Origin of the sequence: Martinezella miluonensis (genome assembly GCF_900094545.1) — a bacterium.
Taxonomy (GTDB): Bacteria; Pseudomonadota; Alphaproteobacteria; order Rhizobiales; family Rhizobiaceae; genus Rhizobium; species Rhizobium miluonense.
Genome location: NZ_FMAH01000025.1, coordinates 55,420 through 99,709, shown reverse-complemented (window position 1 = coordinate 99,709; position 44,290 = coordinate 55,420). Strand labels below are relative to the sequence as shown.

The window sequence follows — 44,290 nt, the reverse complement described above, 5'->3', positions numbered from 1 at the left end:
TGAATGTTCCGGAACTGGTCGTCGCCCGCACGGCCATTGGCGACTTCCAATCCATGATCCGCTCGAAGACAACACGAAAGCTCGATGAATGGCTTGACGCAGCTAAAAACAGCCTGGTCGGATCGTTTGCCGGTGGCGTTGAGAAGGACCTCAACGCTGTGAGAAACGCAATCATTTCACCGTGGTCAAATGGGCAGACGGAAGGTCAGATCACACGACTAAAGCTCATCAAACGACAGATGTACGGACGTGCAAAACTCGATCTGCTGCAGGCGCGATTGATCGGCGCATCGTAGGATCTGCACGTCAGCAAAAGTGCGTCAGAGCCACTTCTCGGTGGAAACGCCGGGTCAGTTCCTAGCGGAAATCAACAGCACGCCGCTTCATCGTCACCGCTGATATTGGATCGGTTGGCTCCATCTGCGCCCTGCGCGCCGATCCCGTCAGTTTTCCGACGACATTCAGCTTTGAGGTCAAGGCTTTCTCCTCTGCAAAATCGGCCGAGCAATATATGGCGCATCTCCTCAATACAGAGGAAAAGACAGAGCGCGTCGATCTCGGCAAGCTTCCGCGGCATTGGACCAAGATACCGAAACTCAGATTCGGAAAGCGAGCCGCCAGCCTGACGATCCAATATGCGGATGCGAACTATCGGCTTGGCTCTGATCTCGTCGCCTTACCGGTATCGGCAACAGCGGGAACCTGGTTGAGCGTCGTCGTGCCCGTCTACAATGCGCCGCCGCGATATCTGGACGATCTCGTCAGATCTTTCGAAATGCAGGCAGAACAGGGCACGGAGCTCATTCTGAGCGATGATGGCTCGACATCGCCGGAAACGCGGCAATGGTATAAGTCGCAGCAGGCGAAAGACAATATCCGCTTCATGCTGAACGAACGCAATGGCGGCATCGCGGCGGCCACCAATTCCGGCCTGGCCCATGCTCGCGGCCAATGGATCGCCCTCCTCGACCATGACGATGTCGTTGCGCCCCACGCTTTCAAGCTCATCAGGCATACGCTGGAGCAAAACCCGGACGCCAATTTCCTTTATACCGACGAGCTCGTCGTCGACGACACCTTGAAGCCGACCGGCGTCATGCTGAAGCCGGCCTACGACTCGGTCCTGCTGAGCGGCGTCAACTACATCAACCACTTCTCCATCTATCGCCACAGCCGGCTTCGGGAGATCGGTTATCTACGCACCGGTTATGACGGATCGCAGGACTATGACCTGCTGCTGCGCTATCTGGAGGGACTCCCGGAACAAAGCATCCTACACCTGCCCTACCCGGCCTACTGGTGGCGCCGCAACGGCCAGACCTACTCGCGCAAATTCATGGACGCCGCGACCGCGAATGCGAGGAAGGCGCTGACCGAAAGGTTCGAACGGCAGCGGCAAACGATTCAAGTCGAAGGAGCACTCACCAAGACGCTGCATCGCGTCGTGTTCGAGCCGCCGCGCGATTGGCCTAAAGTCTCGATCGTCATTCCCAGCAAGGACAACTTCGACCTCATCTCCCGCATCCTTCATGATCTCTTCGAAAAGACGGACTATCCGGATTTCGAAGTGCTTGTTATAGACAACGGGTCTACGGACAAGGCGGTGCTCGATCTCTACGACCGCTATCGCCAGACACACCGGCGGTTTTCGGCAGTCGTCACCCCGGAAGCCTTCAATTTCTCACGCTCGGTCAATCGCGGCTTGAACGCAGCGACGGGCGAGCACTATCTGATCCTCAACAATGACGTCGAAGTGATCGAATCTGGCTGGCTGAAGGAGATGGTCTCCTGCCTCGCCTACGACAGAACCGGCATCGTCGGCGCCAAGCTGCTCTTTCCGAACGACAAGATGCAACATGCAGGCGTGGTCGTCGGCTTTGGCGGATTGGCCGGCCATTGGTATTTGAACAAGCCCAAAGAGTTCGGCGGTCCGATGAACCGGCTACATCTGCGCAATACCATGACCTGCGTAACCGGCGCGGTCATGCTGATCTCGGGCGACTGCCTGCAAAAGATCGGCCTGTTCGACGAGGAGAATTTCGCCGTCGCCTATAACGATGTCGACTATTGCCTGCGCGCTCACAAGGCCGGCTACCGCATCATCTGGACGCCCTTTGCCTGTCTCTATCACCATGAATCGCTGTCGCGCGGATCGGACAAGTCGGGAGGGCGGAAGAAGCGATTCGAGCAGGAAAAACAGAACCTGCGCCGGCTGCATGCGACGCAGAGCTTCACCGACAGGGCGCTCAATCCGGCCTATAGCCGCGATAAAGCAGACCCGCGAATCGTCGTCCCGACACGATTGTTCATTCCGTCTATGTCATAGCGGGCTGCAGGCGCCGACCAAGTCGTTCGTGGCATTCAAAGCCGGATCAGATCCAGATCCGCACCGATCTCGCGTTGGGCGATCTCGACCACGCTCATCTCATGCGTGAAGAGGATCGTCTGGAAGCGTTCGGCGGTGCTCGCAAGCACCTTCAAACCTGCGCTTGCCCGCTCGTCGTCAAAGGTCTGGAAGATATCGTCGACGATCATGGGGGCCGGCTCGTTCCGAGCGGCGTAATCCTCCAGGAATGCCAGCCGCAAGGCGAGATAGAGCTGATCGCCGGTGCCTTCGCTCAGGCCGTCGAGCGGCACACGCTCACCGCCCACTCGTTCCGCCAGCAGCTGCAACGCGTCGCTTTCGTCATGCGCCTCGACAAGACGTAGGAACCGGCTTCCCGTGAGCTGCGAAAACAATTCACCGGCGCGTTTGATGACCGGGTCCGCCTGTTTCTCACGATAAGACTCCATCGAACCCGCCAGCATGCGTGCGGCAAGCTTCAAGATCACCCATTGCCGAGCAAGGTCCTTTGCCTCCTGTTCGGCCGAGAGCTTTTCGAAAACCGCGTATTCGGCACTGACGCCAGTTTCGAGCGCCTGCTGTTGGCGCCGATTTTCCGCCAGCCGCGCCGAAAGCTCACCATGTAGCGTGAATTGCCGCTGATCCTCTTCGATCAATCGTTCGATTTCCAGATCGGCAGCAACGCGCTCGAAATCACGAAGCTGAGCCCGCAGTTCGTCCTCCGCCCGGCCATCGGCCTGGTGACGGAAGCGATTGCGGCTTTCGAGCAACCGTGCACTCAAACGAGTACGCTCCCGCAGCCGCGACAGCAGCGCCGCCAGATCGCTAGGCCCCGGCAGGTCGGCCGTCAGGTGATCGAGATCGGTCGATATTGCCGCAAGAGCCTCCTCATGGCGAGCAAGCAATCCTTCCGCGCGCTGCCGATCCTCTTCGAGGCCTTCGCGCTTCTTCAACTCACCGCGCATCGCATTGGCGCGGCTGTGCAGGGCTTCGGCTGCGGTATCGGGCGGCAGATGATCCAGCTCGTAGCCGGCGCTGGCCACAAGCGTTGCGAGCCGCCGTTCGAAGTCCGCCATATCTCGCCGCATGCCAGTAACGCGGCGCAGCCTGTTGTCGCGCTCTGCCAAAGCATCGGGCAGCTCTTCCCATGCCTTCAGGGCGACGGATGCCATTTCCAGCGTCGCATCCACCGGCAGGCCAAGAGGAACAACGGCCTTGCCGAACGCCTCGCGCCAGTCGACGTGCCGCCGTTCCAATGTCTGCTGCTGCTCGTCAAACCGTGCCAACCGGTCCCGCGCCGAGCTTATCTCCCCTTCCCGCGTTCGGCTTTCGCTCCAGCGCTCCGCGGCTAGGCGCAGGTGCTTGCGCAATCCTTCCGCCATCGCGACGGGCGGCAGGCGCCCGCTCCTGTAGCCGGTCGCCTCAACGATATCCTGCAGAGCGGGCAACACACGCTCTTCTGCAAGAGCGTTCTCGTCGCGTTCGTCAAGCAGATCGCGCAAAGTATTGCGCTGGCGCAGCAGCCCTTCGACACCTCGCCGCCACTCGAGCATGATTGACGGATCCAGCGCGACTGTACCGCAAGGATCGAACAGGCCTGCAAAGGATGCCTCGGCCTCCACCAATAGTCTCTCGTGCTGTTGCAGCTGGTTCGACACATCCTCGCGCTCCCGTTGCAGGCGAGCTTGACGCAGGCGATAATCCGCATGGCGGGCAACACGATCGGCATCGCTGAGAATGGTGTCGGCCAGGCGATCGGTATCACCGATGCTGACAGTCAGCGCTGCAATGGCTTTGGCGTTGGGAGGTCGGCCATCCGCCAGCATGTCCTGAATCGATAGCCATCGGCCATCGCGGTCTTCACGCGCCGCCGCCACCTGCTCGCGCGTGACGACCGGGCCTGTGCGTTCCGCATCCGCTAGAGCCTGCGCGATCTCTGCCAGTTGATTATCATAGCCGCGCAGCTTTTCGGTAGTCTCGCGCACCTTAGCCCGCGCAGCATCAATCGTCTCGCGATGGGTGGCGATCTCCGATAGCTCCGGCAAAGGTGCCGCAAAGAGCATGGAGATGTCACCAACCGGTGGCCGCAGGCGTGCGGCTGCTTCCTCAAGATCCGCCTCGACGCGACGGATCTGCGTCTCCAGGGCATCGAGACGCGCCAGGCCGGCGAGATCCGCAGTCAATGAATCCAGTTGATCGCCATAGGGTCTAGGATCGAACAGACGTCCGGCAAAGCTGTCCCTCTCCAATGCGGCAAGCTGGCTGCGTTCGCTCTCTTCCTGTTCGGTGAGCCCCTGGAGTTGTCGCGAGAGGGTTCTACCCTGCTCTACCAGTTCGGACAGGCGGGCCAGGTCGACGTCGCTCGGCTGATGCGCCTCGAGCTTCTCAACATTGGATATGCCCAGACGGCGTGCCAGTTGGGCGAGCGAGGCATCGTAACCGGCCAACTCTTGATCGACGCGCGGCAGATCATGACGCTGGCTGCGATAGTTGCCGGTATCGGCAAAAAGCTGAGTGATGTCGCCGGATATCTGCAACAATGCCTCATCGACCTGGATGCGGGACAGGTCCTCCTCGGTGCGGGTCACCGTGTGGCGCACACGACGCATTTCCTCTTCGGCGGCTTGCTTGTCGCGCAGCCTCTGCTCAAGCCTGTCGGCAAGGCTCTCGGGAATTGCGGAGAAATCGGCCAGCTCGTCGAGCGCCATGCCCTCGGCGTCGATCTCGGCAAGCAAGGGCTGCAAGGTCTTCAGCTTCTTAAGCCGGTCCAGAGCCTGGCGCGTCTCTCGACGCTCTGCCTGCAACCGTTCCAGCTCAGCCTCGATTTCGGCTGCCTCCGCCAGCAGCTTCTTCCAGTCCCCGGATTTGAGTTCATGATCGCGTTCGGCCTTGCGGGCGTCTTCGTAGCGATCCAGCGCTTTATAGAATCCGCGATCCTTCGAGCGCCGGGCCGCATAGATGCCGTCGGCTTCCGCTTCCAGCGACTGGCGCAGCCGTGAAAGGCCGGTCAGGCCGGAGGCTGCCGAAAACAGCAGGCTGCCAATCTCGCCACCACTGCGCAGCATGGCCGTCGCACCTTGCCGAAGTCTTTGCGAATCGAGGCCAAAGGCGCGTTCGAAGACATCCCGGCTCAGATTGCCGATGAATGGGGCAAGGGCATCCTCGGCGAGCGGCGTCTCCTTGTCATCAGGTGCAAGAAGCGTGCTCTTGCGGCCGCGGCGGCGGCGGAAGGCCAGCTTGGCGCCATCATGTGCCTTGATTTCAGCTCCGATACGCAAGGTGCCGGGCTCATGCAAAAAACTCTGTTCAGCGGCGGCGGGAAAGCCGAAGAGCAGATCGGAAATCGCACTCAGAGCCGAAGACTTGCCGGCCTCGTTGGGACCAAAGATGACATGCAGCTTGGCTCCGGCACGGAAATCGAGCGTGCGGTCGGTCAACGCGCCGTAGCGAAGAATGTCGAGACGATCGAAGCGCATGTCAGCCTGCCCCCTGCCCGCGCGCCAGCAGCAACTGCCGAGCTTCTTCGATGAGGGCTTCCGGGCTGTCGTCCAGCGGCGTCGCCGTTGCGCCAAGCCCGCCCGGAAGGCGCACCGCAATCTCGTCAACCAGCCGGCTTGCTTCCATCGCGATATCGGCATCTCCCGCATGCTCGGCCAGCAACTGGCGAAGATCGAGCGCACCGTCTGCTTCCGCGACCTGTGTTGCCGGCGGCTCCAGGCGAAGTTCCAGTTTTTCGAGCCAGATATCCTCGTGCACGCGATGGCATGCGGCTTCGACCTCATCACGCCATTGCTGACGGTTGGCAGCAATGGCGCCTTGCAATGGCGTGATGCCGGAGAGCAGCACGCGTAGCGCAGTCATCCTTCCCGCCATGTCATCGGCCATGGGCTGCACTGCCTGCTCGATGCGGCGCAGGATCGCCGCCTGATCATCATCGGGGCCAACGGCAACATCGACTTGCGCAAAGCGCGCTTCGTCGACGATCAGGCGCTCATGCTCGATGCGGCCGTCCTCGACCGTCACCAGCACCGCGCCCTTGGCGCCCCGCTCGCGGATATTGCGACCCTGCAGATTGCCGGGAAAGATCACTAGCGGGTCCTTGGCCACGACTTCATAGTCATGCACATGACCGAGCGCCCAGTAGTCGTAGCCGCGCGAGCGCAGGTCATCGACCGAGCATGGCGCATAGGGCGCATGCGGTTCGCGACCGGTGAGCGACGTGTGGAGAATGCCGATGTTGAACCAGTCGGAGACGGGCGCGGGATAGGAGAGCGCCAGGTTGTCATTGGCCGAGCGTTCAGCGAAACCCTGACCATGCAGCACCACCTGCAACTGATCGAGCTTGACGCTGCCGGGTTTGCCAGTCGGAAACTCGTGCACATTGGCGGGCAAGGTGATCGTCTTGGTGATGACGCTTGCCGCGTCGTGATTGCCGCGCAGCAGATAGACCGGGATGCCGGCCCGCTCCAGCCGCGCCATTTCGCGATTGAAGAACAGGCCAATCTTGTTGTCCTTCCAATCGCCATCATAGACATCGCCAGCGATGACGAAGAAATCGACGCGCCTTTCGATGGCCAGCCCCACCAGCATCGAGAAGGCCTTGCGGCTGGCTTCGACAAAAACCGCGGCAACGGCGGCGTCCTTCAACGCCAGCCCCTGAAAGGGACTGCCAAGATGCAGATCGGCGGCATGGATGAAGCTGAAAGAGGACATGGGCTCCGATAACAGTCAGATATCCGGTCTCTCCTTTTAAGGAAGCGGAGGCGCAATGAACACTGCACCACGCGCTTCATCCAACGGTTTCGTCAGTTGTCAGAAACTGTGATATTTCCGAGTCACGCGATTGCGATGGCACATCCGCCTTACACATGCTTGCCGCCGATCCGGGCGGCTGCTAATGCGCTGGCATTTCATTACCTAAGACGAGGAGATTTCTCATGCGACATCATGCTTTCGGGCGGACGCCCTTTATCGTGACAGATGTCGGCTTCGGCGCCTGGCAGATCGGCGGCGCATGGGGCGATGTCAGTGAGGCCGATGGCCGCGCGGCACTGAATGCCGCTCTCGATGCGGGCATGACCTTCATCGATACCGCCGACGTCTATGGCGACGGCCGCTCAGAAAAGATCATCGCCGATGTGCTGAAGGCCCGCGGCGGCGAGCGCCCGATGGTGGCGACCAAGGCCGGCCGCCGGCTGAACCCGCATGTGGCCGACGGCTACACCAAGGTCAATCTCGAAGGCTTCATCGACCGCAGCCTGAAGAACCTCGGCGTCGAGAGCCTCGACCTCGTGCAGCTTCATTGCCCTCCGACCGAAGTTCTTTACCGGCCGGAAGTCTTCGCCGGTCTCGACGCGTTGCAGAAGGCCGGCAAGATCAAGGGATACGGCGTCAGCGTCGAAAAGGTCGAAGAGGCGCTGAAGGCGATCGAGTATCCGGGCGTGCTCAGCATCCAGATCATCTACAATATCATCCGCCAGCGGCCCGACCACCTGTTCTTCACGGAAGCCAAGCGCAAGAACGTGGCTGTCATCGCCCGCGTGCCGCTGGCTTCCGGCCTGCTCTCCGGCAAGATCACCCGCGACACCCAATTTGCCAGCGACGATCATCGCAACTTCAACCGCCACGGCGAGGCCTTTGATGTCGGCGAGACCTTTGCCGGCGTTCCGTTCGAGGTGGGTCTGCAGGCCGTCGAGGAAGTGCGCAAGCTGGTTCCATCAGGCGCCAGCATGGCAGCCTTTGCACTGCGCTGGATTCTGATGAACGAAGCCGTCACCGTCGTCATCCCCGGTGCCCGCAATGCCGAGCAGGCCAAGGCCAATGCGGCTGCAGTCGATCTTGCGCCGCTTTCCGCCGACGTCATGGTGGCGACGCGCGAGATCTACGAGCGGCTTATCGCTCCGCACGTTCATCATCGCTGGTAAGCGCGGCGGCGTTGCGAACGAGAAAGGCCGGGCGCAAGCCCGGCCTTTGCTGAACCCTCAGAGAGTTGCAGTTCAACTCTGCCGAACAACGGTTCCGATCACGTTGGTGAGAATACGCGCGGCGGTAATCGCCGATAGGCCGTCAATGTCGGTAGGCGGATAGAATTCCACCAAGTCGAAGCCTGCGATCCTGGCCCGCCTGCCAAGACCCGCGATCAGGTCGATGATCTCAGTATAGGTCAGGCCACCGGGCGTCCGTGCCGCGACCCCCGGCATGATCGAGGGATCGATGCTATCGCAATCAAGGGTAACGACGACCTGCGCACCTTCCGGAACATGTCGCAGAGCTGCTCCGATACCCTGGGCGTGAATTTCGCGAGCCGTCACGAAGCAGCTGCCATAGCGCCGCGCGTCTTCGATTTCGGTAAGGCGCGCACTGCCGACGCTGCGAAGGCCGACCTGGACCATGCCTGCGACATGCGGCATCTCGCTTGCCCGGCGCATCGGGCTCGAATAACCGAAGCGTTCTCCCTGCAGTTCGTCACGCCAGTCTATATGAGCATCGATCTGCAGGACCCAGATCGGCCCCCGATCTGCAAAGCCGGTGAGGAACGGGATAGTGACGGAGCAGTCGCCGCCAAGCAAAACCGGCACGGCCGACAACGCCAGGATCTCACGCGTCTTCGCCTCGATCCGCTCCCGGTTGCCGGCATTGTCGTGCATGGCGGTGGAGACATCTCCCGCATCGACACAGGAGATTGGCTTGCCGTCAAATAGCGGTCCGCCGAGATCGAAATCCCAATGTTCGACCAACGGCGCTTCGCTCTGGCTTGCGCCGCGAATGGCACCGGCGGCCAGCGCATAGCCGCCGCTATCCTTGTCCGGATAGGTACTGCCGTGGCCGGCTCCGAAGATGACTGCGCGAGGCATGCTGCCATCGATTTGTCGATTGGGAAGGCCGAGAAAGGAAGGCGATGCGGTCATTTCTTGATGATCCTGATGGTCATTCGACTGAAACGTCAACGTTGGGCATTCGAAAATACCCTCTGACGTTTTCTTCGCAAGAGAATGCGCGGACCGTCCGAGCCGGAAGCATCCTCCATTTTATTGGTCAGGGATAGCGAACGAAATCCAGCCCTTCCCTGCCTGGAAACGAAAAAGGGCCCGCAAAGCGGACCCTCAATGTTCTCCAACCGCAAGGCTAACACCTCGCGGTGGGTGAAAACGAAATCAGCTGTTGACCGCGTCCTTCAGGCCCTTGCCGGGCGTGAACTTCGGAACATTGCGAGCAGCGATGTCGACCTCAGCACCCGTGGACGGGTTGCGGCCCTTCGTGGCTGCACGGTGAGAAACAGTGAAGCTGCCGAAACCAGCGAGGCGAATGTCGCCGCCCTTCTTCAGTTCAGCCTGGACGGTCTCGAAAACAGCGTCAACAGCGGAAGCAGCGTCAGCCTTCGTGATACCGGCCTTCTCGGCCACTGCGGACACGAGCTCATTCTTGTTCATGTTTCCACCCCTTTCTTTGGTATGAAACGACTTATCAGTAAGCGGGGTGCAAGTAGGAATGCTCTTACCCGCCGCAACCCCAAAAACCCTGCAAACCAAGGAAAAGCAAGCGTTTCCGGACGCTTTTCACAAAAAAAGACCGGCAAAAATGCCGGTCTTTTCGCCATTTCTGGCAATTCGACAGAATTGAGGCGAAGAGCCTCAATGTGCGATCGACGTACCCACGTCATCCACGCCTTCGACCGTTGCGATCACGGGCGTTTCGACGGTGCCATCCCATTCGATCGGCTCCGGCCGACGGACGAGCGCGTGCTTGATCACCTCGCCCATGCGCGAGACCGGAATGATCTCCATGCTGTTCTTCACGTTGTCCGGAATCTCCGCCAGATCCTTGGCGTTTTCTTCCGGGATCAGCACCTTCTTGATGCCGCCGCGCATCGCTGCCAGCAGCTTTTCCTTCAGGCCGCCGATCGGCAGCACGCGGCCGCGCAGCGTGATTTCACCGGTCATGGCCACATCCTTGGAAACCGGAATGCCGGTCATGATCGAGACGATCGCGGTTGCCATGGCGACACCGGCCGACGGACCATCCTTTGGCGTTGCGCCTTCCGGCAAGTGCACATGGATGTCGCTCTTGTCGAAGCGTGGCGGTTCGATGCCGAAATCGACGGCGCGCGAGCGGACGTAAGAAGCTGCCGCGGAAATCGATTCCTTCATGACTTCCTTCAGGTTGCCAGTAACAGTCATGCGGCCCTTGCCCGGCATCATCACACCTTCGATCGTCAGCAGCACGCCACCGACTTCAGTCCAGGCGAGACCGGTGACGACACCGACCTGATCTTCGCGTTCGGCTTCGCCATGACGGTAGCGCGGCACGCCCAGATAGTCGGGAACGTTCTCGGCCGTCACGGTGATCGACTTCGTCTTGCCCTTGATGATCTCGGTGACCGCCTTGCGTGCGAGCTTCATCAGTTCGCGTTCGAAGTTACGGACACCGGCTTCGCGGGTGTACTGCTCGATCACGACCATCAGAGCATCGTCGCTGATCGAGAATTCGCTCGGCTGCAGCGCATGTTCCTTGATGGCCTTCGGCAACAGGTGTCGCTTGGCGATCTCGCGCTTTTCATCCTCGGTGTAGCCGGCAATACGGATGATCTCCATGCGGTCCATCAAGGGCGCAGGGATATTCAGCGTATTCGCCGTCGTAATGAACATCACGTCCGACAGGTCATATTCGACTTCCAGGTAGTGATCCATGAAGGTCGAGTTCTGCGCCGGGTCCAGCACTTCCAGCAGGGCCGAAGACGGATCGCCGCGATAGTCCATGCCGAGCTTGTCGATTTCGTCGAGCAGGAACAGCGGGTTGGACTTCTTGGCCTTCTTCATCGACTGGATGACCTTGCCGGGCATCGAGCCGATATAGGTGCGGCGGTGACCGCGGATTTCGGCTTCGTCGCGAACGCCGCCAAGCGCCATGCGGACATACTCACGGCCGGTCGCCTTGGCGATCGACTGGGCAAGCGAGGTCTTGCCGACGCCCGGAGGGCCGACGAGGCAAAGGATCGGGCCCTTGATCTTGGTCGCACGTGCCTGGACGGCCAGATATTCGACGATGCGCTCCTTGACCTTGTCCAGACCGAAATGATCGGCTTCGAGAATCTTCTCGGCATTGTTCAGATCGGTCTTGATCTTCGACTTCTTTTGCCAGGGGATACCCAGCAGCCAATCGAGATAGTTGCGCACGACGGTCGCTTCAGCCGACATCGGGCTCATCTGCCGGAGCTTCTTCAGCTCGGCATCGGCCTTTTCCTTGGCTTCCTTCGAAAGCTTGGTCTTGGAGATGCGCTCTTCCAGTTCGGCCATCTCGTCGCGGCCTTCGTCGCCGTCGCCAAGTTCCTTCTGGATCGCCTTCATCTGCTCATTCAGATAGTATTCGCGCTGGGTCTTCTCCATCTGGCGCTTGACGCGCGAGCGGATGCGCTTCTCGACCTGCAGAACCGAAATCTCGCCTTCCATGAAGCCGAGCGCCTTTTCGAGGCGGCCCTTGACGCTGGTGGTTTCCAGCATCTCCTGCTTTTCGGTGATCTTGATCGACAGATGCGAAGCGACCGTATCGGCGAGCTTGGAATAGTCGTCGATCTGGCTGGCGGCACCAACCACTTCCGGAGAAATCTTCTTGTTGAGCTTCACGTAGCTCTCGAATTCCGAAACGACCGAGCGGCTCAGAGCCTCGAGCTCGACCTGATCTTCTTCCGGCTCGTGCAGAATATGGCCAAGCGCTTCGTAGAAATCCTCGCGGCCGGTATATTCGTCAATCTGCGCGCGCGCACGGCCTTCGACCAGCACCTTGACGGTGCCGTCAGGCAGTTTCAGCAGCTGCAGAACGTTGGCCACGGTGCCGACCTTATGGATTGCGTCCGGCGCGGGATCATCATCGCTGGCATTGATCTGGGTGACCAGCATGATCTGCTTGTCGGAACCCATGACCTCTTCCAGCGCCCGAATGGATTTCTCCCGTCCGACGAACAGCGGCACGATCATGTGGGGGAAGACCACGATGTCGCGCAACGGCAATACCGGATAGGCAATGCTCTCATTTGCCGCAGACGTTTTCTTAGTCATTTTATTTCCTTTCCGTCGTCCCGTTCCCGGGCTCTTTGCCGACTGGGAGGATTAGCCGGCTCTCTCACTTGGTAAACAAGTGGAGCTTCACATTATCTATTTCAAGTCACGCGGGACGCACCGCAGTCAAGCAGCGAACCGCGCATTCACGAAGGAGGAACGCAACAACAAAACACCGAAGCCCAGCTACTCTAACACGGCTGGCGCAGCTAAATCCGAAGATAAAACGCCGGGCTTGAGCCCTATCCGCCGGATGCTCCAGAATCATGCCATCATGGCCGCAGCGGGAGTTCTTAACAACCGGTTTCGACTGCGTTCCCATAAGCTTATCCAAGACTTTATCAGCAAAGTGCACGACTTTTCAAACGGAAAGGGGCCCGTCGATGACGAGCCCCTCGATTCGTGATCGCTGATGCAGGCATCAGGCCGTCGCGTTGGCCTTTTCTTCCTGCCGATCGGCATAGATGTAGAGCGGGCGGGCGGAACCGCGAACCACTTCCTCGGAGATGACCACTTCACGAACGCCTTCCAGCGCCGGCAGCTCGAACATGGTGTCAAGAAGGATCTTTTCCATGATCGAACGAAGGCCGCGAGCACCCGTCTTGCGGACGATCGCCCTCTTGGCAATCTCACGCAGTGCATCCTCGTGGAAGGTCAGCTCGACGTCTTCCATCTCGAATAGGCGCTGATACTGCTTCACCAGCGCGTTCTTCGGCTCGGACAAGATCTGGATCAGCGCATCCTCGTCCAAGTCTTCCAGCGTCGCCAGAACGGGCAGACGGCCGATGAATTCCGGGATGAGACCGAACTTCACTAGATCTTCCGGCTCCAGCTCACGCAGCACTTCGCCGACGCGGCGATCGTCCGGAGCCTTGACCGTGGCGCCGAAGCCGATCGACGTCTTCTCGCCGCGGGCCGAGATAATCTTGTCAAGGCCTGCGAAGGCGCCGCCGCAGATGAAGAGGATGTTGGTGGTATCCACTTGCAGGAATTCCTGCTGCGGATGCTTGCGGCCGCCCTGCGGCGGAACCGAAGCCACCGTGCCTTCCATGATCTTCAGCAGCGCCTGCTGCACGCCTTCGCCCGAGACGTCGCGCGTGATCGACGGATTGTCCGACTTGCGGGAAATCTTGTCGACTTCGTCGATATAGACGATACCGCGCTGCGCACGCTCGACGTTGTAGTCGGCAGCCTGGAGCAGCTTGAGAATGATGTTTTCGACGTCTTCACCGACATAACCGGCTTCGGTCAGCGTCGTCGCGTCCGCCATGGTGAAGGGAACGTCGATGATGCGTGCGAGCGTCTGGGCCAGATAGGTCTTGCCGCAGCCGGTCGGACCGACGAGCATGATGTTCGACTTCGCCAATTCGACGTCGCCGTTCTTCGATGCATGAGCGAGACGCTTGTAATGGTTATGAACGGCAACGGAGAGGATCTTCTTCGCCTGCCGCTGACCAATGACGTATTCGTCGAGAACCTTGATGATGTCCTGCGGGGTCGGAACTCCGTCGCGCGACTTCACCATCGAGGATTTATTTTCCTCGCGGATGATGTCCATGCATAGCTCAACGCACTCATCGCAGATGAAGACTGTTGGTCCGGCAATCAATTTGCGGACTTCATGCTGGCTCTTACCGCAGAACGAACAATAAAGCGTGTTCTTCGAGTCGCCGCCGTTGCTGCCGCTGACTTTGCTCATATCACTTTCCTTCCAGCACGCCGCCAATTTCCAAGTCGAAATCGCGGTCCACTCAATGCGCCCGCCGGACCTGCTCCTCGTTTGCTAGCAGATCGCGGCGCCCCTCGGGGTACTGAACGCAGGTCCGGCCAACCGGAACTGCGTGGCAACGATTCCCCTTCGAATGCCGAATGCTATGTCACAAAATCGCTACATAGCATCAATGCTTACTATTACCGCGTTCCGTTCCACATTAAACCCCTATTCGATCACAAATGGGATAGAACTGTGGCGTAGAAGCTACCGCCTCGTGGATAAATCACGAGGCGGTCTCTCCTTCCATTTCGGTACGCGACGTCAGCACCTTGTCGATGAGACCCCATTCCTTGGCCTCATCCGAGGACATGAAATGGTCACGATCGAGCGTCTGCTCGACTTCCTCGTAGGTACGGCCGCAGTGCTTGACGTAAACTTCGTTGAGGCGACGCTTCATCTTGATGATGTCACGCGCATGACGCTCGATGTCCGAAGCCTGACCCTGGAAACCGCCCGAAGGCTGGTGAACCATGATGCGGGAATTCGGCGTTGCGAAGCGCATATCCTTGTCGCCGGCGGCGAGCAGCAGCGAGCCCATAGATGCGGCCTGACCGATGCACAGCGTCGAAACGGCCGGCTTGATGAACTGCATAGTGTCGTAGATCGCCATGCCGGCAGTGACGACGCCGCCCGGCGAATTGATGTAGAGCGCGATTTCCTTCTTCGGGTTTTCGGCCTCGAGGAAGAGAAGCTGGGCGCACACCAACGTCGCCATATGGTCTTCAACCGGCCCGGTGAGGAAAATGATGCGTTCCTTCAGCAGACGGGAATAGATGTCGTAAGACCGTTCCCCGCGGTTGGTCTGCTCAACAACCATCGGCACCAGAGCCATAGCTGTATCGACTGGATTTCTCATGTGCGTCCTTTACCAAGCTTGCCCCGGCGACGAAAACGCCGGGAATCGAGTAAAAATCCTTAACCCCTACATAGAGTGTCCCTGCCCTGCACTTCAAGACGCACGAAAGCATAACCTCAAAAAGCTGTAATGCCCCAGGAAGCGTTGACAAAGCATTTCTAAACTCCGCTTTCGCGATGCCAACAGCACGGGTATCGTGCCTTTGTGCAACCCACTGGTTTTCCCGACGGCAAGGTGAAGGAAACGTGAAGGATTATCGCCGCATGACCCAAGCGGGACACACAGGCAAAATTTACCAACTCACTTAATGAACTTACCACCTTATTGGGCGAGGATAGGGCAAATGCAGCCACCGTTGGATTCTGCCTGACGGAAGACTGCCGGGAGTGGAGAAACACCAATCGTGCTGAACATGACCACAGGCCTGACCATTTGGTGCTCGGAAGCCATTACCCTGGCTACCGTTCTCCTTCTTGCCTGGGCGCACGACCGCAAATCTCCCGTCTATCTGGTCTGGGCTCTGGGCTTTGCCGTCAGCGCCATAGGCTTTGCCCTAGTGGCGGCTCGCGGCGTCATCCCCGACATCTGGTCCGTCCAGATCGGCAATGCTGTTGCGCTGCTCGGCGAAAGCGCCTGGATCATCGGCTTCCGGTTGATGGATAAGCGCAAGCTGAAATGGTCTGTGCTGCTGCCGCCTCTCGTCTGGCTGTTCGGCGTCAGCCTGCCCTGGGTCACCGACAATTTCCTCAATCGTGTCGTCGTCTACGACCTTGCCGGCGCCGTTGGCGCGACATTGCTCGCCTTTGCCGTTCAGCCGGCTGCCGGTCGACGCGAGCCGGCTCGCCGGCAGCTTGCCATCGTCTTCACGGTACTCGCCTGTTTCTGTTTCGGCTCCGCTCTCTGGCTGGTATTCGCAGCCCCGACATTGGAACAGGCCCTGATCTATCGCGGCTACACAGCGCTCGGCTACGCGCTGCTCGTCGTCGTCGCCATCGTCCTCAACGGCAAGCTTTTAATGGAACGCTCCGAACGCCGCTGGCGGGCAATTTCCATCACCGACACGCTGACCGGCGTTCTGAATCGGCGGGGACTTCAGGAAAGCTACGAGATCCTTGCCGGTGAAGGTCAGCAGCAGCAGAAACTTGCCGCTCTGCTGTTCGATCTCGACCACTTCAAGAAGATCAACGACCGCTATGGCCACCAGACGGGCGATACGGTGCTCGTCGAATTTGCCCGTGTCGCCCATCAGTTCGTGCCGCGCAGCGGCGCATTCGGTCGAATGGGCGGCGAGGAATTCGTGGCCTTCATCCCCGTGGACGAGCAATCCGAGGCGGAGGCGCTGGCCGAAACCATTCGCGCCGACTTCTGCCGCGGGCCGCTGCCTGCCGGCCGCTCGCTGGTGCAGGCGACGGTCAGCATCGGCGTTGCGGTCATGCCGCGTGACGCCGTCAGCTGGGACCGGCTGGTCTCCGCCGCAGACCGTGCGCTTTACGCCGCCAAACGCGCGGGCCGCAATTGCTCCATCGTCTTCAATGAACTGGAAGCCGCGAATGATACCGACGCGGCGCCCGCGGCGAATGAGGGCGAGCTAGTGCCGACGCTCGACGATCAGATCCAGCTCTTGCGTCGCATGGGCACGCTCTCCAGGATGTGACGGTCCACATATCCCCGACAGCGGGTTCGATAATCCTCTTCGCCTGAGCAGATCTACGCTCTTGTTCAGCAACGCCCACCCGCAAACGCAAAAGGCGCGCTTCCACAGCGCGCCTTCGCAAATTGTGCGGCACTCTCCGGCCGTATCAGCCGTAACGACCGGTGATGTAGTCTTCCGTGCGCTTGACCTTCGGCGCCTGGAAGATCTGCTCGGTCGCGCCGTATTCGATGAGCTCGCCAAGATACATGAAGGCGGTGCTGTCGGAGATGCGGCTCGCCTGCTGCATGTTGTGCGTGACGATGACGATCGTGAAATCGCCCTTCAGCTGCGACACCAATTCCTCGACCTTGGCGGTCGAGATCGGGTCGAGGGCCGAGGTCGGCTCGTCGAGCAGCAGGACTTCGGGGCGAATGGCAATGGCGCGGGCGATGCAGAGGCGCTGCTGCTGGCCGCCGGAAAGGCCAAGTCCGCTCTGGTGCAGCTTTTCCTTCACTTCGCTCCACAACGCCGTTTCCGTCAGCGCCGCTTCAACGCGGACGTCCATTTCCGCCTTGGAAAGCTTCTCATAGAGCCGGATGCCAAAAGCGACGTTTTCATAAATAGACATCGGGAACGGCGTGGGCTTCTGGAACACCATGCCGACCTTGGCGCGCAGATCGTTCAGATCGACGTCCTTGGTGAGAATATTGCGGCCGTCCAGCAGGATCTCGCCCGCAACCGTCTGGCCCGGATAGAGATCATACATCCGGTTGAAGGTGCGCAGCAGCGTGGATTTGCCACAACCCGAAGGGCCGATGAAGGCGGTGACCGCATTTTTGCGGATGCTCATATTCACATCCTTCAGAACGCGATGGCCGTTCTGATAGGTGAAATCGAGTTTCTTCACGTCAAGTTTCGCGAGGCCGAGATCCGACTGGGAAACGGCGCCCTTCCCCTGCTGTGCGTTGACGCTCTGGAAATTGTTGTCGCTCATGTTCATGGTTTCATTCCTATCGTTCGGCGGCTGCGTCACTGGCGGCGCCCACTCAAGACACGGGCAAGGATGTTGAGGACAAGGATGGCAACGGTGATGATCAGCGCGCCGGCCCAGGCCAGTTGTTTCAGGTCCTCGCCGGCATCGGCGGCGAGCGTGTTGATGGCAACCGGCAGCGTGGCGATCGGACCGGTCAGGCCCGCATTCATGAATTTGCTGTAGCCCGCCGTGAAGAGAAGCGGCGCGGTTTCGCCGCTGATACGCGCGACGGCCAGCAGGATGCCGGTGAGGATGCCCGTCCAGGCGGAGCGGTAGATCACCATCGTCATGGACTTCCAGCGCGGCGCGCCGAGCGCGGCGGTCGCCTCACGAAGCGCGTTTGGCACCAGCAACAGCATGTCCTGCGTCGTGCGGTTGACGACCGGAAGGGCGATCAGCGCCAGCGCGAGGATGCCGGCGATGGCAGAGTTGCCGTGCATGGGCACGACCACGGCGCCGTAGACGAACACGCCAACGATGATCGAGGGTGCGGAAAGCAAGATGTCGTTGATGAACTTGGCAAACTCGGCAAGCTTGGTACCGTTGGCATATTCCACCAGATAGGTGCCTGCCAGGATGCCGATCGGCGCGGCGATCAGGATGGCGCAGCCCGTGACCAGTACCGTGCCGTAGATTGCGTTGATCAGGCCACCGCGCGAGCCCTGGGCCGGGATCGACATGGTGAACACGTCGAGGCTGAGCGCCGTTACGCCGCGATAAAGCAGGCTCACAAGGATCACGCTGAGAAAGAATATGCCGAGGATGGCCGCGAGGAAGCACAAGGCCATCATCACCCGGTTCTTCCCATAACGCCTCGACACGAGGTTCTGACGAATTGCATTTTCCATGGGCTCTTTCCTCAATGCGAGTCGCCGCGACCGATCATCCACCTCGCCAGCGCAAGCACGCAGAAGGAAAGGACAAACAGGAGCAGGCCGAGCGCAATCAGGCTCGACAATTGCAGACCGTCGGCATCGCCGAAGTTGTTCGCGATCTGGGCGGAAATGGTGGTAGACGGCGAGATGATCGACGTTTGCAGACGGCTTACCGAGCCTACAACGAAGGTGACGGCCATGGTTTCGCCAAGTGCGCGGCCGAGGCCGAGCATGATTCCGCCAACGAGGCCGCGGCGTGTATAGGGGATCAGGATGTGGCGAGCCACTTCCCATGTGGTCATGCCCATGCCGTAAGCTGATTCACGCAGCATCGGCGGCACGGTGCTGAACACGTCGCGCGCTATGGCGGTGATGAACGGCAGGATCATGACGGCAAGCACGAGGCTTGCCGTCAACAGGCCGACACCCGGCGCCGGCGGCTGGAACAGCAGGCCGATCAACGGCACCTGGCCGATCGTCATGATAAGGAAGGGCAGGATATAGTTCTGCATCAGCGGCACGAGAATGAACAGACCGACGATACCGTAGATAATTGAGGGAACACCGGCCAGAAGCTCGATGGCCGTGCTGATCGGACGCCGCAGGCTGCCGGGGCATAGTTCCGTGAGGAAGATGGCAATGCCGATGCTGAGGGGAACGGCAATCAGCATGGCGATGAGCGCACTCACCAGCGTACCAACCACGGCGGGCACAGCGCCATAGATATCGGCGGGAGCGCTCCACTTCGTGCCCCAGAGGAACGAAAAGCCGAAGGCCTGGAAGGTTGGCAAGGCATCGATGACAAGAACCGTAAGGATTGCCAGCAACAGAAGCACGACAAGAGCAGCCGAGCCAAGCGTCATAAAATAGAAAATCCGATCCTGTGTCCGGAATTTTCTGGTGCTGACGGTGGTATCCAATGCCTGGAAGCCAGCCGTCTGAGTCGCGTCAGCCATCGATTTCCCCTTGTCCTGTCACGAAAGGCGGACAGGGCCATAACCCTGTCCGCCGCAACTTTTCACCTAGCACAAATTACTTCGTGCCGAAGTCCGTCTTCCAGGACTTCTGGACAACCTCGGCAACATTGTCCGGGATCGCAAGATAAGACAGGGCGCTCGCATCCTTCTGGCCGTGCTCATAAGACCACTTGAAGAACTTCAGCGCCTCTTCATTCTTAGCAGCATCAGCCGGCTTCTTGTAGAGCAGAACCCAGGTGGAAGCTGCAATCGGCCAGCTCTTTTCGCCCGGCTGATTGGTGATGATCAGGTTGAAGTTCTTGGCCTTGGCCCAATCGGCGTTGGAAGCAGCAGCCTTGAAGGTGTCGAGGCTCGGCTCGATAACCTTGCCAGCAGCATTCTTCATCTTCGCGAAACCGATGTGGTTGGCGACGACGTAGGAATATTCAACGTAGGAGATCGAACCAGCCGTCTGGTTGACAGTGGTGGAAACGCCTTCGGAGCCCTTGGCACCGAAGCCGACCGGCCATTCAACCGCCGTGTTCGAACCAACCTTTTCCTTCCACTCCGGCGAAACCTTCGCCAGGTAGTCGGTGAAGTTGAAGGTCGTGCCCGAGCTGTCGGCGCGATAAACGACGGAGATCTGCGTGGAAGGCAGCTTCACGTCGGCGTTGAGGGCCTTGATGGCCGCATCGTCCCACTTGGTGATCTTACCGAGGAAGATGTCGGACAGCGTCTTGCCGTCGAGAACCAGCTGGCCCGGCTTTACGCCTTCGATGTTGTAAGAAACAACGATGCCGCCGGAGATCATCGGGAACTGGGCAATGCCGTTCTTCTCGAGGTCGGCGTCGCTCATCGGCTTGTCCGAAGCGCCGAATACGATGGTCTTGTCGAGGAGCTGCTTGATACCGGCGCCCGAACCGACCGACTGGTAGTTGACGACATTATTCGTCGCAGCCTTGTAGCCTTCGGCCCACTTGGACAGAACCGGTGCGATGAAGCTCGAGCCAGCGCCGGTGATGTCGGCAGCCGAAGCTGAAGCAGCCATGACGACAACCAGGCCGGCGGTCAGGCAAAGGGAACGGATTTTCAGGTTAAGCATAGTAGACTCACTTCCTCGAGTGAATGAAAGGATGGCGAGCAGAAGATCGGCGCGAGATACCCATGGTAAATGACCTCCCCACTATCAATCTCCTGGCGACAATGATGGCTCTAATGCCGCATTGTTTCAGTTTGATGACAGTTTAATGAAGCAGCGGTGACACAACCTGCGGCAATCATCGCTGCCATTGCTGAACAGCGTGAAATGGGCCGCTTCAGGCAGCAGACGAACGCGAACTTCATGTTTTGATTCAACAACGTCGTCAGAGCCGGATCACATAGTCCTTGCGAGTCGTTTCAATGACTTCCCAAGTCCCCTTGAAGCCCGGCTTCAAGATCATCCGGTCGCCGGCGCGCAGGTGGAATGTCTCGCCGTCGTCTGCTGTCACGACGGAATAGCCCGACAGGATGTGGAAGTATTCCCACTCGTCATAGACGATCTTCCACTTCCCCGGCGTCGCCTCCCAGATGCCGGCATAGAGGCCGCCATCGGCCTCGTCCAGGTTCCAGGTGCGGAAGATTGGAGCACCCGAAACAAGCCGATCCGCCGCAGGCGCGCCGCTCTCTGGCTCGACGCCATCGACATCCAGTTGCAGATAAGTCGTCATAAATGCCTCCCGTCGATTGCGCTTTCGGCCGACAAACAAGCGCCCCACAGCCGCTCTTCTCGCGGCTGTGGGGCGACACAAGCATGAAATGCCGGGCCATCAGGGATGGCCCTCGGCTTTTTCAGCCCTTTCCGATCCGGCCCTTAGACCTTTGCCAGCGATTGCTGGAGATCGGCGATGATATCCTTGACGTCCTCGATGCCGATCGACAGACGCACGACATCGGGGCCGGCACCGGCTGCGACCTTCTGCTCGTCGGTCAGCTGCTTGTGCGTCGTCGATGCGGGATGGATGACCAGCGAGCGAGTGTCGCCGATATTGGCGAGGTGGGAGAAGAGCTCCAACCCTTCCACCAGCCCCTTGCCGGCCTGATAGCCGCCCTTGAGCCCGAAGGTGAAGACCGAGCCTGCCCCCTTCGGCGAGTAGCGCTGCTGCAGCGCATGGTTCGGATCTTCCTCGAGGCCGGCGTAGTTGACCCAGGCTACCTTGTCATGCCCCTTCAGCCAGCGTGCGACGGCGACCGCGTTGTCGGAATGACGCTGCATGCGCAGCGGCAACGTCTCGATGCCGGTCAGAATCAGGAAAGCGTTGAACGGCGAGATTGCCGGGCCGAGATCGCGCAGGCCGAGAACGCGGCACGCGATGGCAAAGGCAAAATTGCCGAAGGTCGAATGCAGCACGACACCATTATATTCCGGCCGCGGTGCGGAGAGCATGGGATAGTTGCCCGATGCCGACCAGTCGAAAGTACCGCCATCGACGATGATGCCGCCCATGGAATTGCCGTGACCGCCAAGGAATTTCGTCAGCGAATGCACGACGATATCCGCGCCGTGTTCCAACGGCCGAATGAGGTAGGGGCTCGCCATCGTGTTGTCGACGATGAGCGGCAAGCCGTGCTTGTGGGCGACGGCGGCGATCGCCGCGATATCGACGAAGGTGCCGCCGGGATTGGCAAGGCTCTCGATGAAGATGCCGCGGGTGCGCTCATCGATCTGCGCCTCGAAGGTGGCGGGATCGGCCGGATCAGCCCAGCGAACACGCCAATCGAAATTCTTGAAGGACTGGCCGAACTGATTGACCGAGCCGCCATACAGCCGCTTGGCGGCGACGAAATTGTCGCCCGGCCGCATGATGGTGTGGAAGACCAGCAGCTGGGCAGCGTGGCCCGAGGCAACGGCAAGCGCCGCCGTTCCGCCTTCAAGGGCAGCCACGCGCTCTTCGAGCACGGCCTGGGTCGGGTTCATGATCCGGGTATAGATATTGCCGAATTGCTGCAAACCGAACAGAGCGGCGGCATGATCGGCATCCTGGAAAACGAAGGATGTCGTCTGGTAGATCGGCGTCGCCCGGGCCCCTGTCGTCGGGTCCGGCTGTGCGCCTGCATGGATTGCTAGTGTGTCGAAACCCGGATTGTTCGTTGGCATGATATTCCCTCCCGCCAGATTCTATTTGCGATGGAGGGGATCATAACGGCCGCGACACGAAAGTTAACCGCGAACTTTGCCGCGCTCTTCAACTCACGGGAAAAACTTGCCATTTTTCAGCAAGATCGCGCGATAAACAGCTGCTTCGGGTCAGGCAACCAGACGCGGATATTCGATGGCAGGACAGCGGTCCATGACGACCCTGACGCCTGCGGCTTCCGCTCTCGCTGCGGCCGCATCGTCGCGCACGCCGAGCTGCCCCCAGATCACCGGCGGCCGGGGATCGATCATGATGGTCTCCTCGACCACCGACCTCAGATATTCCGGCGCCCGGAAGACATCGACCATATCCACCGGCTCCGGAATATCGGCCAGATGCGCATAGACCCACTGCCCGAGGATTTCCTTGCCGGCTTGCCCGGGGTTGACGGGGATGACGCGATAGCCCCTGTTCAGCAGATAGGCCATCACGCCATTGCTTGGCCGCGCGGGGTTGGGCGACGCGCCGACGAGCGCAATTGTCCTGACGGATAGAAGGATATCGGCGAGATAGGAATCGTCATAACTATCGTGGTTCATCACGAAGCCTCCCTAGGCGATCAAACTTGCATTTTTACCGCAAAAATAGAAACCGCAGCAGCAGTTTCCACGTATATATTACATTATAACAATTTCAGGGAGGATTAACCCGATGAAAAAGATCATTCTCCTGGGTCTGCTGATTGCCTCTGCCTCCACGCCGGCGCTGGCGATTTCCCGCTATAATTCCATGTCGATGACCTGCGCCGAAGCCAAGGCGACCATCAATCGCGAGCGGGCGGTGATCATGCGCTATCCGGCCAGGAGAACGTCAAAAATGACGCTTTATGACCGCTATGTAGCAGATAGCCGCGCCTGCGATGTAGGTTACTATGCCGATCAGGATTATTTGCCGACGAAGGACCGGGCGTCCTGCCCCGTCTACATATGCCGGCCAACAAGCGACCTCGAGGACGAACTATTGATTTTCCGCCGGCGATGATGGGCTAAGGTTTGCCTGCCGCATGCGACTACACACACTAACACGACCGCTGATTGTCCGGGCGCGGTGAGCCGCCACCGCAACGACGATGCGTGGGTTGTTATATGCTTCAATTGAAAGTGCCTTTCAAAGCGCTTTCATAGGTTTTCCGAACACCATCAGACATGTTCCTATGAAATACAATCTTTGTTCGCTATTCATTCACCATCCAATTAGAATAACCTAATGGAGAAGATAAGCGGAACGAGAACCGATAGAGAACGAAGAATATATGCATCTCCGTAGATTCTATCGGGATATAGTTTTGCGATCTGCGCAATCCTACTCATAGCGAATCACCCAGATTTTCAGTTTTATTCTTGAAATAGTCATACTTTTTCATACGATCTACGCACTGGGACGACTGCCATCGCCTGCAATAGTTTACATTATTTGAAAATTTTTCCACTATACTCAAGCGCAATTCAATTAGGACGAGAGAAAATCGCTGCCGCTTCAACCGGCCCATCTTATATGACCGAATAACATTTCTGCAATACCGCGGCACGGCGCCGGTCTTGAACGAGAGAGCGCTAACTCTACCCATGCGTTCACATGGCATGCGACGTTTGTTCGCGATTTATACTGCAATAAATTAGTTATTTATAATATATGCAACCCACATCGAGAACATACGGAGAACACTCCCGCCTCCGATCCGAGGCTCAAAATAGCAGTGCGAAGCAAGGGCGCAACACCGTATTCACGTTGCTTTTTGATGTATTGGGGATCATATGGGAGCCAAACTCCCACAAAATACCAAGTTTTTGCGTCTCCCCATCTGATTTCCGAGGTTTTCGTGTCTCTCGACGTTATCGCCCTTGTGCTCTTCGGCGCGCTGCTGCACGCGACATGGAATGCGATCATCAAGGCCGGGACCGACAAATCCCTCGATGCTGCTCTGGTCTCGGCAGGTGGCGCCGTGGCCGCCCTCCCCCTCTTGCCGTTCCTGCCTTTGCCGGCGTCCGCCGCCTGGCCGTTCATCGGCGCTTCGGCGATCCTGCAGTTCGCCTATTTCCAGCTCGTTGCTGCCGCCTATCGCGCCGGCGATATCGGTCTTGTCTATCCGCTGATGCGCGGCGTAGCGCCGCTGATCATCGTCTCTACGAGCAGCTTCATTCTCAAGGAAACGTTGTCGGGCGGAGCATTAATCGGCACAATGACCATCTGCGCGGGCATATTGACGCTTGCCTTCGAGGCTCGAAAAGGCGGTCGGCGGGCGATCCTGCTCGCCCTTTCCAACGCCGTCGTCATTGCGACTTACACCTATGTTGACGGCATCGGCGCCCGGATTTCAGGCAATTCAATATCCTATACGCTCTGGATGTCGCTGCTGCCGCCCGTCCTGTTGTTCGCCTGGGCGATCTCGCAACGCGGCGCCAATGCCGTGGCTGCCCACATCCGCTATAACTGGTGGCGCGGGCTGATCGGTGGCGGCGGCTCGATCGCCTCGTATGGCGTTGCCTTGTGGGCCATGACCAAGGCGCCGGTCGCGATGGTCGCGGCCTTGCGCGAGACGTCAATCCTCTTCGCGCTGGTCATTTCCGTCCTCTTCTTGAAGGAACGCTCCAGCATCTGGCGCTACATTGCCGGCGCGATTATTGCCGCAGGTGTCCTTGTTTTAAGGCTTGGTTGAAACGCCAAATATGTGGTGTCATTATACCGCATATGTAACTAATTGATTTTCATATGTAATTTTTACGACCGCCCAAATCGGTGATATTGACCGAGCATCACATTCTCTCTATAAGCCGCCGCAGATCGCAGCCTTTCCGGGCCGCTTTCTTTTTGGCTCGCATTTAGCACGCCAAACCAAGCAACAAGAAACGCCCTGACGCCTTCGGGCCAAGGGTCTCAAAAGAGAGTATGCAACATGGCAACCTTCTCCCAGAAGCCTGCAGAGGTGGAGAAGAAGTGGGTTCTCATCGACGCCGAAGGGCTTGTCGTTGGCCGTCTCGCTTCTATCATCGCAATGCGTCTGCGCGGCAAGCATAAGGCTACCTTCACCCCTCACGTCGACGACGGCGACAACGTCATCGTCATCAATGCCGACAAGGTCGTCTTCACCGGCAAGAAGTACGAAGACAAGGTTTATTACTGGCACACCGGTTATGCCGGCGGCATCAAGGAGCGCACCGCTCGTCAGATCATCGAAGGCCGCTTCCCGGAGCGCGTCGTCGAGAAGGCTGTCGAACGCATGGTTCCGCGCGGCCCGCTCGGCCGTCGCCAGATGAAGAACCTGCGCGTCTACGCCGGCTCGAACCATCCCCATGAAGCCCAGCAGCCCGTCGTCCTCGACGTCGCCAAGCTGAACAAGAAGAACGTAAGGAGCGCCTGATAATGGCTGATCTCTCTTCCCTGAAGGATCTCGGCACGGTATCGGAAGCAGCTGCTGCTCCGGTTCACGTCCGCAAGGTCGACTCGCTCGGCCGCTCCTACGCGACCGGCAAGCGCAAGGACGCTGTCGCCCGCGTATGGGTCAAGGCCGGCTCCGGCAAGATCATCGTCAACGGCAAGGACTACACGGCTTATTTCGCCCGTCCGGTTCTGCAGATGATCCTGCGTCAGCCGATCGTCGCGGCTGCCCGTGACGGCCAGTTCGACATCATCGCAACCGTTGCCGGCGGCGGTCTCTCCGGCCAGGCCGGTGCCGTTCGCCACGGTCTGTCCAAGGCGCTGACCTACTTCGAACCGGGCCTGCGCTCGGTCCTGAAGAAGGGCGGCTTCCTGACCCGCGACAGCCGCGTCGTCGAACGCAAGAAGTACGGCCGCGCAAAGGCACGTCGTTCGTTCCAGTTCTCCAAGCGTTAATCGCTTGCCCGAGATGGGATTTTGGAAAGGCCGGGGTTTCCCCGGCCTTTTTCTTTTGACAATGGCGAAATGATGTAGATCCACCGGGCGCGCCACAATGTTTTGTGGCAGATTTGCCCTGCAAACATCGGGGGATTGCAATGGCCAGACTTATATTCATGTTTTTGCTGGCGATCGTCAGTGTCTCGCCTGCCTATTGTGACGATGCAGCGCAGCCGCCGCCTGCCGACAAAGCTGCTGACATGCAGAGCATGAAGGACTTTCTTCAGGCGAACCCCGATTGCACCGAATTCACCGACAATTGCTCCTACTGTCGTGTGACGGACGGACAGGCCGACTGTTCCACGCCGCAGATCGCCTGCGTGAAAAAGCCGTATCAATGCACCGCCCCGGGCAAATAGCTGCCGGACCCTGCTGGCTTGCGATTCCAGGCCAAATCCCGAATTTGACGGTATCCGGAGGGATATAATGAGCACCAGCAATTCATCGCGTTTCGCGGCCACTCCCGAGCCGCCTTACTACATCGTCACATTCGCTTCGATCCGCACCGAAGGCGACAATGGCTATGGCGCCATGGGAGATCGCATGGAAAAACTTGCGCTGGAGCAGGACGGCTGTCTTGGGCTCGAGAGTGCCAGAGGCGCCGATGGCTTCGGCATCACCAACTCCTTCTGGCGGGATGAACAAAGCATCCTTGCCTGGAAGAATGTGGTGTCGCACCTTGCGGCGCAGAAACTCGGCCGCGAGCGCTGGTACGAGGAATATAAGGTTCGCATAGGGCGAGTAGAACGGGCCTATGATTTTCAGGTGAACAAAGGAGACGCCGTTGCCGAGCACGTCGATTGATCATGCGTTTACTGCGGCCAGCCTGACCTCGGCCGCCAGTGACCCGACCTTTGCCGGCGCCCTCTCCTTCATGCGCCGCCGCTTCACCAAGTCGCTGGAAGGCGCCGACGCCGTGGTCTGGGGCATTCCCTTCGATGCTGCGACCTCCAACCGGCCCGGAACGCGCTTCGGGCCGCAAGCGATCCGGCGCGCCTCGGCGATCTTCGACAACGATCCGCAGTATCCTTTCAACCGCGACCTATTCGCCGAAATGGCCGTCATAGATTATGGCGACTGCCTGCTCGATTACGGCAACCATCAAGACACGCCCGCCGCTATCGAGCGACAGGCAACAGCTATCCTCGATAGCGGCGCTTTCATGCTGACGCTCGGCGGCGATCATTTCATCACCTGGCCGCTATTGAAGGCCCATGCCGCCAAGCATGGTCCGCTGGCGCTCGTGCAGTTCGACGCACATCAGGATACCTGGTTCGACGACGGCAGGCGTGTCGATCATGGCTCCTTCGTCGCCCGTGCCGTGCGCGACGGCCTGATCGACCCGGATCGCTCCATCCAGATCGGCATCCGCACGCATGCGCCTGACGATTTCGGCATCCATATTCTCTATGGCCACCAGGTCGAGGATATGAGCCCCGCCGACATCGCCTCGACGATCGTCTCGCATACCAAGGGTGCTCCCGCCTACCTTACCTTCGATATCGACTGCCTCGACCCGGCCTATGCGCCAGGTACGGGGACGCCGGTGGCCGGCGGCCCTTCCAGCGCGAAGATCTTGTCCACGCTGCAACGGCTGCATCAGCTCGACATCAGGGGCGCCGATGTCGTCGAAGTCTCGCCGGCCTATGATCATGCCGATATCACCGCCATTGCGGGGGCAACGGTGGCGATGTATATGCTCGGTCTGCATGCCGAAAGGCGTGCGGCCGGACGCTAAAGTCCGGCTGTTATCATTTTGAATCAACTCCATGGCAAACTGAGTCCGGAAACACTCTGAACCTATTGAAAGAGCAGGAATAACATGGCACCGAAGATCTTCATCGATGGCGAACACGGAACCACGGGCTTGCAGATCCGCACGCGCATGGCCGATCGCCGCGACGTCGAGCTTCTGTCCATTCCGGAAGCCGAGCGCCGCAATGCTGCGATACGCGAAGACATGCTGAACAGCGCCGATATCGCCATTCTCTGCCTGCCCGACGATGCGTCGAAGGAAGCGGTGAAGATGGTGGCCGCTAACAACAATGTCCGCGTCATCGATACTTCGACGGCTTTCCGCATTCATCCCGACTGGGCCTATGGCTTTGCTGAAATGGACAAGGATCAGGGCAACCGGATCAAGACCTCGCGCTTTGTCGCCAATCCGGGCTGCTACCCAACGGGCGCAATCGGCCTCATCCGTCCGCTGCGCGCGGCCGGCATCCTTCCGGCCGGCTATCCCGTGACGGTCAATGCCGTATCCGGCTATACCGGCGGCGGCAAGCAGATGATCGCCCAGATGGAAAACCCGGACCACCCGGATGCGATCAGCGCGCCGCATTTCCTCTACGGCCTGACGTTGACCCATAAGCATGTGCCTGAGATGACGACGCATGGCCTGCTCGATCGCGCGCCGATCTTCTCGCCGTCCGTTGGCCGGTTCCCGCAGGGCATGATCGTGCAGGTGCCGCTGCATCTCGGCGATCTGGCGGAAGGCGCGACGCTGGAGAGCATCCATGCCGCACTTGTCGAGCATTATGCCGGCCAGGATATCGTCCAGGTCGTCTCCCTGGAGGAGAGCCGGACCCTGCCGCGCATCAATGCCGTCGAGCTCGCCGGCAAGGACACGATGAAGCTCTTCGCCTTCGGTACGCCGGGCGCTGCCCAGGTCAATCTGGTCGCGCTGCTGGACAATCTTGGAAAGGGCGCATCGGGCGCCGCCGTGCAGAACATGGATCTGATGCTGGGCGCCTGAGGCGCAAAGCATAACCGGAGAATCTGAGAGCCCGGTCGATCGTCCCCTCTTAGGGGATAGATTGGCCGGGCTTTTTATCGGGCTAACGTCCCTCGCCAATTTAGGCACTCGCGCGTCCGCGGCCACAATTTTGCCTTCCAGCTAAATTAGCAGGCGCTACACGAAGAATTGATCCCCGTGACGCGATGCGGCTTATTGTCGGCCGAATTCGTTCTTTAACGGCTTCGCGGGCCGGGATGAATTGGGCGTTAGACGTATCTCTTTTTTCAATGAATATCCAAGAATGAGCCAGTGTAAAGGAATTGGTTACCATAATTCGGCATGCTTCCAGACAGTCGGCAATGTGGTGGTCGGACGCGGGTTCCGCGTCAGGACGCGTGTGCATCTGTGAGCCGGCATAGTGTCTGTGTAGTTTGGATAACGAGTATCATGGCGTTTGTCACCGAAGACTTCGGTAACTTCAATTCGCGTTCCGGCTACGCCTCGCGACGGAAAAAATCCTTCAGCATAAGCCCCGGCCCCTTGGCCACCGGCGTCGCCGTTATGGCTTTCGCCTGGGTCGCGGCAACGCTGATCACCACTCAATCGATGGTGCTGTCCCTCCCCGGCGCCAATACGACGGCGAACGACTTCCTGACGCCGCGAGCATCGGCTTTCATCGTGCCGCAGGGCCATATGGCCCACCCCGCCCGCCTTTCCAGCCAGGTCGCATCGCTGAACGGACAAAGCCGCTTCGCCGGTGTACCCGCAAACGCTTCGGTAAGCGGAGCAGCCTCTACGCCGGCCTCAGATGATGTTCAGACGAAAACTGCCAGCAAAGACGCCATTCGTTCGCAATTGGCAAACGCTCTGGTGCAGCAGGCATCCCAGATCAAGCTGGAGCAAAGTGCTGCGGCAAGCATCAAGGGCGGCCGCATCGAAGTGGCAGCCGCCTCGCCTGAAACGCTCGACCATCTGCGCAAGGTGATCGCCGTCAACTTCGCCGCTGCGGTACAGTCGCTGGCGCAAGTCAAATATGCTGCCGCTTCCATACCCACGGCAGGTCCGGCGAAGGCCGATCTGCTGCCGGTCGCAGTAGCCTCGGCGTCTCCTGCAGGCCTGCCGGCCATCGCAGAAGCAACGCCGCTGCCGGCCAAGGATGCCGACATCGCGATGACGGAAGCCGTGCTGAGCGTAGTGCCGTTGGCCCGCCCGGACCGCGAACCGGAACTGCGGCGCGTTAACACCCCCGCGCCCGCTTCCGCCGCCATCGCCAGAGCAACGGTCAAAGACACGCCCGCGCAGCCGCCGGCACGTCTCCTCGCCTACGCGGATCCCGATGAGAGCTCCGTGCGCAAGGCGAAGCCCTTCATCAATCCCTTTGCCGCCATCAGTCCCGGCAGCGGTACGGCGATCTACGATATCGAAGCGAAGACTGTCTATCTCCCGAGCGGCGAGCGCCTCGAGGCGCATTCCGGCCTCGGCCACATGCGTGACAATCCCCGCTATGTCGACCGCAAAAACACCGGCCCGACGCCGCCTGAGACTTATAAGCTGACTTACAGGGAAAGCCTGTTCCATGGCGTACGGGCGCTGCGTCTGACACCCACAGGCGGCGGCCGGGTCTATGGCCGTGACGGCTTGCTGGCGCATACGTACATGCTCAGAGGAGGCCGTGCAGAATCGAATGGCTGCGTGGTCTTTAAGGATTACAATCGCTTCCTCGCCGCCTTCAAGCGCGGTGAAATCAAGCACTTGAAAGTCGTGTCGCGGATGTCGTCGGCGGCAAGCGTCGCCTCAGCACGCTAAGAAGGATTGAATTGAGGCGCGATGCGCCTCAATGTCCCACGACGATCGAGGTCTGGCGCGGCAATTCGCCATAAAAGCCCCGCCAATTGGCGATCGCGAAACCAAAGACGATCAAAGCACCCGCCTGATGCGCCAATGCCAAGTGTAGCGGCACCTGCAGCAGCAGCGTGGTGATGCCGAGTATCGCCTGGATCAGCACAAGCAGGAACAGGACGACCGAGCGGCGCGCATGTGTTGTCTGCGGCGCGGCGCGCAGCGAGACAATCATGTTGAAAGCGACGACGACGAAGAGCGCGTAGGCGCCGAGACGATGAACGAACTGCACCGTCTTCGGGTTCTCAAAGAAATTGATCCAGCCCGGTGACTGCACGAGCAGTCCATCGGGGACGATGGCGCCATCCATGAGCGGCCAGGTATTGTAGCTCATGCCGGCATCGAGACCGGCGACAAGGGCGCCGAGATAGATCTGAAACAATGCCATGATGGCGATGAGACCGGCCAGTTTTGCCGAATAACGGGTTGGCGCCGGCTCGTTCGAATGCGGAGACAGCGCCCGCATGAACCACATACAGGCGGCGAAAATCAGACAGGCCGTCACGAGATGGGTCGCGAGACGATACTGGCTGACATCGGTGCGCGCTTCCAGGCCGGAGGAGACCATCCACCAGCCGATTGCGCCCTGCAGCCCGCCAAGGAGGAAAATGCCGGCAAGCGGCAGCCAGAGCTTGCGCTCGACCCGGCCGGTCAGGACGAAGAACAACAGAGGCACGCCGAAGATCACGCCGATGGTGCGCGCAAGCAGCCGATGCGCCCACTCCCACCAGAAAATGCCCTTGAACTCATCGACGGTCATGTCCTTGTTCAGGATCTGAAACTGAGGGATGTGCTTGTAGAGCTCGAACTCGTCCTGCCATTCCTGCGCATTCAGCGGCGGGATGACGCCGTGGATCGGCTGCCACTGCGTGATCGACAGGCCGGAATTGGTGAGGCGCGTCGCGCCGCCTACCAGTACGAGGCCGAAGAGAACCAGCAGCACACAGGCGAGCCAGAGGCGGATGGCGCGGCGATTGCGATCCTGACGGACGACTTCCTTCAAAATAGCCTGTTCCGACGTGAAATTAGTGGCAGCCATGACGTCTCCCTTCGATCAGGCTGTTGATTTGCCCGATAGGGGCGTGCAAAACAAGTCCCGGGAGTTTGCGGCATGCCGTCGCGGCATGTTGTCGTCAGAGGAGAAACCACCCCGTGCCACTTCGCCTGCGTAAATTCATCGGCATGATCCTGCTTGTGCTGCTGGTTGTAGTCTATGCCATCGTAGCCATGATCGTTGCCGTGCGCACGCTTGGAGACCAACCCGGCTGGGTTCAGTTTCTCTACTTCCTTCTCAGCGGCACAATCTGGGTGCTGCCCGCCATGGGCATCATCAAATGGATGGCGGGGCCGCGTCCGCAATAACGGATGTGTTCAGCCCGTTTACGCAACGCTAACCTTGATCTACGGGATATGCGGGCGGATTGTACCATCTTAAGCCAAAGATAAGCCGCCAGCAGCAAAACTGCGTTCGAATGCCGCCAATGCGGGAAGGATCGAATGCAGACGCAGGAGCAAGATATCGCCGGCACCGCCGTTGCCTCGGCAACGGGCAGGCGGGATGCGCCCGCGCCAACGCCGCCGGTGCTGCGCGACGATCTGCGGATCGACGTCTTCGACAGCATGGCGCCGCTCGAGGCCGAATGGCGCGCGCTGGAACAGGACAATCTGACCTCTCTGCATCAGAGCTATGACTGGTGTGTGCCCTGGGTCGAAACCTTCCGGCATCCACTCGCCATCATTCGCGGCTCTCTCTCAGGCCGGACCGCTTTCATCCTGCCGCTGGAGATCATCCGCAGCCGTGGCGTCAGGCGGGCCGAATTCATCGGCGCACGCCACAGCAACATCAATACCGGCCTGTTCTCCGCCGAGTTTCGGACGAGCGGAGAATTGACGGCGGTACAAGTGGCGGCCATCGCCGCGGCCTTGCGCGGCAAGGCTGATATCGCCATCCTGCGCAACGTACCGCTCAGCTGGCGCGGCGGCAGAAGTCCCCTCGCCTCGCTATCTGCCGTGGAGAACCAGAACCGCGCCTTCCAGCTGCCATTCCTGGACAGTTTCGAACTCAGCCTGAAACAGGTGAACGCCAAGCGGCGACGGAAGAAGTTCAAACACCAGAGCCGCATCCTCGACGCCAAAGGCGGTTATGAATATGTAATTGCCGCGCCCGATCAGCAAGATACCCTGCTGGACCTGTTTTTCCACCAGAAGGCGGTTCGCTTCAAGGAAGCCGGCCTGCCCGATGTTTTCGCCGACGACCCTACCCAGGCCGCGCTACACCGGCTGCTACGCCGACGGGCAAATGATGGTTTCGACGCCACGCTGCAGATGCACGCGCTCCGGCTCAAGGGCGAGCATGAGGGACATATTCCCGCCGTCGCAGCCTTGTCGCGCAAAGGCGATCATGTGATCTGCCAGTTTGCCTCAATCGACGAGTCGCTGGTTGCGGAAGCCAGCCCCGGCGAGCTGCTATTCTGGCTGATGATCGAGCGGCTGCATCGTGAGGGTGCCGCCATCTTCGATTTCGGTATCGGTGACCAGACCTACAAGCGTTCGTGGTGTCCGGTGGAAACCACGCAGCATGATTTGCTCATACCCGTCTCCACCGCCGGCCATGCGGCTGCAGTGATCCAGCGCAGCATCACGCGCGCCAAGACGGCCATCAAGGGCTACCCGCAACTTTACACCTTCATTCAAAGGCTGCGGGCTCGGCAAGGTACCGGTTCGGCTCCGGCGGACGACAACGAAAAAGATTGATCAGGCAGCGTCGCGACGCGTATCCGGATCATGTTCCTCGCGCCAGCCGGACATCAGGATGATGTGCTCGTAGCCGGCCTTCTGGAATTCGGTCATCGACGAGAGGAACTGCTTTTCGTCGGGCTGCGGCATGGAAAGAATGATTTCCGTTTCCTTGCTTCGCGTCAGCCGCGCCACACCCGAAACCTCCGCCGCGCCGCATTCCACCAGGACGATATCATAGGCCGAGCCGAGGGCGTCGAGGATCAGGGACAGGCGGTCGGCGCCGCGCATCGCGCGGCCGAGGTCGCTCATGCCCTGCGGCACGAGATGGGCATCGGAAAGCCGGTCCGGGTGGATCGTATCGGCAAAGGCCGCCTCGCCGCAAAGCAGATCGGTAACGCCCGGAAGTTCCTGATGCTCCGCCATGAGCCTGGAGGGGCAACCGCTTCCCGTCATATCGACCAGCACGATGCGATTTCCTGCATCCGCAATAGTCCGTGCGAGCATGATGGTTGCGGTCGAGCCGTCATCACCGCTCGGTGATATGGCAATTGCCAGCCTGGAGCCGCTGTCGACAAGATAATCGGCGACAGACTGGATGGAGAAATCCTCCTCCTCTTCCGATTTCTTGACCGCTTCCTTCGGCTTGTGCGCGAGATCAGCAGCTTCTTCCATCTCCTGTGCCCGGGTTTCGTCGGCAGGAACTGAAAGCATGCTTGCGGGCGCGGTGACGTGCTTGACGGCGACAGCCTCCGCCGGGGTATCGGACTGACGAAGAAGCGCGACTTTGGTTTCGTCCGTTTCCTGCCGACCTACCGGCCCGACCGGTCGCAATGCACGACCGCTGAACAACTCCGCCAGCATGATGACGATGGAGGTCAGAAGGAAGGTTGCCAAGGTCGCGACAACAACGATCGGGCCGACCTTCGGGAAAGCGGGATCGACCGGCTCCACCGCCGTCGAAACGACGCGGGCATCGGCCGGGCTGGAATTCTTGTCTGCGCGAGACGCCGCCTCGCGATAGCGGGCGAGATAGGTCTCGAGCAGTTGCCGCTGAGCTGCGGCTTCACGCTCCAGCGCATTGAGGCCGACCTCGTCCTCCCCCGCCTTGGCGCTTGCCGCCTTCAGCGTATTCGACTGTGTCAGCAACTGCTGTTCGCGCAGCTGTGCCACCTTGGACTCGTTGTCGATACTGGCAAGGATCCTCTGAGTTTCGCGGCTGATCTGCTGGCGGATGTCGGCAAGCTGTGCCCGCAGGCTCTTCAGACGCGGATGACCGTCCATCAGCGTCGTGGACAGGTCCGAAATCTGCGATTCCAGGTTGGATTCCGTTGCCTTCAACCGCTGAACGGTCTGCGACCCGGAAACGTCGGAGAGCGTGTCGGTGGAGCGGCCGCTGGAGAGCGCATTGCGCACCGCCTGAGCGCGTGCGTCGGCACTGGCTCTGTCGCCGCGAACCTGTGTGAGCTGCGAGGAAATATCGGCAAGCTGCTGGGTGGCGAAATTGTTGTTCTGGCTGGTCTGAAGCAGGCCGTTGGCAGTGCGATAATCTGCAACCTTCTTTTCGGCCTCGCCGACCTTTTCGCGCAGTTTGGTGATTTCCGGCTCCAGCCAACGCGTCGCCTCGCTGTTGGAATCCAGCTTGGCGCCGCTCTGCATGGACAGATAGACCTGCGCGATCGCATTCGGCACGCTGGCTGCCAAGGACGGATCGCGGGAACTGAAGCTTATGCCGATCACGCGCGAGGCGTTGACCTGGTAGACCTGCAGCCGGCCGGAGAACGCATCCAGCATCCGCTCTTCCGGTGCCTTGTCGCCGGCAGCACGCTTCAGATGCAGCTTGACGAGAATATCGGAAAGCGCGGACTTATTGTTGGCGGCATCGAATTCCGGGCGCTCGTAGAGCTTGAGATTGGTAATGACCTGCTTGATCAGGTCCGCCGACTGCAGGATCTGAACCTGGCTGGCAATATTGAGTTCGTCCAGCAGCGGGGCGGAACCGGAATCGTTGCTGGTCGTCGTCGCAAAGGCCGGCGCTCGCTGCTCGATCAGGATGCGGGTTTCGCTGCGGTATTCCGGCGAAATGACTTTAGCAACCGCGAACGCCAGACAGGCCCCTGCCAAGGTGATGGCAACAACCCGCAGCCGCCGCCGCCATACGGCGCGAAAGAGCTGCGCAAGATCGATGTCCACATCCTGCTGGGTGTTGTTGACACCGGACATGTGCAAAAACTCCGTAATAGAAAGCCGAGAATAATCGTAAACGACTATGGTAACCCAAGCGTTAATAGTATTTCGCCCGCGTTATTTTTGGCATCGCTAATTTTTTGCCGGAATTTCCTTTGCTCTTTACCTGCCGTTAACCCTAACGGATTGATAACCGCGGCAGTGATTTCTCCCTTTCCAATGAGTGCGAAATGCCCTTCGCAAAGCCAAAGATAGCCCTTGCCCTCGGCATGCTAGCCATGAGCGCCGCGCTTGCCGGCTGCAACACCTATAAGCCTGCGCCGAAGGCCTTCAGCGAGGCCACCATCCAGCCGTATACTTTGGACAGCGGTGACCGGTTGCGCGTGACGGTGTTTGATCAGCCGGGCCTCAGCAATACCTATACGGTCGACCAGGCCGGCTATATTGCCTTTCCGCTGATCGGCCAGGTCCCTGCCCGCGGACGGTCCTTGCAGCAGCTTTCGGGCCAGATCGCCCAGAAGCTGCGTCAGGGTTACATTCGCGATCCCGACGTCTCCATCGATGTCGATCGGTATCGTTCGGTCTACATCATGGGTGAAGTCGGCCAGCCGGGCCAATATTCCTACGTGCCGGGCATGACCGTTCAAAATGCCATCGCGGTTGCCGGCGGCTTCAGCAGCCGTGCCAATCAATCCAACGCGGACGTCACACGCAAGATCAACGGCCACGTCATGACGGGCCGCGTCGGCATCTCCGATCCGGTACTTGCAGGTGACACCCTCTACGTCAGAGAGCGGTTGTTCTGACCGCGACCGCTCATGGCAAAACCGCTCCGCATCCTTCACTGCTTCAGATCGCCGGTCGGCGGGGTCTTCCGTCATGTCCGCGATCTGGCGGAAGAACAGAGCAAGGCGGGGCACGAAGTCGGTATCCTCTGCGACAGCCTTACCGGCGGAGAGCATGAGGACCATCTGTTCGAAGACATTGCGCCCTTTCTGGCACTCGGCGTGATCCGGTTGCCGATCCGGCGTCAAATCAGCCTGTCCGATGTCACCACGCTTTGGAACGGCTACGGGGAAATCAAGAGTTTGCGGCCGGATGTGCTGCACGGGCATGGCGCCAAAGGCGGCCTGCTTGCGCGCGTTCTCGGCTCGATCCTGCGGGTCAACAGGTATCGCGTAGCCCGCCTTTATACTGCGCATGGCGGCAGCCTGCACTTCTCGCGCACCTCGCTGCAAGGCATGCTGGTGCACAGCATGGAGCGAATGCTGGAGTTTCTGACCGACGGTCTGATCTTCATCTGCGATTTCGAACGGCGCGCCTACGAGAAGAAAGTCGGCAAACCGCGCACGCGCGCGGTCCTGATCTATAATGGCATCAGCGAGCGGGATTTCCGCAATATCCCGACGCGATCGGACTCCGTGCATTTCGTCTATATCGGCATGCTAAGGGACCTCAAAGGTCCCGATCTGTTTGTGGACGCTTTTGCCAAGACGGAACGACGGATCGGCAGGCCGCTCTCTGCGTTGATGATCGGCGACGGACCGGACAGGGACAAGTATCATAGGATGATGATCGAGCGCGGCCTTGGCCACCGCATCGGCATGTTGCCGGCCATGCGCGTGCAAGAGGCTTTCGCCGTATCCCAGAACGTCGTCGTTCCCTCACGCGCCGAAGCCATGCCCTATATCGTTCTCGAGGCACTGGCGGCCGGAAAGACCGTCATCGCTTCGCGCGTCGGCGGCATCCCGGAAGCGCTCGGAGAAGACAGTGCAGCGCTCGCCAAATCCGACGATGCCGACGACCTCTCCCGCGTGATGACCGAAGCCGTTACGGATCTGGGGTGGGGTCGCCGCAATATGCCCGATATCGAGACAATCCGGTTAAACTTTTCCGCTCCGGTCATGGCGCGGGATACTTTGAACCTGTATCAAAATATACTTGGTTCTGGTGGCGAACATTAGAATACAAGCAGGTGTTGTAAGTGTTTCTTAGCTGATATCTGCTAGGCCTTTTCCGGTAGCGACCGGATAAATTGCCATGAACACTACTGAAAAGTCCGAGCAATTTAACTTGGACAACATTCGCAAGCAGGTCTCGGAAATTCGCACCCGCGGTACCGACGAGACGCAGGACAATCGCCCAAGCAGCGAAATCAACGCTTATGCACGGCAGATCGCCGAGCAATTTCGCGAAACCAATCAGACGCCGGCGATCATCATCGGCCAGTATCGGCTGTTCGAATTCCTGTCGTTGCTTGCTCTCGGGCTCGCGCTCCTCTTTTTCGGAACGACGCCGGGCGATCATCCCTTCCTGTCGAAAGCTGCGGTGACCATTGCGTTGAGCGGCCTCGCCATCGTGTTTCTGCAGGTGGCGGACGCCTATCAGATACCGATACTGCGCTCGCCTCACCGCTACCTTTACCGGATCCTCGGACCATGGGTCGCTGCCTTCGCAGTGATGACCATCGCTCTCTTCCCATTCGAAATAAACAGCATCTATTCAATGCCTCTGCTCGGCGCCTGGCTGGCGACGGGCGCAGGCTTTATTCTCGTGGCACGGTTCCTTTTCGCCTATGGCATTCGCAATTGGGCTCGCAACGGGCTCATGGAACGCCGCGCCGTGATCGTCGGCGGCGGCGAGCCGGCCAAGGAGCTGATCCGCGCCCTCGAGCATCAGTCCGACAACGACATCCGCATTTGCGGGATCTTCGACGATCGCGGCGAGAAGCGCTCGCCCGTCATGGTGGCAGGCTATCCAAAGCTGGGCACGGTCGCCGAGCTGGTCGAGTTCGCCCGGCTGGCGCGGGTGGACATGTTGATCATCTCGCTTCCGAGCAGTGCCGAGGATCGTATCCTGCAGCTGCTGAAGATGCTCTGGGTGTTGCCGGTCGATATTCGCCTGGCGGCGCATGCCAACAAGCTACGCTTCCGGCCGCGCTCCTATTCGCATGTCGGCGCCGTGCCGATGCTCGACATCTTCAACAAACCGATCCGCGATTGGGACGGCGTCGCCAAGCGCATCTTCGACATTTTCTTCAGCCTGTTCGCGCTGACACTGCTCTGGCCGATCATGCTCGGCGCGGCGATCGCCGTGAAGGTGACCTCGAAGGGGCCGATCCTCTTCATGCAGAAGCGTCACGGCTTCAACAACGAGATCATCAAGGTCTTCAAGTTCCGCTCGATGTACACGCATATGAGCGATCCGACAGCACGCAATGCCGTTACCAAGAACGACCCGCGCGTCACTCCTGTCGGCCGTTTCATCCGCAGGGCATCCATCGATGAATTGCCGCAGCTCTTCAACGTGTTGCTCGGCAGTCTCTCGCTCGTCGGCCCGCGCCCCCATGCCGTGCTCGCCGCCAGCCACAACCGCACCTATGCCGATGTCGTAGAAGGCTATTTCGCGCGCCATCGCGTCAAGCCCGGAGTGACCGGTTGGGCGCAGATCAACGGCTGGCGCGGAGAAATCGACAGCGACGACAAGATCAAGTTCCGCACGGCCTACGATCTCTACTACATCGAGAACTGGTCGCTGCTGTTCGATCTGAAGATCCTGTTCAAGACACCGTTCAGTCTGCTCAATACGGAAAATGCCTATTGAGCGCGATCGAACTCCCACCTTCGGGCGTCGTCCAGCCGCAGCTCGTCACCATGCGGCTGATCGCAACGGCCTGCGTCACCGTGGGGGTATTCCTGTCGGGTTTCGTGATCGCGGAACCGGGCCCCTATGAGGTGTGGCTCGCCCCTCTCATTGGCATCTGGTTCATTATCGGTCTGAAGATATCCCCCGGCGTCGCGCCGCTTCTGGTTCTCTTCCTGGCCTTCAACATCGGCGAAATGCTCTCGATCACGCAGATGCGCGCGTTCAGGGCCGGCGACCATCTCGACGGCCCGATCTATATCGCCGTCTCCACCTTTCTGGCCCTGAGTTCCGTCTTCTACGCCGCCATCGAGCAAAAGTATCAGCGTAGCTTGAGTGGAAGGGAAGCAGCACCTTGAATATCCGCACCAGCATCAAGCGTCTGTCAATGCTGCAGGTTCTCGAACCGAGCGGCGGCGGCTCCGGACGGCACTTCCTCGATCTGTGTCGGGCGATGCAGCATCGCGGCCATTCGGTGACTGCGGTCTATTCGCCGGTGCGCGCCGAAGCCGCCTTCGTCTCAGAACTGGAGGGCATCGGCCTCGACAGGGTCATTCCGCTCGGCATGCGACGCGCGCCAGGTCCATGGGATATCACCGTCTGGAGATATCTCCGCAAAATTGCCACCGAGCAAGGGCCGTTCGATCTGATCCATGGTCATAGCTCGAAGGCGGGAGCCCTGACGCGGCTGCGCTTGCCGGGAAAGCACGTCCCCGTGCTGTATACGCCGCATGCGTTTCGCACCATGGATCCGGCACTGGGCTCAAAAGGCCGATTGATCTATGGCGGCATCGAGCGCCTGCTTGGCAACTGGCTGACGGACCGCCTGATCTGCGTATCGCAGGACGAATATAACCACGCATTGTCGCTCGGAATTTCCGAGGCTCGCCTCAGTATCGTCGTCAATGGCGTCAACGCGCCGCCGATCAGCCAACGCATCGCCATCCGCAAGCGCTATGGCATAGCTCAGGATGCCCTGCTCTTCGGTTTCGTCGGCCGAATGACCCGGCAGAAGGCGCCGGAGCGGCTCGTCCAGGCCTTTGCCCGCATTGCCCAGGAATTGCCGCAGGCTCATTTGCTGATGATCGGGATCGGCGAATTGGCGGCCGCCGTCACCACCATGATCAAGACCGCCGGCCTGGAGCATCGTGCGAGCATCGACGGCAGCGTGCCGGGTGTCACCGCGATCGATGCCGTCGATGTCGTGGTCATGCCGAGCCGCTATGAAGCGATGTCCTATGTGATGCTCGAAGCCGCAGCGGCAGGGAAGCCGCTGTTGCTCGCCGATGTCGGCGGCGCGCGTACGGTGCTCGAACACGGCAAGAACGGCTATATCGTACCGAACAGCGACGATCCGAGAGAGCTGGCCCTTGCAATGAAGCGCCTTGCCGATCCCAAGCTGCTTGCGAGCCTCACGGCCGAGGCCCGCCGCCGCAAGGATAGCTATACACTCGCGGGCATGGCCGACGCCACGGAGAAGATTTACTACGATATGCTTGGCTATCCGGTCCCAGCCCCCTTGAAAATGCCGGAGAAGGTCAGGCCGCAGAATGCCGCTGCATTCTAAAGCGCATCGCGATCTTTCAGATTCGCTTGTTGCGCTTTAGGCTTTGATTTTGCGCATGTCGTTGTCGCAAAACCGCTGCACACTTTTGCGCGACATGCGTTAGCTTCCCACGCGTTTTTCACCTGAAACCAGTTCCGATTTTCGAGCTTATGCAGTAGAGTTAAGCCATGATCACATCAGCACAATTGCGCGGTGCGCGCGCCATGCTCGGACTGACGGTGGAAGCACTTGCCACCGAGACCGGGCTTCCGGTTTCGGCCATCGAAGCACTGGAGCGGGACGGAAGTTCCACTGATATGAAGGCGCTTGCCGCCGTTCGTTCCGCTCTGGAAACCCGCGGCATGCTTTTCCTCGCCGGCGGCAGCGACGGAAGCGGCGGTGCCGGCATCCGTTTCAAGCATTGGGCTGAGAATGACGGCATCCGGCCGGAAAACTTGAACGCGACCAATGATGATTGATAGCCGGAGCAGCTCCGTATTCTACGGCGCCGCTAACCGCTGCATTGCATCGCTCTTCGCTGGAAGACCGATGCGCATTTTTCCTGAAGTGACTTCAGGCGGCCAAACCCCAGCTTTTGACCAGCTGTTCAGGCGCTGAAACGACCGCGGGCAAAATGAAGCGCTCGGTATCGTTTGCCGGCTCCCTACCCTCGATGAGCGGACAGACCGGCAGGCCATGTCCGAAATCGGTCAGCGTCACCAGCTCCAGGATCATATTGCCGTAGTCGTCACGCCATTCACGGCGCTCGCCGCCTTCGAAGAGGCGCAGGCGACCCTTGGTACGCGGACGTTCGCGCACGGCAAGCCATTGTGCGACAGACGACTCGGCATTGACAAAGGAAACGACATCGTCGGCATCGCCATGCCAGATGGAAACGACAGGAAAGCGATCGGCGTCGGGAGAGGCCTCGCGAATGTGATGGCCCCACTTATCGGCCGAACGCGTGGAGCCGCGCTTCATTACGTCCAGGGCAGACATGGCGTCGCGGGCCGCACCGAAAGGCAGGCCGCCGATGATGGCGCCCGCGGCAAACAGTTTCGGATAAGTCGCAAGCAGTGCTGCGGCCATGGCGCCACCGGCCGAAAGGCCCATCACGAAAATCCTGCTGTCGTCGATCTCATGCACCCGGCGGCTGAAATCGATCATCTCGCGGATGGAGCCGAGCTCGCCGCGATCGCGCGTTACCATGCTCGGGCGAAACCAGTTGAAACAGAGATTGGGATTGTTCGATGCTTTCTGCTCGGCGTAGAGCACGGCAAACCCATGCTGTCGGGCGAGTGCCGACCAACCGCTGGCGCGATCGAAATCCTCGGCATTCTGATGACAGCCGTGCAGAACGATAACGAGCGGCATCGGGCCTTTGACGCCCGGCGGTACGTATTCGAGCATGCGCAGGCCACCAGGATTGCGACCGAACCACAGAACTTCGGTCAACCGCTGCGGAGCCGGGCGCGTGGAGACGCGACGACGCAAAGGCGACGTTTGCGGCTGTGTCACCGGAAACTTGAGCTGCGGCAGCTCGACGGATTCGGGAAGCAGGCGGCGAAGCCGGCTCGGAACTTTGAAATTCATCATGGACCTTTCAGATTATCCACGCCCGCCGCATGTATTTTTGTTTCGTTACGGCAGCCGCGCACTGCCCCCAGGGGGAATCAGTGACATCGAGAGACACACTCTCTTTGTGCAATGCAGCAAATATAGGGTGGAAGTGAGGCTTCGAACAGCGACAAAGCGTCATTGCTGCTATGTGAAATCAGCTTAAACCGATTAGATTCAAGGCCATAAAAAAAGCGGCCGTGTCAGAAATAAGCCCTTGCAAGCGCCAGAAGCTTGGTGTCGTCCTTCACGCCCTGGCGATAAAGCTGAATGATCAATGCGCCGAGACGCTCCGCTTGCTGGCTGCGCAAATTGATGCCGCGATCCTGGCAGACCGTATCCAGCACCTTCTCCAAGCGATCCAGATCGTCTGAAAACAGCGGCAAGTCCCGTGGATGGATAGGGGTTTCCAACATTCGCGCGGTCTCATCCTTTGGGCCGGAACACGCAGAACCCTGTCGGCGCCCGCTTCATACCCGACAATATGAGTGGACTATGCTCCCTGGCTGCGGGCTTGGCAAGGAAGCAATCGCCCGCGCTGACGCTTTTCTGATTCGCACATAATGCGGCAAATCCCGCTATTTATACAATTTCAAGTCGCGCCATTACCAAGCCTTCATCCGCACCTGCGATAAGCGGCGGAAACGGAGAGATGACGATGACTAGATTTTTGGCCCCGGCCATTCTCGGCCTGCTGCTCGCCGGCTCGGCTCTGCCGGCCCTTGCGCAGAACCTTCAGAACCTTCCCTTACGCAATCCCCGCCAGTCGCCGGAAGGATATATTTCCGTGCAATCCGGAATATCGATCTCCTATTCCGTGCCGGAGGGTGACAGCGAGGAGCAGCAGGAGAAGGCTTTGAAATCCTTCTATAAGATCGCTGCAAGCAGCTGCGCGACCCTCCTCGACACCATTGCAGATGCCTGCGAAATCAGCGCCATGTCCAGCAATACGTCGGTCAATAATTTCGACGGCCGAGGACCGAAACTTTCGGTAAACGGACAGGTGACGATGTCGGTGAAGCTGAAACCTGCGACCTCATCGGCGAAATAGGAATCCCCTGCCCTCGTCACCGCATGAGAGAAAGCCAACGGATCGGTAAGAAATCGCGGCGATAATCCCCTCGCAATCGAGGGACGACATCATGGCTAAAGCGAAACGACGCACGCGGCGCAAGCCGCAACCCAAGGCGGGCAGCTCGATATGGCTATGGGGCTTCGTCGGCCTGGCGACCGTGGCCGGCCTGTACGCCTATCAGCATCGCAAGGAAATGCCCTCCATGCTCGCCCATGCCGGTGCAGTTGCCGGCATGCCGCATATGGCCCAGGAGGCGCCGGTGCCAGCAGCCAAGCCGAA

The 44,290-nt window shown here is 59.6% G+C and carries 40 protein-coding genes and 1 pseudogene (1 of these 41 cut by a window edge); 23 read left to right on the top strand and 18 right to left on the bottom strand.

From position 1 onward, the window contains the following. Both GA0061102_RS19770 and GA0061102_RS19765 read left to right on the top strand, forming a co-directional pair. Positions 1 to 296, top strand: a 296-nt coding sequence (locus tag GA0061102_RS19770) for a transposase (protein WP_245298070.1), incomplete at its 5' end; no start/stop codon positions are given. Between the two features lie 215 nt (positions 297 to 511). Continuing rightward, positions 512 to 2,326: a glycosyltransferase family 2 protein gene (locus GA0061102_RS19765; protein WP_245298069.1), complete on the top strand. Its 1,815-nt coding sequence runs from the start codon at positions 512 to 514 to the stop codon at positions 2,324 to 2,326. 35 nt (positions 2,327 to 2,361) lie between these two features. Here the strand turns inward: GA0061102_RS19765 and GA0061102_RS19760 are convergent, their stop codons facing one another. Together GA0061102_RS19760 and GA0061102_RS19755 are read right to left on the bottom strand one after the other, a co-directional pair. Then, a complete protein-coding gene (locus tag GA0061102_RS19760) occupies positions 2,362 to 5,820 on the bottom strand; it encodes an ATP-binding protein (RefSeq protein WP_092852389.1) in 3,459 nt (1,152 codons plus the stop codon). A 1-nt stretch (position 5,821) separates the two neighbouring features. After that, positions 5,822 to 7,057, bottom strand: coding sequence for a metallophosphoesterase family protein (locus GA0061102_RS19755; RefSeq protein ID WP_092852387.1), 1,236 nt, complete (start codon positions 7,055 to 7,057; stop codon positions 5,822 to 5,824). 224 nt (positions 7,058 to 7,281) lie between these two features. On the opposite strand from GA0061102_RS19755, the gene GA0061102_RS19750 reads away from it, so the two are divergent. After that, positions 7,282 to 8,268 (top strand): aldo/keto reductase, encoded by a 987-nt coding sequence (locus GA0061102_RS19750; protein ID WP_092852385.1) that lies wholly within the window; start codon positions 7,282 to 7,284, stop codon positions 8,266 to 8,268. A 72-nt stretch (positions 8,269 to 8,340) separates the two neighbouring features. On the opposite strand, the gene GA0061102_RS19745 is transcribed toward GA0061102_RS19750, so the two are convergent. The 5 genes from GA0061102_RS19745 to clpP all read right to left on the bottom strand — a co-directional run bounded on the left by GA0061102_RS19745 (position 8,341) and on the right by clpP (position 15,026). Next, entirely contained in the window at positions 8,341 to 9,252 is a 912-nt protein-coding gene (locus GA0061102_RS19745) for an agmatinase (RefSeq protein WP_092852383.1), read from the bottom strand. A gap of 246 nt (positions 9,253 to 9,498) precedes the next feature. Then, entirely contained in the window at positions 9,499 to 9,774 is a 276-nt protein-coding gene (gene hupB, locus GA0061102_RS19740; protein ID WP_037153530.1) for a DNA-binding protein HupB, read from the bottom strand. Positions 9,775 to 9,975: 201 nt separating this feature from the next. Next, complete coding sequence (gene lon / locus GA0061102_RS19735; RefSeq protein ID WP_092852381.1) at positions 9,976 to 12,396, bottom strand: endopeptidase La; 2,421 nt, start codon at positions 12,394 to 12,396, stop codon at positions 9,976 to 9,978. 421 nt (positions 12,397 to 12,817) lie between these two features. Then, positions 12,818 to 14,095, bottom strand: a complete 1,278-nt coding sequence (clpX, locus tag GA0061102_RS19725) for an ATP-dependent Clp protease ATP-binding subunit ClpX (RefSeq protein WP_092852377.1) — start codon at positions 14,093 to 14,095, stop codon at positions 12,818 to 12,820. Between the two features lie 298 nt (positions 14,096 to 14,393). Further along, positions 14,394 to 15,026, bottom strand: a complete 633-nt coding sequence (gene clpP / locus GA0061102_RS19720; protein WP_092852375.1) for an ATP-dependent Clp endopeptidase proteolytic subunit ClpP — start codon at positions 15,024 to 15,026, stop codon at positions 14,394 to 14,396. A gap of 412 nt (positions 15,027 to 15,438) precedes the next feature. Between clpP and GA0061102_RS19715 the strand changes: the two genes are divergently transcribed. After that, positions 15,439 to 16,680, top strand: coding sequence for a GGDEF domain-containing protein (locus tag GA0061102_RS19715; RefSeq protein ID WP_245298071.1), 1,242 nt, complete (start codon positions 15,439 to 15,441; stop codon positions 16,678 to 16,680). 145 nt (positions 16,681 to 16,825) lie between these two features. Here GA0061102_RS19715 and pstB read toward each other — a convergent pair whose 3' ends face one another. The 7 genes from pstB to GA0061102_RS19680 form a co-directional block, all read right to left on the bottom strand. Further along, on the bottom strand, positions 16,826 to 17,659 hold the full coding sequence (gene pstB, locus GA0061102_RS19710; RefSeq protein WP_092852371.1) for a phosphate ABC transporter ATP-binding protein PstB: 834 nt from the start codon (positions 17,657 to 17,659) through the stop codon (positions 16,826 to 16,828). 29 nt (positions 17,660 to 17,688) lie between these two features. Beyond that, on the bottom strand, positions 17,689 to 18,540 hold the full coding sequence (gene pstA, locus GA0061102_RS19705) for a phosphate ABC transporter permease PstA (RefSeq protein WP_092852369.1): 852 nt from the start codon (positions 18,538 to 18,540) through the stop codon (positions 17,689 to 17,691). A gap of 11 nt (positions 18,541 to 18,551) precedes the next feature. Beyond that, entirely contained in the window at positions 18,552 to 19,523 is a 972-nt protein-coding gene (gene pstC / locus GA0061102_RS19700; RefSeq protein WP_092852367.1) for a phosphate ABC transporter permease subunit PstC, read from the bottom strand. Positions 19,524 to 19,599: 76 nt separating this feature from the next. Next, positions 19,600 to 20,625, bottom strand: coding sequence for a phosphate ABC transporter substrate-binding protein PstS (pstS, locus tag GA0061102_RS19695; protein WP_092852365.1), 1,026 nt, complete (start codon positions 20,623 to 20,625; stop codon positions 19,600 to 19,602). Between the two features lie 262 nt (positions 20,626 to 20,887). Continuing rightward, the gene (locus tag GA0061102_RS19690) at positions 20,888 to 21,232 is read right to left on the bottom strand and encodes a cupin domain-containing protein (RefSeq protein WP_092852363.1); all 345 of its coding nucleotides are present in this window, start codon (positions 21,230 to 21,232) and stop codon (positions 20,888 to 20,890) included. 143 nt (positions 21,233 to 21,375) lie between these two features. After that, a complete protein-coding gene (locus tag GA0061102_RS19685) occupies positions 21,376 to 22,659 on the bottom strand; it encodes an O-acetylhomoserine aminocarboxypropyltransferase (RefSeq protein WP_092852361.1) in 1,284 nt (427 codons plus the stop codon). Positions 22,660 to 22,809: 150 nt separating this feature from the next. Continuing rightward, positions 22,810 to 23,238 (bottom strand): CoA-binding protein, encoded by a 429-nt coding sequence (locus tag GA0061102_RS19680; protein ID WP_092852359.1) that lies wholly within the window; start codon positions 23,236 to 23,238, stop codon positions 22,810 to 22,812. A 112-nt stretch (positions 23,239 to 23,350) separates the two neighbouring features. On the opposite strand from GA0061102_RS19680, the gene GA0061102_RS19675 reads away from it, so the two are divergent. The 9 genes from GA0061102_RS19675 (at position 23,351) to GA0061102_RS19635 (ending at position 31,115) form a co-directional block, all read left to right on the top strand. Then, a complete protein-coding gene (locus tag GA0061102_RS19675; protein ID WP_092852357.1) occupies positions 23,351 to 23,680 on the top strand; it encodes a hypothetical protein in 330 nt (109 codons plus the stop codon). A gap of 838 nt (positions 23,681 to 24,518) precedes the next feature. Continuing rightward, entirely contained in the window at positions 24,519 to 25,355 is an 837-nt protein-coding gene (locus tag GA0061102_RS19670; RefSeq protein WP_092852355.1) for an EamA family transporter, read from the top strand. Between the two features lie 237 nt (positions 25,356 to 25,592). Beyond that, the gene (gene rplM, locus GA0061102_RS19665) at positions 25,593 to 26,057 is read left to right on the top strand and encodes a 50S ribosomal protein L13 (protein WP_004122374.1); all 465 of its coding nucleotides are present in this window, start codon (positions 25,593 to 25,595) and stop codon (positions 26,055 to 26,057) included. A 2-nt stretch (positions 26,058 to 26,059) separates the two neighbouring features. Further along, positions 26,060 to 26,530 (top strand): 30S ribosomal protein S9, encoded by a 471-nt coding sequence (gene rpsI, locus GA0061102_RS19660; RefSeq protein ID WP_092852353.1) that lies wholly within the window; start codon positions 26,060 to 26,062, stop codon positions 26,528 to 26,530. Positions 26,531 to 26,688: 158 nt separating this feature from the next. Continuing rightward, the gene (locus GA0061102_RS19655) at positions 26,689 to 26,931 is read left to right on the top strand and encodes a hypothetical protein (RefSeq protein WP_139115076.1); all 243 of its coding nucleotides are present in this window, start codon (positions 26,689 to 26,691) and stop codon (positions 26,929 to 26,931) included. 67 nt (positions 26,932 to 26,998) lie between these two features. Further along, complete coding sequence (locus GA0061102_RS19650) at positions 26,999 to 27,376, top strand: antibiotic biosynthesis monooxygenase family protein (protein WP_092852349.1); 378 nt, start codon at positions 26,999 to 27,001, stop codon at positions 27,374 to 27,376. Then, positions 27,357 to 28,310 carry an agmatinase gene (gene speB / locus GA0061102_RS19645; protein ID WP_092852347.1) on the top strand — a complete coding sequence of 318 codons (954 nt, stop codon included), beginning with the start codon at positions 27,357 to 27,359 and terminating at the stop codon, positions 28,308 to 28,310. The genes GA0061102_RS19650 and speB overlap by 20 nt, the downstream gene beginning before the upstream one ends. Before the next feature lie 84 nt (positions 28,311 to 28,394). Further along, positions 28,395 to 29,327 (top strand): N-acetyl-gamma-glutamyl-phosphate reductase, encoded by a 933-nt coding sequence (argC, locus tag GA0061102_RS19640; protein ID WP_092852345.1) that lies wholly within the window; start codon positions 28,395 to 28,397, stop codon positions 29,325 to 29,327. A gap of 429 nt (positions 29,328 to 29,756) precedes the next feature. After that, positions 29,757 to 31,115 carry a DUF2778 domain-containing protein gene (locus tag GA0061102_RS19635; RefSeq protein ID WP_092852343.1) on the top strand — a complete coding sequence of 453 codons (1,359 nt, stop codon included), beginning with the start codon at positions 29,757 to 29,759 and terminating at the stop codon, positions 31,113 to 31,115. A gap of 28 nt (positions 31,116 to 31,143) precedes the next feature. Here the strand turns inward: GA0061102_RS19635 and GA0061102_RS19630 are convergent, their stop codons facing one another. Next, complete coding sequence (locus GA0061102_RS19630) at positions 31,144 to 32,247, bottom strand: COX15/CtaA family protein (protein ID WP_092852341.1); 1,104 nt, start codon at positions 32,245 to 32,247, stop codon at positions 31,144 to 31,146. Between the two features lie 113 nt (positions 32,248 to 32,360). On the opposite strand from GA0061102_RS19630, the gene GA0061102_RS19625 reads away from it, so the two are divergent. Further along, complete coding sequence (locus GA0061102_RS19625; RefSeq protein WP_092852339.1) at positions 32,361 to 32,570, top strand: DUF2842 domain-containing protein; 210 nt, start codon at positions 32,361 to 32,363, stop codon at positions 32,568 to 32,570. 135 nt (positions 32,571 to 32,705) lie between these two features. Continuing rightward, complete coding sequence (locus tag GA0061102_RS19620) at positions 32,706 to 33,962, top strand: GNAT family N-acetyltransferase (protein WP_092852337.1); 1,257 nt, start codon at positions 32,706 to 32,708, stop codon at positions 33,960 to 33,962. Here GA0061102_RS19620 and GA0061102_RS19615 read toward each other — a convergent pair whose 3' ends face one another. Further along, complete coding sequence (locus GA0061102_RS19615; protein ID WP_092852335.1) at positions 33,963 to 36,167, bottom strand: GumC family protein; 2,205 nt, start codon at positions 36,165 to 36,167, stop codon at positions 33,963 to 33,965. It abuts the gene before it with no gap. 194 nt (positions 36,168 to 36,361) lie between these two features. Between GA0061102_RS19615 and GA0061102_RS19610 the strand changes: the two genes are divergently transcribed. The 6 genes and pseudogenes from GA0061102_RS19610 to GA0061102_RS19585 all read left to right on the top strand — a co-directional run bounded on the left by GA0061102_RS19610 (position 36,362) and on the right by GA0061102_RS19585 (position 41,798). Then, positions 36,362 to 36,937: a polysaccharide biosynthesis/export family protein gene (locus GA0061102_RS19610; protein ID WP_092852333.1), complete on the top strand. Its 576-nt coding sequence runs from the start codon at positions 36,362 to 36,364 to the stop codon at positions 36,935 to 36,937. Positions 36,938 to 36,949: 12 nt separating this feature from the next. Then, positions 36,950 to 38,095, top strand: a complete 1,146-nt coding sequence (locus GA0061102_RS19605) for a glycosyltransferase family 4 protein (protein WP_092852331.1) — start codon at positions 36,950 to 36,952, stop codon at positions 38,093 to 38,095. A 76-nt stretch (positions 38,096 to 38,171) separates the two neighbouring features. Continuing rightward, on the top strand, positions 38,172 to 39,734 hold the full coding sequence (locus GA0061102_RS19600) for an undecaprenyl-phosphate glucose phosphotransferase (protein WP_092852329.1): 1,563 nt from the start codon (positions 38,172 to 38,174) through the stop codon (positions 39,732 to 39,734). Next, positions 39,731 to 40,108 (top strand): annotated as a pseudogene (locus GA0061102_RS19595) (hypothetical protein); the annotation flags it as partial. The gene GA0061102_RS19600 and the pseudogene GA0061102_RS19595, both read left to right, overlap by 4 nt. 53 nt (positions 40,109 to 40,161) lie before the next feature. Beyond that, entirely contained in the window at positions 40,162 to 41,340 is a 1,179-nt protein-coding gene (locus GA0061102_RS19590; RefSeq protein ID WP_092852397.1) for a glycosyltransferase family 4 protein, read from the top strand. 167 nt (positions 41,341 to 41,507) lie between these two features. After that, positions 41,508 to 41,798 (top strand): helix-turn-helix domain-containing protein, encoded by a 291-nt coding sequence (locus tag GA0061102_RS19585; RefSeq protein WP_092852327.1) that lies wholly within the window; start codon positions 41,508 to 41,510, stop codon positions 41,796 to 41,798. A gap of 94 nt (positions 41,799 to 41,892) precedes the next feature. Here GA0061102_RS19585 and GA0061102_RS19580 read toward each other — a convergent pair whose 3' ends face one another. Both GA0061102_RS19580 and GA0061102_RS19575 read right to left on the bottom strand, forming a co-directional pair. Next, on the bottom strand, positions 41,893 to 42,915 hold the full coding sequence (locus GA0061102_RS19580) for an extracellular catalytic domain type 1 short-chain-length polyhydroxyalkanoate depolymerase (protein ID WP_245298067.1): 1,023 nt from the start codon (positions 42,913 to 42,915) through the stop codon (positions 41,893 to 41,895). A 224-nt stretch (positions 42,916 to 43,139) separates the two neighbouring features. Further along, positions 43,140 to 43,352, bottom strand: a complete 213-nt coding sequence (locus GA0061102_RS19575; RefSeq protein ID WP_092852325.1) for a hypothetical protein — start codon at positions 43,350 to 43,352, stop codon at positions 43,140 to 43,142. Positions 43,353 to 43,594: 242 nt separating this feature from the next. On the opposite strand from GA0061102_RS19575, the gene GA0061102_RS19570 reads away from it, so the two are divergent. Then, complete coding sequence (locus GA0061102_RS19570) at positions 43,595 to 43,987, top strand: hypothetical protein (RefSeq protein ID WP_092852393.1); 393 nt, start codon at positions 43,595 to 43,597, stop codon at positions 43,985 to 43,987. Positions 43,988 to 44,078: 91 nt separating this feature from the next. Beyond that, positions 44,079 to 44,290 carry the 5' portion of a hypothetical protein gene (locus tag GA0061102_RS19565; protein WP_092852323.1) on the top strand. Its footprint extends 505 nt past the window's final position, so 212 of the gene's 717 nt are visible here — the first part of the coding sequence; its start codon is at positions 44,079 to 44,081; its stop codon lies off the right edge, out of view.

What these genes read in the sequence shown, in the direction of transcription:
- GA0061102_RS19635 (WP_092852343.1), top strand. Translation starts at nt 29,757, where the DNA reads ATGGCGTTTGTCACCGAAGACTTCGGTAACTTCAATTCGCGTTCCGGC.
- GA0061102_RS19755 (WP_092852387.1), bottom strand. Translation starts at nt 7,057, where the DNA reads ATGTCCTCTTTCAGCTTCATCCATGCCGCCGATCTGCATCTTGGCAGT.
- GA0061102_RS19630 (WP_092852341.1), bottom strand. Translation starts at nt 32,247, where the DNA reads ATGGCTGCCACTAATTTCACGTCGGAACAGGCTATTTTGAAGGAAGTC.
- GA0061102_RS19570 (WP_092852393.1), top strand. Translation starts at nt 43,595, where the DNA reads ATGACTAGATTTTTGGCCCCGGCCATTCTCGGCCTGCTGCTCGCCGGC.
- GA0061102_RS19760 (WP_092852389.1), bottom strand. Translation starts at nt 5,820, where the DNA reads ATGCGCTTCGATCGTCTCGACATTCTTCGCTACGGCGCGTTGACCGAC.
- GA0061102_RS19585 (WP_092852327.1), top strand. Translation starts at nt 41,508, where the DNA reads ATGATCACATCAGCACAATTGCGCGGTGCGCGCGCCATGCTCGGACTG.
- GA0061102_RS19580 (WP_245298067.1), bottom strand. Translation starts at nt 42,915, where the DNA reads ATGATGAATTTCAAAGTTCCGAGCCGGCTTCGCCGCCTGCTTCCCGAA.
- GA0061102_RS19615 (WP_092852335.1), bottom strand. Translation starts at nt 36,167, where the DNA reads ATGTCCGGTGTCAACAACACCCAGCAGGATGTGGACATCGATCTTGCG.
- GA0061102_RS19610 (WP_092852333.1), top strand. Translation starts at nt 36,362, where the DNA reads ATGCCCTTCGCAAAGCCAAAGATAGCCCTTGCCCTCGGCATGCTAGCC.
- lon (WP_092852381.1), bottom strand. Translation starts at nt 12,396, where the DNA reads ATGACTAAGAAAACGTCTGCGGCAAATGAGAGCATTGCCTATCCGGTA.
- GA0061102_RS19675 (WP_092852357.1), top strand. Translation starts at nt 23,351, where the DNA reads ATGAAAAAGATCATTCTCCTGGGTCTGCTGATTGCCTCTGCCTCCACG.
- GA0061102_RS19600 (WP_092852329.1), top strand. Translation starts at nt 38,172, where the DNA reads ATGAACACTACTGAAAAGTCCGAGCAATTTAACTTGGACAACATTCGC.
- GA0061102_RS19575 (WP_092852325.1), bottom strand. Translation starts at nt 43,352, where the DNA reads ATGTTGGAAACCCCTATCCATCCACGGGACTTGCCGCTGTTTTCAGAC.
- GA0061102_RS19620 (WP_092852337.1), top strand. Translation starts at nt 32,706, where the DNA reads ATGCAGACGCAGGAGCAAGATATCGCCGGCACCGCCGTTGCCTCGGCA.
- GA0061102_RS19655 (WP_139115076.1), top strand. Translation starts at nt 26,689, where the DNA reads ATGTTTTTGCTGGCGATCGTCAGTGTCTCGCCTGCCTATTGTGACGAT.
- argC (WP_092852345.1), top strand. Translation starts at nt 28,395, where the DNA reads ATGGCACCGAAGATCTTCATCGATGGCGAACACGGAACCACGGGCTTG.
- GA0061102_RS19745 (WP_092852383.1), bottom strand. Translation starts at nt 9,252, where the DNA reads ATGACCGCATCGCCTTCCTTTCTCGGCCTTCCCAATCGACAAATCGAT.
- GA0061102_RS19650 (WP_092852349.1), top strand. Translation starts at nt 26,999, where the DNA reads ATGAGCACCAGCAATTCATCGCGTTTCGCGGCCACTCCCGAGCCGCCT.
- pstB (WP_092852371.1), bottom strand. Translation starts at nt 17,659, where the DNA reads ATGAACATGAGCGACAACAATTTCCAGAGCGTCAACGCACAGCAGGGG.
- rplM (WP_004122374.1), top strand. Translation starts at nt 25,593, where the DNA reads ATGGCAACCTTCTCCCAGAAGCCTGCAGAGGTGGAGAAGAAGTGGGTT.
- clpP (WP_092852375.1), bottom strand. Translation starts at nt 15,026, where the DNA reads ATGAGAAATCCAGTCGATACAGCTATGGCTCTGGTGCCGATGGTTGTT.
- hupB (WP_037153530.1), bottom strand. Translation starts at nt 9,774, where the DNA reads ATGAACAAGAATGAGCTCGTGTCCGCAGTGGCCGAGAAGGCCGGTATC.
- clpX (WP_092852377.1), bottom strand. Translation starts at nt 14,095, where the DNA reads ATGAGCAAAGTCAGCGGCAGCAACGGCGGCGACTCGAAGAACACGCTT.
- pstA (WP_092852369.1), bottom strand. Translation starts at nt 18,540, where the DNA reads ATGGAAAATGCAATTCGTCAGAACCTCGTGTCGAGGCGTTATGGGAAG.
- pstS (WP_092852365.1), bottom strand. Translation starts at nt 20,625, where the DNA reads ATGCTTAACCTGAAAATCCGTTCCCTTTGCCTGACCGCCGGCCTGGTT.
- GA0061102_RS19715 (WP_245298071.1), top strand. Translation starts at nt 15,439, where the DNA reads ATGACCACAGGCCTGACCATTTGGTGCTCGGAAGCCATTACCCTGGCT.
- GA0061102_RS19680 (WP_092852359.1), bottom strand. Translation starts at nt 23,238, where the DNA reads ATGAACCACGATAGTTATGACGATTCCTATCTCGCCGATATCCTTCTA.
- pstC (WP_092852367.1), bottom strand. Translation starts at nt 19,523, where the DNA reads ATGGCTGACGCGACTCAGACGGCTGGCTTCCAGGCATTGGATACCACC.
- GA0061102_RS19605 (WP_092852331.1), top strand. Translation starts at nt 36,950, where the DNA reads ATGGCAAAACCGCTCCGCATCCTTCACTGCTTCAGATCGCCGGTCGGC.
- GA0061102_RS19590 (WP_092852397.1), top strand. Translation starts at nt 40,162, where the DNA reads ATGCTGCAGGTTCTCGAACCGAGCGGCGGCGGCTCCGGACGGCACTTC.
- GA0061102_RS19690 (WP_092852363.1), bottom strand. Translation starts at nt 21,232, where the DNA reads ATGACGACTTATCTGCAACTGGATGTCGATGGCGTCGAGCCAGAGAGC.
- GA0061102_RS19750 (WP_092852385.1), top strand. Translation starts at nt 7,282, where the DNA reads ATGCGACATCATGCTTTCGGGCGGACGCCCTTTATCGTGACAGATGTC.
- GA0061102_RS19765 (WP_245298069.1), top strand. Translation starts at nt 512, where the DNA reads ATGGCGCATCTCCTCAATACAGAGGAAAAGACAGAGCGCGTCGATCTC.
- GA0061102_RS19685 (WP_092852361.1), bottom strand. Translation starts at nt 22,659, where the DNA reads ATGCCAACGAACAATCCGGGTTTCGACACACTAGCAATCCATGCAGGC.
- rpsI (WP_092852353.1), top strand. Translation starts at nt 26,060, where the DNA reads ATGGCTGATCTCTCTTCCCTGAAGGATCTCGGCACGGTATCGGAAGCA.